The 57,065-nt window shown below is 71.3% G+C and carries 52 protein-coding genes (1 of these 52 cut by a window edge); 36 read left to right on the top strand and 16 right to left on the bottom strand.

Annotated features, from left to right (window positions below; genetic code table 11):
- The first annotated feature begins 310 nt into the window (after nt 1-310).
- On the top strand, nt 311-1,345 hold the full coding sequence (locus tag ACWCQK_RS05670; protein WP_451152251.1) for a LuxR C-terminal-related transcriptional regulator: 1,035 nt from the start codon (nt 311-313) through the stop codon (nt 1,343-1,345).
- Nucleotides 1,346-1,484: 139 nt separating this feature from the next.
- Here the strand turns inward: ACWCQK_RS05670 and ACWCQK_RS05665 are convergent, their stop codons facing one another.
- On the bottom strand, nt 1,485-2,453 hold the full coding sequence (locus ACWCQK_RS05665) for a helix-turn-helix transcriptional regulator (protein ID WP_451152249.1): 969 nt from the start codon (nt 2,451-2,453) through the stop codon (nt 1,485-1,487).
- A 319-nt stretch (nt 2,454-2,772) separates the two neighbouring features.
- Between ACWCQK_RS05665 and ACWCQK_RS05660 the strand changes: the two genes are divergently transcribed.
- The gene (locus tag ACWCQK_RS05660) at nt 2,773-3,108 is read left to right on the top strand and encodes a hypothetical protein (RefSeq protein WP_451152247.1); all 336 of its coding nucleotides are present in this window, start codon (nt 2,773-2,775) and stop codon (nt 3,106-3,108) included.
- Nucleotides 3,109-3,335: 227 nt separating this feature from the next.
- Here ACWCQK_RS05660 and ACWCQK_RS05655 read toward each other — a convergent pair whose 3' ends face one another.
- Nucleotides 3,336-3,749: a pyridoxamine 5'-phosphate oxidase family protein gene (locus tag ACWCQK_RS05655; RefSeq protein ID WP_451152245.1), complete on the bottom strand. Its 414-nt coding sequence runs from the start codon at nt 3,747-3,749 to the stop codon at nt 3,336-3,338.
- A 183-nt stretch (nt 3,750-3,932) separates the two neighbouring features.
- Between ACWCQK_RS05655 and clpB the strand changes: the two genes are divergently transcribed.
- Complete coding sequence (clpB, locus tag ACWCQK_RS05650) at nt 3,933-6,530, top strand: ATP-dependent chaperone ClpB (protein ID WP_451152243.1); 2,598 nt, start codon at nt 3,933-3,935, stop codon at nt 6,528-6,530.
- 19 nt (nt 6,531-6,549) lie between these two features.
- Here the strand turns inward: clpB and ACWCQK_RS05645 are convergent, their stop codons facing one another.
- Nucleotides 6,550-7,059, bottom strand: coding sequence for a hypothetical protein (locus tag ACWCQK_RS05645; protein ID WP_451152241.1), 510 nt, complete (start codon nt 7,057-7,059; stop codon nt 6,550-6,552).
- Nucleotides 7,060-7,148: 89 nt separating this feature from the next.
- On the opposite strand from ACWCQK_RS05645, the gene ACWCQK_RS05640 reads away from it, so the two are divergent.
- Entirely contained in the window at nt 7,149-7,679 is a 531-nt protein-coding gene (locus ACWCQK_RS05640; protein ID WP_385789139.1) for a YbjN domain-containing protein, read from the top strand.
- Between the two features lie 13 nt (nt 7,680-7,692).
- Here ACWCQK_RS05640 and ACWCQK_RS05635 read toward each other — a convergent pair whose 3' ends face one another.
- Both ACWCQK_RS05635 and ACWCQK_RS05630 read right to left on the bottom strand, forming a co-directional pair.
- Entirely contained in the window at nt 7,693-8,901 is a 1,209-nt protein-coding gene (locus ACWCQK_RS05635; RefSeq protein ID WP_451152239.1) for a hypothetical protein, read from the bottom strand.
- A gap of 91 nt (nt 8,902-8,992) precedes the next feature.
- Nucleotides 8,993-10,183: a pyridoxal phosphate-dependent aminotransferase gene (locus ACWCQK_RS05630; RefSeq protein WP_451152237.1), complete on the bottom strand. Its 1,191-nt coding sequence runs from the start codon at nt 10,181-10,183 to the stop codon at nt 8,993-8,995.
- Nucleotides 10,184-10,463: 280 nt separating this feature from the next.
- Between ACWCQK_RS05630 and ACWCQK_RS05625 the strand changes: the two genes are divergently transcribed.
- Complete coding sequence (locus ACWCQK_RS05625) at nt 10,464-10,712, top strand: hypothetical protein (RefSeq protein WP_451152235.1); 249 nt, start codon at nt 10,464-10,466, stop codon at nt 10,710-10,712.
- A 1,294-nt stretch (nt 10,713-12,006) separates the two neighbouring features.
- On the top strand, nt 12,007-12,420 hold the full coding sequence (locus ACWCQK_RS05620) for a hypothetical protein (RefSeq protein ID WP_451152233.1): 414 nt from the start codon (nt 12,007-12,009) through the stop codon (nt 12,418-12,420).
- 887 nt (nt 12,421-13,307) lie between these two features.
- On the opposite strand, the gene ACWCQK_RS05615 is transcribed toward ACWCQK_RS05620, so the two are convergent.
- From ACWCQK_RS05615 to ACWCQK_RS05605, 3 genes are all read right to left on the bottom strand, one after another.
- Nucleotides 13,308-13,868 (bottom strand): cysteine hydrolase, encoded by a 561-nt coding sequence (locus ACWCQK_RS05615; protein WP_451152231.1) that lies wholly within the window; start codon nt 13,866-13,868, stop codon nt 13,308-13,310.
- Nucleotides 13,869-13,888: 20 nt separating this feature from the next.
- Nucleotides 13,889-14,587 carry a hypothetical protein gene (locus tag ACWCQK_RS05610; protein ID WP_451152229.1) on the bottom strand — a complete coding sequence of 233 codons (699 nt, stop codon included), beginning with the start codon at nt 14,585-14,587 and terminating at the stop codon, nt 13,889-13,891.
- A gap of 597 nt (nt 14,588-15,184) precedes the next feature.
- Entirely contained in the window at nt 15,185-15,541 is a 357-nt protein-coding gene (locus ACWCQK_RS05605; RefSeq protein WP_451152227.1) for a GntR family transcriptional regulator, read from the bottom strand.
- A 211-nt stretch (nt 15,542-15,752) separates the two neighbouring features.
- On the opposite strand from ACWCQK_RS05605, the gene ACWCQK_RS05600 reads away from it, so the two are divergent.
- The 21 genes from ACWCQK_RS05600 to ACWCQK_RS05500 all read left to right on the top strand — a co-directional run bounded on the left by ACWCQK_RS05600 (nt 15,753) and on the right by ACWCQK_RS05500 (nt 37,164).
- Nucleotides 15,753-16,112, top strand: coding sequence for a hypothetical protein (locus ACWCQK_RS05600; protein WP_451152225.1), 360 nt, complete (start codon nt 15,753-15,755; stop codon nt 16,110-16,112).
- On the top strand, nt 16,109-16,891 hold the full coding sequence (locus ACWCQK_RS05595) for a hypothetical protein (RefSeq protein WP_451152223.1): 783 nt from the start codon (nt 16,109-16,111) through the stop codon (nt 16,889-16,891). The genes ACWCQK_RS05600 and ACWCQK_RS05595 overlap by 4 nt, the downstream gene beginning before the upstream one ends.
- A 2-nt stretch (nt 16,892-16,893) precedes the next feature.
- On the top strand, nt 16,894-17,565 hold the full coding sequence (locus ACWCQK_RS05590) for an HNH endonuclease (RefSeq protein WP_451152221.1): 672 nt from the start codon (nt 16,894-16,896) through the stop codon (nt 17,563-17,565).
- Nucleotides 17,566-17,744: 179 nt separating this feature from the next.
- Nucleotides 17,745-19,220 (top strand): ATP-binding protein, encoded by a 1,476-nt coding sequence (locus ACWCQK_RS05585; protein ID WP_451152219.1) that lies wholly within the window; start codon nt 17,745-17,747, stop codon nt 19,218-19,220.
- Nucleotides 19,221-19,470: 250 nt separating this feature from the next.
- Nucleotides 19,471-19,710: a helix-turn-helix transcriptional regulator gene (locus tag ACWCQK_RS05580; protein WP_451152217.1), complete on the top strand. Its 240-nt coding sequence runs from the start codon at nt 19,471-19,473 to the stop codon at nt 19,708-19,710.
- Nucleotides 19,711-20,296: 586 nt separating this feature from the next.
- Nucleotides 20,297-21,559: a tyrosine-type recombinase/integrase gene (locus ACWCQK_RS05575; RefSeq protein WP_451152215.1), complete on the top strand. Its 1,263-nt coding sequence runs from the start codon at nt 20,297-20,299 to the stop codon at nt 21,557-21,559.
- 180 nt (nt 21,560-21,739) lie between these two features.
- On the top strand, nt 21,740-22,009 hold the full coding sequence (locus ACWCQK_RS05570) for a hypothetical protein (RefSeq protein WP_451152213.1): 270 nt from the start codon (nt 21,740-21,742) through the stop codon (nt 22,007-22,009).
- Nucleotides 22,010-22,372: 363 nt separating this feature from the next.
- Nucleotides 22,373-22,918 (top strand): DUF2617 family protein, encoded by a 546-nt coding sequence (locus ACWCQK_RS05565; protein WP_451152211.1) that lies wholly within the window; start codon nt 22,373-22,375, stop codon nt 22,916-22,918.
- 131 nt (nt 22,919-23,049) lie between these two features.
- Complete coding sequence (locus tag ACWCQK_RS05560) at nt 23,050-24,687, top strand: polyamine aminopropyltransferase (RefSeq protein WP_451152209.1); 1,638 nt, start codon at nt 23,050-23,052, stop codon at nt 24,685-24,687.
- Nucleotides 24,688-24,751: 64 nt separating this feature from the next.
- Nucleotides 24,752-25,735: an SRPBCC domain-containing protein gene (locus tag ACWCQK_RS05555; RefSeq protein ID WP_451152207.1), complete on the top strand. Its 984-nt coding sequence runs from the start codon at nt 24,752-24,754 to the stop codon at nt 25,733-25,735.
- 57 nt (nt 25,736-25,792) lie between these two features.
- The gene (locus ACWCQK_RS05550) at nt 25,793-26,581 is read left to right on the top strand and encodes an aldose epimerase family protein (protein ID WP_451152205.1); all 789 of its coding nucleotides are present in this window, start codon (nt 25,793-25,795) and stop codon (nt 26,579-26,581) included.
- 10 nt (nt 26,582-26,591) lie between these two features.
- A complete protein-coding gene (pyrE, locus tag ACWCQK_RS05545; RefSeq protein WP_451152203.1) occupies nt 26,592-27,140 on the top strand; it encodes an orotate phosphoribosyltransferase in 549 nt (182 codons plus the stop codon).
- Nucleotides 27,141-27,318: 178 nt separating this feature from the next.
- Nucleotides 27,319-28,341 carry a class II fructose-bisphosphate aldolase gene (fbaA, locus tag ACWCQK_RS05540; protein ID WP_451152201.1) on the top strand — a complete coding sequence of 341 codons (1,023 nt, stop codon included), beginning with the start codon at nt 27,319-27,321 and terminating at the stop codon, nt 28,339-28,341.
- A 130-nt stretch (nt 28,342-28,471) separates the two neighbouring features.
- Entirely contained in the window at nt 28,472-29,944 is a 1,473-nt protein-coding gene (locus ACWCQK_RS05535; protein ID WP_451152199.1) for an MFS transporter, read from the top strand.
- 98 nt (nt 29,945-30,042) lie between these two features.
- Complete coding sequence (locus tag ACWCQK_RS05530) at nt 30,043-30,456, top strand: DUF3151 domain-containing protein (protein WP_451152197.1); 414 nt, start codon at nt 30,043-30,045, stop codon at nt 30,454-30,456.
- Between the two features lie 173 nt (nt 30,457-30,629).
- A complete protein-coding gene (locus tag ACWCQK_RS05525) occupies nt 30,630-31,469 on the top strand; it encodes a tryptophan 2,3-dioxygenase family protein (RefSeq protein ID WP_451152195.1) in 840 nt (279 codons plus the stop codon).
- The gene (kynU, locus tag ACWCQK_RS05520) at nt 31,462-32,679 is read left to right on the top strand and encodes a kynureninase (protein WP_451152193.1); all 1,218 of its coding nucleotides are present in this window, start codon (nt 31,462-31,464) and stop codon (nt 32,677-32,679) included. Before ACWCQK_RS05525 ends, kynU begins: the two co-directional genes overlap by 8 nt.
- Nucleotides 32,680-32,884: 205 nt before the next feature.
- Nucleotides 32,885-33,769, top strand: coding sequence for an alpha/beta hydrolase (locus ACWCQK_RS05515; RefSeq protein ID WP_451152191.1), 885 nt, complete (start codon nt 32,885-32,887; stop codon nt 33,767-33,769).
- A 91-nt stretch (nt 33,770-33,860) separates the two neighbouring features.
- A complete protein-coding gene (locus ACWCQK_RS05510) occupies nt 33,861-35,222 on the top strand; it encodes a sensor histidine kinase (protein WP_451152189.1) in 1,362 nt (453 codons plus the stop codon).
- Nucleotides 35,219-35,884 (top strand): response regulator, encoded by a 666-nt coding sequence (locus ACWCQK_RS05505; protein WP_451152187.1) that lies wholly within the window; start codon nt 35,219-35,221, stop codon nt 35,882-35,884. The genes ACWCQK_RS05510 and ACWCQK_RS05505 overlap by 4 nt, the downstream gene beginning before the upstream one ends.
- 62 nt (nt 35,885-35,946) lie before the next feature.
- A complete protein-coding gene (locus tag ACWCQK_RS05500) occupies nt 35,947-37,164 on the top strand; it encodes a cytochrome P450 (RefSeq protein WP_451152185.1) in 1,218 nt (405 codons plus the stop codon).
- A 110-nt stretch (nt 37,165-37,274) separates the two neighbouring features.
- On the opposite strand, the gene ACWCQK_RS05495 is transcribed toward ACWCQK_RS05500, so the two are convergent.
- On the bottom strand, nt 37,275-38,903 hold the full coding sequence (locus tag ACWCQK_RS05495) for an ABC transporter permease (RefSeq protein WP_451152183.1): 1,629 nt from the start codon (nt 38,901-38,903) through the stop codon (nt 37,275-37,277).
- Nucleotides 38,900-39,811 carry an ABC transporter ATP-binding protein gene (locus tag ACWCQK_RS05490; RefSeq protein WP_451152181.1) on the bottom strand — a complete coding sequence of 304 codons (912 nt, stop codon included), beginning with the start codon at nt 39,809-39,811 and terminating at the stop codon, nt 38,900-38,902. Before ACWCQK_RS05490 ends, ACWCQK_RS05495 begins: the two co-directional genes overlap by 4 nt.
- Nucleotides 39,812-39,884: 73 nt before the next feature.
- Here ACWCQK_RS05490 and ACWCQK_RS05485 point away from each other — a divergent pair, with 73 nt between their 5' ends.
- Nucleotides 39,885-40,385 (top strand): GbsR/MarR family transcriptional regulator, encoded by a 501-nt coding sequence (locus ACWCQK_RS05485; protein ID WP_451152179.1) that lies wholly within the window; start codon nt 39,885-39,887, stop codon nt 40,383-40,385.
- A gap of 112 nt (nt 40,386-40,497) precedes the next feature.
- Here the strand turns inward: ACWCQK_RS05485 and ACWCQK_RS05480 are convergent, their stop codons facing one another.
- The gene (locus tag ACWCQK_RS05480; protein WP_451152177.1) at nt 40,498-41,355 is read right to left on the bottom strand and encodes a diacylglycerol kinase family protein; all 858 of its coding nucleotides are present in this window, start codon (nt 41,353-41,355) and stop codon (nt 40,498-40,500) included.
- A 210-nt stretch (nt 41,356-41,565) separates the two neighbouring features.
- On the opposite strand from ACWCQK_RS05480, the gene ACWCQK_RS05475 reads away from it, so the two are divergent.
- Both ACWCQK_RS05475 and ACWCQK_RS05470 read left to right on the top strand, forming a co-directional pair.
- Nucleotides 41,566-42,849: an adenylosuccinate synthase gene (locus tag ACWCQK_RS05475; protein ID WP_451152175.1), complete on the top strand. Its 1,284-nt coding sequence runs from the start codon at nt 41,566-41,568 to the stop codon at nt 42,847-42,849.
- A 112-nt stretch (nt 42,850-42,961) separates the two neighbouring features.
- Nucleotides 42,962-43,174: a hypothetical protein gene (locus ACWCQK_RS05470; protein WP_451152173.1), complete on the top strand. Its 213-nt coding sequence runs from the start codon at nt 42,962-42,964 to the stop codon at nt 43,172-43,174.
- 59 nt (nt 43,175-43,233) lie between these two features.
- Here ACWCQK_RS05470 and ACWCQK_RS05465 read toward each other — a convergent pair whose 3' ends face one another.
- From ACWCQK_RS05465 to ACWCQK_RS05450, 4 genes are all read right to left on the bottom strand, one after another.
- A complete protein-coding gene (locus ACWCQK_RS05465; RefSeq protein ID WP_451152171.1) occupies nt 43,234-43,884 on the bottom strand; it encodes a hypothetical protein in 651 nt (216 codons plus the stop codon).
- A 68-nt stretch (nt 43,885-43,952) separates the two neighbouring features.
- Complete coding sequence (locus tag ACWCQK_RS05460) at nt 43,953-46,397, bottom strand: dolichyl-phosphate beta-glucosyltransferase (protein ID WP_451152169.1); 2,445 nt, start codon at nt 46,395-46,397, stop codon at nt 43,953-43,955.
- Complete coding sequence (locus ACWCQK_RS05455; protein WP_451152167.1) at nt 46,397-47,095, bottom strand: GntR family transcriptional regulator; 699 nt, start codon at nt 47,093-47,095, stop codon at nt 46,397-46,399. The genes ACWCQK_RS05460 and ACWCQK_RS05455 overlap by 1 nt, the downstream gene beginning before the upstream one ends.
- 116 nt (nt 47,096-47,211) lie before the next feature.
- Entirely contained in the window at nt 47,212-48,567 is a 1,356-nt protein-coding gene (locus ACWCQK_RS05450) for an aminotransferase class III-fold pyridoxal phosphate-dependent enzyme (protein WP_451152165.1), read from the bottom strand.
- 209 nt (nt 48,568-48,776) lie between these two features.
- Here ACWCQK_RS05450 and ACWCQK_RS05445 point away from each other — a divergent pair, with 209 nt between their 5' ends.
- A complete protein-coding gene (locus ACWCQK_RS05445) occupies nt 48,777-50,957 on the top strand; it encodes a protein kinase domain-containing protein (RefSeq protein ID WP_451152163.1) in 2,181 nt (726 codons plus the stop codon).
- 127 nt (nt 50,958-51,084) lie between these two features.
- Nucleotides 51,085-52,608 (top strand): substrate-binding domain-containing protein, encoded by a 1,524-nt coding sequence (locus tag ACWCQK_RS05440; protein ID WP_451152161.1) that lies wholly within the window; start codon nt 51,085-51,087, stop codon nt 52,606-52,608.
- Nucleotides 52,609-52,747: 139 nt separating this feature from the next.
- Here ACWCQK_RS05440 and ACWCQK_RS05435 read toward each other — a convergent pair whose 3' ends face one another.
- Nucleotides 52,748-53,494 (bottom strand): SLATT domain-containing protein, encoded by a 747-nt coding sequence (locus ACWCQK_RS05435; protein ID WP_451152159.1) that lies wholly within the window; start codon nt 53,492-53,494, stop codon nt 52,748-52,750.
- A 281-nt stretch (nt 53,495-53,775) separates the two neighbouring features.
- On the opposite strand from ACWCQK_RS05435, the gene ACWCQK_RS05430 reads away from it, so the two are divergent.
- The 4 genes from ACWCQK_RS05430 to ACWCQK_RS05415 all read left to right on the top strand — a co-directional run.
- Entirely contained in the window at nt 53,776-54,120 is a 345-nt protein-coding gene (locus ACWCQK_RS05430) for a YbaB/EbfC family nucleoid-associated protein (protein ID WP_451152958.1), read from the top strand.
- Nucleotides 54,121-54,219: 99 nt separating this feature from the next.
- The gene (gene recR / locus ACWCQK_RS05425; protein ID WP_451152157.1) at nt 54,220-54,819 is read left to right on the top strand and encodes a recombination mediator RecR; all 600 of its coding nucleotides are present in this window, start codon (nt 54,220-54,222) and stop codon (nt 54,817-54,819) included.
- Nucleotides 54,812-55,471 carry a DUF5063 domain-containing protein gene (locus ACWCQK_RS05420; RefSeq protein ID WP_451152155.1) on the top strand — a complete coding sequence of 220 codons (660 nt, stop codon included), beginning with the start codon at nt 54,812-54,814 and terminating at the stop codon, nt 55,469-55,471. The genes recR and ACWCQK_RS05420 overlap by 8 nt, the downstream gene beginning before the upstream one ends.
- A 353-nt stretch (nt 55,472-55,824) precedes the next feature.
- A protein-coding gene (locus ACWCQK_RS05415; RefSeq protein ID WP_451152153.1) for an aspartate kinase crosses the window boundary here: on the top strand, nt 55,825-57,065 show its 5' portion. The gene runs 34 nt beyond the window's last position; only the first 1,241 of its 1,275 coding nucleotides appear in the window; the start codon lies at nt 55,825-55,827; its stop codon lies beyond the right edge, outside the window.

Raw genomic sequence — 57,065 nt, 5'->3', positions numbered from 1 at the left:
CCGTCCTTCGCAGCGCTCGTCGCTCCCGCGGCTCACCCGGTGCCCGCCGCGCGCCGACCGGCAGGAGCGGGTGGCCGGCCAGGGCTCCTACGGGTGACCGTTACCCGCGGGGAAGCGGGTTCCGCGACGCACCGGCGGGGTACGGAACACCACCATCAGCTTGTTGCAACGCGGCGGGCGGAGGTAGGCGGATAGCAGGGCGAACCGGCTGTTTCCCACGGTCGCGGCGAGAGGAGCCGTGTTGCGGAGCAGGTCCGCTCCGCGCATAGTGGCGGCTGCGGAAGAGGCTGGACCGGGGGTGGGATGGGCGATGGCCGGGCACGGGACGGAGGAGCATCCACACGGTGCCGACCGACTGTGCGGGGCCGGGGATCGCGTGTATTCCCGGGCCGTACGGCGCGGCCGGGTGCGGCGGCGTGACGCCGATCCGGTGCCCTGCCTCCTGGAACTCGCCCTGCTGCACCCGGACCCCGACGACATGGACTGGCTGGTGCCGACGGCGCCGCAGGAGGTCATGACGCGGCTGCTGCGCGGGGTGTACGACGAGGTCAGCGTGAGCCAGCGGCGGGTGGGCGCGGCGGTGGCGGCCGTCGAGTGGTACGCGGGCCTGGGCGGCCGGCTGCCGTCCTCGGGCACCGAGGGCAGCGCGATCCGGGTCCTGGACGGACTCTCCCGTATCCAGACGGCGATGGACGAGGCGACGGAGGCGTGCACGACGGAGGTGCTGACGGTGCAGCCGGGCGGTATCCGCCGTGAGGCCGAACTGTCGGAGGGCCTGCACCGGGCGCTGACGCTGCGCGGGCGCGGGGTGCGCATGCGCGACCTGTACAACCACGTGGCCCGGCACGGCCAGGGTCTGCTCAACTACCTGGAGCTGATGGGCGACACGGTCGAGGCGCGCACCCTCGACGAGGTCATCGACCGGCTCATCCTCTTCGACCGCACGGTCGCCTTCATCCCCGCCAACGCCGACCACACGATGGCCCTGGAACTGCGTCACCCGGCCCTGGTCGGCTACTTCGCCACGGTCTTCGAACGCCTGTGGCGGCTGGCGATCCCGCTCACCGCCGCCCTGCCCGACACCGGCATCGAGGGCATCTCCCACCGCGAGCAGTCCATCGCGGCGCTGCTCGCCGAGGGCCACCAGGACGCGGTGATCGCCGAACGCCTGGGCATCAGCGTGCGCACCTGCCGCGCCCACATCGCGCGCCTGTCGGAGACCCTGGGCGCGGCGAGCCGCACCCAACTGGGCGTCCGGATAGCGCAGGTGGGCCTGGACGGCACCACGACCCCCGAGGCTCCCCGCCTCAGTCTTCCCGACCAGGGGTCGCCGACCGCCCTGTGAGGCGGCCGGGCCGGGCGGCCGCCCGCGTGGTCACGAGAGACTCCCCCGCGGCTTGCGTGGTCGCGAAAGGCTCCGAACGCTCCCCTGGTCGCGAAAGGCTCCGAGCGGCTCCCCTGGTCGCGAAAGGCTCCCCGCCGGCTCAGTGCTCCCGCTCCAGAATCCCCGACTGGGCTATGAGGAAGCCGAGTTGGGCGCGGCTGCCGCTGCCGAGGGCCTGGGCCAGCTTGGCGATGTGGGCGCGGCAGGTGCGCACGTTCATGCCGAGACGGCGGGCGATGGCCTCGTCGACGTGCCCCTCGATGAGGAGTTTGGCGATGGAGTGCTGGATGTCGGTGATGCCGTCGGGGGCGGTCTCGTACGGTGTGCCGACCCGGAGGGGCACCGCGCGCGTCCACATGAAGTCGAAGACCTTGATCAGGTAGCGGACCAGGCCGGGGTGGCGGAGCTCCAGGGCGACCTGCCGGTCCTCCCGGACGGGGATGAAGGCCACCGTCTCGTCGCAGATGATGAGGCGTTCGACGAGTTCGTCGATGGTGCGGACCTCGACCTTGCCGGTGGAGATCTGGTCGACGTAGGCCAGCGTCTGGGGGCTGTGCCGGGCGGTGTGCTGGTACAGCGTGCGCAGCCGTACCCCCCGCTCAAGTAGCGGACGGTCGCGTTCCAGGCCTTTCAGGAGGTTGCTCTCCAGGCGGCGGCCGCCGGGCTGCACGGCGAGCACCTCGGTGTGGGACTCGGAGGTGGCGATGTTGAGCGCCGCGTTGATCCGGTCCCGGCCCTCCAGCACCGTGATGGAGTGTGTGCTTCCGGTGCTCTGGGCGCTGGCGGCCATGAACGGCTCGAAGGCGTCGGCCAGTTCGACCGAGAGTCGCCTGCGCTCCGTGATCTCCCGCTCCAAGGGGTGGAGATGCTGGGCCAGGGCGACCGTCGGCGGAACCGGCCGCAGCCAGTTGACGTCGTCGGGATCCGGGTGCAGGAGGCCGAACTCCATCAGGCAGGGAACGTCCGCCACGTCCGTCCTGGGCACGCGACCTGCGCGAAGAGCACTGGCGTAGACGCGACCGCCTTCGTCGCAGAGTTCGGTTATCGCATGGGGATGTGCCGCTTGCATACCGTTTGTCCCCAATTCTCCACCCCCCAGGGTCCTGAACATGCAGGAACATGATGCATCGATTGTGTGGCCATGACGTGCCCGAATGAGCCATCGTCTTATCCGACGGGGGAAGAGGAGACCATCGAGTGAGGACGAAGCCGACTATGCGTAAGAGAATGCTTCGCTCGGTACTTGCCGCTGCTCTTTCCGCCGTCGTGGTGTTCGGGGCCGTGAGCGGCCTGGCCGGCAAGTCGAGTGACGTTCATGCGGACAGTGGTTCGATTGCGGTAGTCGTCGGGGTGGACCACACCGACGACACTTCCTGGGACTGAGCGTGATGACCACCCCACCCGACGACCGATCCTTCCGCCGCGAGATGGCCACCGCCTATCGCTCCGGATGGCACTTCATCGACCTGGTCACCGCCATCCCCCACAGTGGTGACTCGCTGATGGTGACCGTCTTCGGAGAGCCGGTGGTGGTCACGCGGGACGAGGAAGAGGACGTACGGGCGTACCGGTGCCTGCGGCGGCCTCGGGGGGCGCCGCAGCCCGTGCGGTGTGCCATCCGGTACGGAATGATCTTTGTGAATCTCGACCAGCGGGACCACCGGCTTGCGGAGCCGGACATCCCGGATATCAGGACCATATCTGCCACCCCCCGCAGTGCCTGACGCGATTCCCCCGTCGTAAAAGATCGCGCAGGTACTTCCCCCCGCAGCGGCGTCACCGTGACCTGAACACGGTGACGCCGCTGCAGTTTCACGGGATATTTCCAGGTATGGGTTCGCCGCGGGCTGACCGAAAACCGTCACTCGCGACCCGCCGTCCACCCGCCTTCGCCCCTTCGGCCCCCGCGGCCCCACGGCTTCGGCCCCTCGGCCCGCTCGCGTCGCTCGCGTCAGCCCCGTCCCATCGCCCGGGTCAGTTCGATCTCGATCACCACGCGGGCCGGGTTCGGCGCGGGCACGCGCGCGTAGCGCTCGGCGTAGCGCCGCTCCGCCTCCGCGACCCGCTCCGGATCGGTGCGGACGAAGGCCCGGCCCTCCAGCGTCGCCCAACGGCGGCCGTCCACCTGGCACACGGCGACCGGCGCCCCGGCCGGCCCCGCGGCCCGTACGTGGCCGGCCTTCGCGCTCGCCGTGTTCGTGATCACCCGAGCCAGACGCGCCTCGGGGTCGTATGTCACCCCGACGGGCACGACGTGCGGGGTGCCGTCGGGGCGCGGTGTCGTCAGGGTGCACAGGTGCCGTTCCCGCCAGAAGGAGAGGTACGACTCGTCCGGGGTGCCCGGGTCCTGCGGATATGCGGCCATGTCCGGGAACTTAGCCGTTCCGCCTCCCGGACCCGGCCTTGAGTGGAATAGACTCAACTTTGTGTACGTTCGGTGAGTCAGCGCTGGGAGACGTTCGTACCGCGACGACCCACCGCGCGGCGCACCGGGAATGACGCACGGGACGACACGGCAGAAGGCCGACGCCAGGAGGAGAACGCGAACGTGGACGCCGAGCTGACCAACAGGAGCCGGGACGCCATCAACGCGGCCGGTACCCGCGCCGTTTCGGAAGGGCATGCGGACCTCACCCCCGCCCACCTGCTGCTCGCGCTGCTGGCCGGGCAGGACAACGAGAACATCATCGACCTGCTGGCCGCCGTCGACGCCGACCAGGCCGCCGTGCGCACCGGTGCCGAGCGGGTGCTCGCCGGGCTGCCCAGCGTGACCGGGTCCACCGTCGCGCCCCCGCAGCCCAACCGTGAGCTGCTCGCCGTCATCGCGGACGCCCAGCAGCGGGCCGCGGAGCTCGGCGACGACTACCTCTCCACCGAGCATCTGCTGATCGGTATCGCCGCGAAGGGCGGCGCCGCCGGGGACGTACTCTCCCAGCAGGGGGCCGGGGCCAAGCAGCTTCAGGCGGCCTTCCGGAAGACGAGGGGAGGGCGCCGGGTGACCACCGCGGATCCCGAGGGGCAGTACAAGGCACTCGAGAAGTTCGGGACCGACTTCACCGCCGCCGCGCGGGAGGGCAAGCTCGACCCCGTCATCGGACGGGACCAGGAGATCCGGCGGGTGGTGCAGGTGCTGTCCCGCCGCACCAAGAACAACCCCGTCCTCATCGGCGAGCCCGGCGTCGGCAAGACGGCCGTCGTGGAGGGGCTCGCCCAGCGGATCGTGAAGGGGGACGTGCCCGAGTCCCTGAAGGACAAGCGGCTGGTCGCGCTCGATCTCGGGGCGATGGTGGCCGGGGCGAAGTACCGGGGCGAGTTCGAGGAGCGGCTGAAGACCGTGCTCGCCGAGATCAAGGGCTCCGACGGGCAGATCATCACCTTCATCGACGAGCTGCACACCGTCGTGGGCGCCGGGGCCGGCGGGGACTCCGCCATGGACGCCGGCAACATGCTCAAGCCCATGCTGGCGCGCGGTGAACTGCGCATGGTGGGCGCGACGACCCTCGACGAGTACCGGGAGCGGATCGAGAAGGACCCGGCCCTGGAACGGCGGTTCCAGCAGGTGCTGGTCGCCGAGCCGACCGTCGAGGACACCATCGCCATCCTGCGCGGTCTCAAGGGCCGCTACGAGGCCCACCACAAGGTCCAGATCGCGGACAGCGCGCTGGTGGCGGCGGCGACCCTGTCCGACCGGTACATCACCTCCCGTTTCCTGCCCGACAAGGCCATCGACCTGGTCGACGAGGCCGCCTCGCGGCTGCGCATGGAGATCGACTCCTCCCCCGTCGAGATCGACGAACTCCAGCGTGTCGTGGACCGGCTGAAGATGGAGGAGCTGGCGATCGGCAAGGAGACCGACGCCGCGAGCCGGGAGCGGCTGGAGAAGCTGCGCCGCGACCTCGCCGACAAGGAGGAGGAGCTGCGCGGCCTCACCGCCCGCTGGGAGAAGGAGAAGCAGTCCCTGAACCGGGTGGGCGAGCTGAAGGAGAAGCTCGACGATCTGCGCGGACAGGCCGAACGCGCCCAGCGCGACGGCGACTTCGACACCGCGTCCAAGCTGCTGTACGGCGAGATCCCGACCCTGGAGCGCGACCTGGAGGCCGCCTCCGCGGCCGAGGAGGAGGTCGCCCGGGACACCATGGTGAAGGAGGAGGTCGGCTCCGACGACATCGCGGACGTCGTCGCCTCCTGGACCGGCATCCCGGCCGGCCGGCTGCTGGAGGGCGAGACGCAGAAGCTGCTGCGTATGGAGGACGAGCTCGGCAAGCGGCTCATCGGCCAGTCCGAGGCCGTACGGGCCGTCTCCGACGCGGTACGGCGCAGCCGCGCCGGCATCTCCGACCCGGACCGGCCCACCGGTTCCTTCCTCTTCCTCGGCCCGACCGGCGTCGGCAAGACCGAGCTGGCCAAGGCCCTCGCCGACTTCCTCTTCGACGACGAGCGGGCCATGATCCGCATCGACATGTCGGAGTACGGCGAGAAGCACAGCGTGGCCCGCCTGGTCGGCGCCCCGCCCGGCTACATCGGCTACGAGGAGGGCGGACAGCTCACCGAGGCGGTCCGCCGCCGCCCGTACAGCGTCGTCCTGCTCGACGAGGTGGAGAAGGCGCACCCGGAGGTCTTCGACATCCTGCTCCAGGTGCTCGACGACGGCCGCCTGACCGACGGTCAGGGCCGTACGGTCGACTTCCGCAACGTCATCCTGGTGCTCACCTCGAACCTCGGCAGCCAGTTCCTCGTCGACCCGCTGACCGGGGAGGCGGAGAAGAGGGAGCAGGTGCTGGAGGTGGTCCGGGCGTCCTTCAAGCCGGAGTTCCTCAACCGGCTCGACGACCTGGTCGTCTTCTCGGCCCTGTCCAAGGAGGAGCTGGGCCGCATCGCCCGGCTCCAGATCGACCGCCTGGCCAGGCGGCTGGCCGAGCGCCGGCTGACCCTGGAGATCACCGACGAGGCCCTGGCCTGGCTCGCCCACGAGGGCAACGACCCGGCCTACGGCGCCCGGCCGCTGCGCCGGCTCGTGCAGACGGCCATCGGCGACCGCCTCGCCCGGGAGATCCTGTCCGGCGAGGTCAAGGACGGCGACACGATCCGCGTCGACGCCTTCGGCGACGGCCTCATCGTGGGCCCGGCGACGGGCAAGACGCTGTGACGTACTGAACGCCCGGCGCTCAGTAAGTGGACGCCTCGAACGTGACGAGGGCGGTGTCCCCCGCGGGCCCGCCCTCGTAGTGCACGCTGACGTCCACGTCGTACGCGCCCGTCGTGTGCCCGTCGTCCGGGTCGTTGCGCACGAACGCGCACACGTCCACGTCCTCCTCCCCGTACGCGGCGCAGGACGCCGGGTGTTCGGCCGTGGGGAACGACGTCGCCAGCCACTCCGTCACCGCGGAGCGCGGCATCCGGAACGAGCCGTCGTACGCCTGGCCGCCCCAGGTGTACGAGGTGCACTTCGCCGCGCTCGCGCCCGCCGGCAGCGAGGCCCCCGCGAACTCCAGGGCCTCGTCGCAGCCGGCCTCGCTGACCGTGCCGGGCGGGTCGTCGCTCGACGACGCGAGGCTGCTCGCCTCCCGGACGAACCCCACGCCCACCACGATCACGAAGGCCAGACACAGCCACCACAGGCCCCACCACACCTTGCGCACCCGCGCCACCCCCTGACGTCCCGATGACCAGATCATGACGGTCCGTGTGACAGACCCCTCCGGGGTTGCCACTCCCCGCCTCGCATGGGGGAGGATGGCAGAATCCGTACGAAGGGAAAAACACGGTGACCATCGACCCGTCCTCGATTCCGAACTTCGGGGGCCAGCCCGAGCCGCAGCCGCAGGGACCTGCGGGCCCCGTCGTCCCGGATCAGGACCTCGTGAAGCAGCTCCTCGACCAGATGGAGCTCAAGTACGTCGTGGACGAGGAGGGCGACCTCGCCGCTCCGTGGGAGCAGTTCCGCACGTACTTCATGTTCCGCGGCGAAGCGGACCAGCAGGTCTTCTCGGTACGGACGTTCTACGACCGGCCGCACAAGATCGACGAGAAGCCCCAGCTGCTGGAGGCCATCGACGACTGGAACCGTCGCACCCTCTGGCCCAAGGTCTACACCCACACCCACGACGACGGCACCGTCCGCCTCATCGGCGAGGCCCAGATGCTGATCGGCACCGGAGTCGCCCTGGAGCACTTCGTGTCGTCGACGGTCAGCTGGGTCCGGGCCGCCATCGAGTTCGACAAGTGGCTCGTGGAGCAGTTCGGCCTGGAGCAGGAGGTCGACGGTACGGAGGAGCCCGGGGACGACGAGGAGTAGTCCGCCCCAGGACCTACAGCGGCGTGCGCGCGACCACCACCAGGTACGCGCCGTAAGCGAACGAGAGCCCGGCCAGGGCGCCGACCACGACGGTCGCGTGCCAGGGCCGGGCTCTCGCCGTCCGCACCAGCGCCTGTGCCACGGGCAGCAGCAGCGGGAAGGCGGGCAGCAGGAAACGCGGCTTGGACGCGAAGAAGCCCGAGCCGCCGAGGGCGACCAGCAGCAGGACACCGCTGTAGACGACGAGGGGCGGCGGGGCGCGGTCGACGAGGAGGAGGACGTAGAGGAGCACCGCCGCCGCGACGATCACCAGGGTCATGGGGAGGACGAAGCGGTGCCCGTGCAGCAGCAGGTGGCGGACGAAGCGCAGCGCGCCGGCACCGAGGTCGAAGCGTGAGCCCCACCGGCGCTGCACCGCGAAGTAGCCGCCGAACAGATCGCCCGTACGGCCGCCCACCCACAGGACGTACGCGCTCCAGCCGAGCGGGGCGAGCGCGGCGCCCGTCCACAGCCTGTGGGAAACCTGGCCGAGCCGCCGCCGCTCCCGCCAGACCTCGCAGCCGGCCGCGGCGACGACGGCCGCCGCCACCGCGAAGCCGTTGGGCCGGGACAGCCCCGCCAGCGCGGCCAGCGCCCCCGCCCACAGCCAGCGCCGGCGCAGCACCGCGTACAGCGCCCAGGCCGCGAACGCCGTGAGCACGGGTTCCGTGTACGCCATCGACAGCACGACCGAGTGCGGGAGCAGCCCCCACAGCAGCACCAGCGCGGCGGCGACGGCCCGGCCGTACAGCAGGGCGCCGCACCGGTGGATCCCGCAGGCCGCCACCAGGGCCGCCAGCCACGACACCACCAGGGCCGCCGTGCCCACGTCGAACGGGCCGAGCGCGGACAGCCCCCGCGCCAGCGCCGGGTAGAGCGGGAAGAACGCCAGGTCGCTGTGGACGACCCCCGGTCGTACGTCGAGGGTGCGGCCGTAGCCCCGCGCGGCGATCCCCAGGTACCAGACGGAGTCCCAGGACCCTTCCAGCAGCGCGAGCGGCTGCCGTCCGGCGGACCGGGCGGTCACGGCGAGCACGGCCGCGCCGGTCAGCCGGGCGGCGGCGAACAGGCCCACGGCGGTGCCGGCCGCCGCGAGCAGGGGCGGCCGAGGGCGGGCGCGGCCCCGGGTCCCAGGCTCCGGCAGCGCGGAGCGGGCGGGGGCGGTGGTGCTGGCGTGGCTCACACCCCGCACCCTGCAAGGGCGCGGTGGCGCGCGCGAGCAGGGCGGGGCCGAGCGGGTACGGTCGCACCGCGCCCGGCGTGGCGGCGTGACGTCAGGCGGACAGGGCCTTCAGCCGCCGCACCGCCTCCTCCAGCACCTCCGTACGTTTGCAGAACGCGAAGCGGACGAAGGGCGCGCCGGCCTCGCGGTGGTCGTAGAAGACCGCGTTCGGGATGGCGACGACGCCCGCGCGTTCCGGCAGGGCGCGGCAGAAGGCGAACCCGTCCGTCTCGCCGAGGGGGCGGATGTCGGTGGTCACGAAGTAGGTGCCGGCCGGCCTGAAGACCCCGAAGCCCGCCTCCGCGAGGCCCGACGCCAGCAGATCGCGCTTGGCCAGCATGTCCGCGCGGAAGGCGTCGAAGTAGGAGTCGGGCAGCGCCAGCGCCTCGGCGACCGCGTACTGGAACGGCCCGGACGACACGTAGGTCAGGAACTGCTTCGCCGACCGCACCGCCGTGACCAGGCCGGGGGCCGCCGTGATCCAGCCGACCTTCCAGCCCGTGAAGGAGTAGGTCTTGCCCGCCGAGCCGATCGTGACGGTCCGCTCGCGCATGCCGGGGAAGGTGGCGAGCGGCAGGTGTTCGGCCTCGTCGAAGACCAGGTGCTCGTACACCTCGTCGGTGACCACCAGCAGGTCGCGTTCCACCGCCAGCTCGGCGATCGCCGTCAGCTCCGCACGGGTGAGGACCGTGCCGGTCGGGTTGTGCGGGGTGTTGACGAGGAGGAGCCGGGTGCGGTCGGTGACCGCGGCGCGCAGCTCGTCCAGGTCGAGGCGGAACGCGCCGGCGTCCGGGCGCAGGGTGACCGGCACGCGGGTGCCGCCGGCCATCGCGATGCAGGCGGCGTAGGAGTCGTAGTACGGCTCCAGGGCGATCACCTCGTCGCCCGGCTCCAGCAGGGCGAGCAGCGAGGCGGCGATGGCCTCCGTGGCGCCGGCCGTGACCAGCACCTCCGTGTCCGGGTCGTACGACAGGCCGTAGCGGCGGCGCTGGTGCGCGGCGACGGCGGTGCGCAGCTCGGGGATGCCGGGGCCCGGCGGGTACTGGTTGCCGCGGCCGTCGCGCAGCGCGCGCACCGCGGCCTCCCGGATCTCCTCGGGGCCGTCCGTGTCGGGGAAACCCTGGCCCAGGTTGATCGCGCCGGTCCGCAGGGCCAGCGCCGACATCTCGGCGAAGATCGTCGTCCCGAACTCGGCGAGCCGGCGGTTGAGGAAGGGGCGTGCGCTGGAGGTCATGCCGGCCATCCTGCGCCGAAGCTCTGGAGTTCCTCAACTCACCTACGCCCGTTGGCACCTGCGGCAGTTCACGGTGTGCCGCCCCTGAGCAGGGGTGGGGCTGTCGTCGACTGTCGTCAGTTGTCGCAGTTGGTCGCCCCCGGACGGCCCACAGACGGCCCGGCTCAGAGCGACCAAAGCCTGCTGACCGAGGGCGCGATCTGGAGGAGGGGGCCGACCCTGGCCAGGGGATATACCATCCCGCGTCACGGATGTAGATGCCAGTGCAGGACGCCGATCGGGAGAAGGCATGACAAACAGCTCTTACGCGAAAGAGATCATAGGACCTGACGACGTTGCCTTCTCCGATGTGTGGCTCATCGGCGGGTTCCTCGTCTTCGGGATCGTCGCGGTGGGCTACAACGCTTGGCTCATCAAGAAAGCTGAAGACCGAAGCTGGAAGCACGGCTGTGTACTGGCTTGGTGCGCCACCATCTACCTGGGTCTGGCCCTGTACGCCTTCGTTTGGGCCTTGGTCCACGCCATCGACAACGGTTAGAAAATCCCCAAACCGCCACCAACTTCCCCAGCTCCCATACCTTCCGGCGTCAAGACTCTTGTCGCTCGCCTGCATCAACCGCAGAGGTCTTGCGGCCTCGCCTGGCTGCCCGGATTCGGTCGATGATGGGCCACGCGGCTCCTATAAGGAAGGCGATCGCCCCTACGCCCAGACCCCATCGAATCAACGGCGGTTGGCTTCCGCCCACCGCGCGAACGCCAGCCCAGACCGCTCCGGCCGTGCATCCGAGCCCCTGCGGCCACCAGCGGTCTTGGTCTTCCTCGGTTTCTGTCATGTTCCCACCAGTTTAATCCGTGATGATCTCACTCGCGCCCACCCACCACTCACCCAAGCTTCCATCCCGTCTGCCGTCGGCCCACACACCGTGGAGCGGGCGTGGTTCAGGGCGTCAAGGTGGAGCGCCCTGCTGGACGAACGACCTTGACGCCCTGGGCCGCGACTGCTCGGCTCTGCCTGGGTCGACGGCAGACGGGATGGAAGCTCCCAGCACACGCCACACTCGGCCGGCACCCGCGAACGGCGCCCCCGCCATCTCGGAGCCTGAGCGCCCCCGCCGGAGGCTCGTTCTGACGCGCTGACGTTATGCGGTGATCACCTCATGGCCCCCGGCCTCACCCGCTGCGGGCGCGCGTCGGCGCAGCGCGGGCGGAGCGGGCCGAAGGCAGGAGCGGCGCCCGCAGCGGAGCCGGGAGCGCGCCCGGCGGAGCGGAGCGCAGCCGGGGCTTGATGAGGCAGAGGGACCCGTAACTCCGGTCTGTCTGAGGAGTTGTCTTCTGTCTTGTCGCTTGTCTTGTCGCTTGTCGGCTCGCAGGTCAGAGCCTGCGTCAGACACTCCCACAGTGCGGTCTCGTCTCTCGCGACAAGCGACAAGCGACAAGCGACAAGCGGCAAGCGAGGCCGGCAGAGATGTGTACTGCCCCGCGATGCCGTTGGCGTCGGGCAGAAAGCAGGGAGGAGCGGCCTTCGGCCGCGTGCCCCTTGGCAGCTCGCTGCGCTCGCGCGGCGACGGCTGTCGGGGTGAAGGCCCCTGGGGCCCGCCAAGGCCAATGCAGTTGCGTTAGCTCGGCTCTCCAGGGAACGACGGGACAGCACCTGACGGTAACGCAGGTTCTGGGCCACGACGGGCGCGGCCCGTCGGCGAGCTGTACCTTTCGCGTTCGGCGCCCTTCCACCGCGCCGAACACTTTCGAGATGGGTGATCCACATGAACGCCCCTGCAGGCCCCTTGCCCCCTGGTCCTCATGGACTGGTACGTACCTTCAAGCTGGGGGCGGTGCAGGCCACCGGCCTCCTTCTAGGCAGTTTCCTCTGCGGCACTGCTCTGGCCTACCTCCTCGTGGAGGCCACTGGCGGGCACATGACGGCGGCGGAGCTGTGGTCGTGCCTGTCGTCAGCCGTGGTCGCGAGCGCGGTCGTTCCGGCCCTGCCTCCCTCCTACCGCGTCGAACTCAACGACAACTGCCTGGTCCTCCGCGGAAGCGGGCGCCGCGAGATCGCGTGGCGGGACATCATCGGCCTGGAGATCCGGAAGACCGTTGGCATCCGGACGGTCGTCGTGCAGGTGTCCGACGGACGCCGGATACCGCTGCGCGCGCCGATGTCCTTCCTGGACCGCGGCTTCGACGACAAGGCCAATGTCCTCAGGGACTGGTGGACCGCCCGCCGGGGTCGCCCCGAGTGCGTGTAGCGCCGCCGTTGATTCGCCGGGAGCACGCGGTCGACTCGGCCGCGTTCGCCGACTGGGAGAACTCAGACCTGCTCACGTCATAGCTGGCGTGGCTTGTCGTGTACTTCGTCCAGGCCCTGTGCCCGGTTTCCGCTCCTCCTACGCGCGCGTGCGCGTAGGGCCCCTCCTCGGAAAGCGCGGCAACTTAGAAACCCACAGGTCAGACAGCGGTTGCGGGGTCAACTAGTGCGGGCGGTGCAACCAGCGGTATCAACAGCCGCGAATCGGGCAGGATGGCGGCCGGTAGCGACGCCGCACGCACAAGCAAGAGGAGCACCACGGGCGGGGGCGTGCTCCTCTTGCTTGTGCGTGTGCCAGAGGGCAATCCAGGGGGGCGGCCGAACCGCCCCCTTGGAATGCCGTCCTGAGGGCCTTCCAAGGGGCGGACGGCACGCTGGGGTGAGTGCCGCCGGGCCCTGTTCGCCCGCGTGACTTACCGAGGCTCTTCAGGGGGCAGGGCGTACACGATCCTGTCCCCCTGAAGAGCCGTCCTTTCTCTCTTACTAGAGAGTTAGGGGAAGACAGCGTCCGCAGCGTCCGCAAGGCCTCACTCACCTTCTCTGACCTGCGCATTTCTAGCGGACGCTAAATAAAATGTTTAGCGTCCGCTAGCGTCCGCAGCGTCCGGTAACCCCGAGTCACTGAGAGCCCATTTCCGCAGGCCACAGCGGCTCTTAGCAGGAGGAGAGTTGCGGACGCTGAGTGCTTCGTAACGACGAAGAGACCACCCGCGCCGGCGCGCCGGGAGGGCACCCCTTTTTCTAGGGGCGCAACGGCCGTCGTAGCCCCGAGCGTCGCCGCGCGAGCGTAGCGAGCTGCCCGAGGTCGCGCGGCCGTGGCCGCTCGCTCTATCGTGCGTGAGCGCGCGCGACCGACGAAGATTCCGGAAGCAGCGAACGTGGCACATCGGTTGTCTTGATGATCTGGTCTACGCCGATAAATCTGCTAGCTACCAGAATCCCGGCGTTGTGCACGGCGGAGCCAGCGTGGCTCGCTGACGCGTCTTCAAGAAGCCATGGCGTGAGATCCCGTTCGAATGCATCAACCGCAGTCTTGAGTACGCAGCTTTCTGTGGCGATGCCGCAGATATAAAGATCGGTCCATCCGTGTTGCTGAACGAGTTCTGCGCCTTCATCCGAGAACAGGCTGTAAATCGTCTTGTCCAGAACGGCCGTTGCTTGCCGCGTGAAAGGGATAAGCTCTGAGACGATATCTGTCTGGGGTGAATCCTGTAGCGCAGTCCAGTGAATCATGCGCTCAAATGGACTTCCGGGATAGTTCAGATAGCGGGTGAAGACCACGTCACCCCCGTTCTCTTGCCAGCGAGAAACAAGATCCGCAATCACGGGGATCACGGGCTTAGACGGTTCGCGAATGAAGCCATTTTGTGCGTCAACCACGATGAGCACGGCCTTATTTGTGTCCACCATTACTGCCCTTCGCATTCACGTAGCGTATCTACGGCTTGTGACAGGTGTCGCGCAAGACCACTGGTTTCCACAATGGCTTCACGCATGGCCCGATGCTGGGATGTCTCCCGAGGACGTTCAGTCGTTATTCGCGACCTGATTCCTCTAAGGAATCGCCACCCGAACTCTGGTGGTATTTCGGGGTCAAGCCCCTTTTCCACCTGTCCCCTGATGTGATCGCAGTACGCCCAGATGGCCTGAACGGCCAGTTCGCAGGCCACTAGGTCTCGCTCGGACAGTCCTCGCTCCGGTGCGACTGGGTGATATACGACACCAGACCAGGACGCAAACCCATGAGAAATGCCCTTGATTCCGAAATTCGCCATATCCGGATGATTGAATCCCTCACGCAAGAGCGCTTGTTCGATCAGGGTTGCGTGCCCGAACGAATCCCGTGTGTCGCTGCGGACGTCATCGCGTTCGAGCAGAACGCGCGGCATACATATTAGCCTTAGCGCCGTTTCCAGTTGGATGCCAGACCATGCTGAACGATCCAACCAATAGAGGCTGAGCACATATGAGGCGTTCACGTCTTCGGTGCCAGTGATCCTGCGCAATTCTTGTTGCGCCCAAGCCATGTTCTCCTCGTAGGAGGACCGACGCCAAACGGCCAATTCGGCCACTTGCTCGATCGCTCGATTCTCAACGACGTGGTACATGACGACACCGAATGGCCAACTGTAAAGCGTGCAATGAGCGCCAGAGAGAGGGACTTCGGTTCGGTGGCAGTCGATCCATTGAGTTTCGGCGCCGCTCATCTCTTGCGAATCAGCCAGTTTGGCCGCAACGGCAGGGCCCACGAAAATCGGAATGAATTTATGACTCCGCAAGTCACAGGTTGGCGCTGCCCCAACCTGAGATCCTGCGTCTAGGTCACCGAAGAGATCGTGAGCAGATTTGCTATATGCCTCACAGAGTAGGCGAGTATAGAAGTCATCTGGCCGAGCGACCCGACCTGTCTCAATCCGATACAGAGCCTTTTCGAGGGCGGCTAACCCGGGGGAAGTCCATCCCTTGCTTGCACAGAGGGAATCTAAGGCCTTGGCTAGTCGGGGCCTACCCCACCCCCGTTCACCCCTGAGGCCAATCAGTACCTGATTTGGAACTAACCGCTGATCCTTATCGGTTGTCCCCCTGTCCATACCTCGTGTCCCCCTGTCCATGGACGCACTGAGTGTCCAGCACTGTCATTCCCTGTCGTCTGCCGGTGCTCTCTCGTCGGAGGCACGCTCGGTGCATGCCAAATCGACGGTTCATCAGGAGTCCGCTCGCTCAAGAGCTTCAAGCCGGGCTCGGATCTCTGCCACTTCCCCTCGCAGCTTGTCCACTTCGGCGCATCCACACGCGCTGGGGTCGGCCGGCGGAGCGTCCGCCACCTTGGGAAGTGCCTTGACGAAGGTGCCTTTGCCCGCCACGGATTCGAGGAAACCGGCGCGCTGGAGCTCTTGCACCGCCCCTTGCACTGTCATCTCGGCTACGTCGAACTCGGACGTCAACTCCCGCAGTGACGGGAACTTCGTGCCCACCTCGTACTGCCCGGTGGCCAGTCGCTGTCTGAGTTCATCCAGGATTTGCGCTTTGAGCGGCCTCGCTCCAGTTCGATTGATCGGCATAGCTCCAGGCTACGCCGGGCACCCCAGTGCGCACTAGAGGACCGCAGGGGGTTGACGAGCAAGGCACCCTAGTGCACCGTAGTGCACAGCAAGGCACCCAACGGGTCGTCGGTGTTAGCGCACCAAAGGCCCGTTGGGGCCAACAAACGCAGGAGCGGCCCTACCGCCAAGCAGATAGCCGCTCCATGACCCTCGAAGGGGTACAACCATGATGCCTGCAACCCTTCTGTCCGGCCTCCCGTCTCTGCCGGGCCGACGCGTGAACGTCTTCGGCGAGCCGGACGAAGAGGAGTCCGTCCGGGTCGCGGTCCCGGTCGTGGCGCACCTGTCGTTCGCCGACATGCTCGCGCTGCTGATGGAGTCGGGCGGCCTCGTATACGAGGAGTTGGACGACGACCAGGCGGTGCGGGACGCGCTGCACTTCGCGATCCTGGCCACCGACGTGGTCATGTTCGAGGACAAGGCGGCCGCTGCCCTGACGGTCCTGCACGGCCGTGGAGAGCGGGACACCGTGAAGTGGGCCCGCGCTCTGGCCGCCGCGATCACCCGCGTGTACGGGGTCGCGGCGTGACGAACGTGACGGACGCGCTGTACGCGCAGGTCGCTCCGAGTGCGGCGCCGGTCTTCTCCCTCGCGGAGATGGACCGGCGCCCCGCCGGGGAGGACTTCCCCACCATTCCGATCCTGGGTTTGGAACTGACGGTCACGGAAGCCGCCGCCGCACTGTTCGAGACGGCCGCCGACGAACTCGCCGTGCCGGTCCCCGACACGGACACCCTCTACGACGCGCTCAATGGCGCCGTGCGCACGCTTGGTCCGGCCGGGATCGCGGACATCACGCCCACGTTCGAGGACCTGCCCGCCGATGAGTTCCCCGAGGTGGCGCACTGCCGCCGGTTCGCCTACCGGCTCGCCCTGTCGTTCTGGTACGAGGGCGCCCGGTCCCGCCCGATGACGGCCGGGGAAGTCGGCGTGGCCATCTACCTGTCCAGCCTGGACCGGTACCGCATGGCCGCGTTCCGGGAGCTCCCGCGCCGGAAGCTGATGGTGGCCCGTGCCGTCCACGAGGGAGTGACGGCTGTGCCGATGGAGACCCTGATCCGTCTCGGTGCGTTCATGGCTGGAGAGTTCGGCCGGACCGCCGACCGGGACCGGGACCGCGAGTGGCTGTACAAGCAGGCTCTGCCGGACTACCAGCGTCGCCGGTTCGCGTTCGACGTGGTGCGGTGGGACCGGAGCCAGCCGGCGCCCCTGATCGTGCGTCCGGACGCCGGGGGCTACCTGGTCGGGCTAACCCCGCCGGCAGCGCCTGACGGCCTGTGGCTGCGGTCGGCCCGGACGGAGTGGTGAGCATGCGCCGTGTTCACCCGCTCAACTCCACACGGCGCCGCGTACGCAAGGAACAGCTCGCACGCCGTCATGGGCAGCGCTGTGCCTACTGCCGCCGCCCGTTCGTCGACCTGAGTGAAGCCACCCTCGACCACATCGCCCCGCAGTCGCTGTGGCGCACCTGGTCGGTCACCTCGCTCGTGCTGGCCTGCGCCGACTGCAACCAGGCCAAGGCCGATCGGCTCCCGCTCTCCCTCGCGCTCCTGCTCTGCTCGACGGGCGTCACGTACGCGTCGACGCCCGTCGAACCACCCTGTGAAACGGAGGACAACGCCACGGCTCCCACCTGTGTGACGACCCGCGTCACACCCCGCGCCGACCCTGGATCGACGCCCGTCGACCCGACCCGCGGCGCGCAGTCGACGCCCGTCAACCCGAGCGTCGTGAACACCTGCGTGTTCACGTGTGCATCCGGGATCTGGCTCCTGCTGGCCCGACTTGCTCATGCCCACCACCCGGTGTTCACGGCCGTGTGGTCGGCCGACTCCGACGGCGAACGGTCGACCCCTCACCTGCATGAATCGACCCGTCCCGCTTGCCTGGCGCGGCGGCCGTCGACCCGACCCGACTGCCTGCGAACGTCCCGCCCCGTGCGGACCTGTTCAGGGCCGACCGGAGAGGCGGTCCCGGCGTGAACACTCCCGTGAACGGATCGACCCGCCCCGTGAACACCACGCCCGTACACCCGTCCGCACGTGCGGATGAGACATCCGCACGTGCGGATCGGGCGCCCGCACGTGCGGACCGCACGCCCGCACGGCCGCCGCACGGTGGTTCGGGGGAGGACAAGAAGCCGCCTGCTGCGGCCCGGATCGTGGCCATCGCCCGCGAGCGGTACCGGTTCGTGATGTCCACCGACGCCCGCCCGTACGCGGTCGCCCTGGACGGCCCGAACCTCGTGCTCCCGCTGCGGGGCAAGGCGGGCCTGCGCCAGCGCCTGGCCCGCGTGTTCGCTGACGAGTACCCGGGAGAGGTGGCCTCCCAGTCCGCCCTGGCGGACGCGATGACCGTCCTCGAAGGGCTCGCGGAGGACACCGACCCCGTCACGGTGAATCTGCGGGTCGGGCGTGACCCGGCCGGCGCGGTCGTGGTCGACCTCGGCAGCGTGGACGGCCGCGCGGTCGTCGTCTCCGGTCTCGGCTGGCAGATCGTCGACCGGGCCCCGGTGTTGTTCCGCCGCTCCGGGGCCATGGCGCCGATGCCCGAACCGGTGCTGGACGGCGACGGGCTGGCCAAGCTGCACGCGGTGCTCAACATGGACCAGTCCGCGTTCCGTCAACTCGTCGCGTGGCTGGTCGCGGCCTGGATTCCAGAGATCCCGCACCCAGCTTTGGTCTGCAAGGGCGAGCAGGGCACGGGCAAGTCGAAAGCCGCGCAGATGTTCATCAACCTCGTCGACCCGTCCCCGGCCGCCAAACGCAGTCAGCCGCGCGACGAAAAGGCCTGGTCGCGGCAGGCGTTCAGCTCATGGGCGCTGTGCCTGGACAACGTCTCGACCATCCCGCCGTGGCTGTCGGACACCCTGTGCAAAGCCGTGACCGGCGACGGAGTGGTCGACCGGGCCCTCTACACCGACGACGACGTGGTCGTGCTGACGTTCAAACGGGTGCTGGCCATGACCACCATCGACGCGGGAGCTCTCGCGGGCGACCTCGCGGAACGCGTCCTGATGCTGGACTTGCAGCTCATCGACTCCCACCGGCGCCGCTCAGAAGAGGAACTGGACGCCACCTTCGCGGCCGTCCGCCCGGCCGTGCTCGGGGCCCTGTTCGACGTGCTGGCCTGCGCGCTGGCCGTACTGCCATCGGTGCGGCTGGAGTCCATGCCGCCCATGGCCGACTTCGCCCGCGTCCTCGCCGCGGTCGACCAGACCCAGGGCTGGAACACCCTGGACGACTACCTCGCCACCTCCGCCAACGTCGCCACCGACGCGATGGAAGGCGACCTGTTCGCCCTGGCCATCGCGGCCCTGGTCGACCAGGCCGGTACCTGGCAGGGCACCGCCGGGCAGTTGCTCGAAGTGCTGCCCGCGCCGTTGGTCCGGCCGCCGAACTGGCCCAAGGACGCCACCCGCGCGAGCGGACGCGTCAAGCGCCTCGCCCCGCTGCTGCGGTCCATCGGGATCACCGTGGACGACACGCAGCGTAGCCAGGACCGGCACCGGCACCGACTCCTCACCCTCGCCCGTGCGGCACCCGAGGACGAGTCAGCGTCCGCACCCGAACAGTCCTCTCTCTGGCCGGAGGTAGCCCCACCGGGGAGCGGCAGTACCCCACCTGAACAGCCATGACGTAGCCGGAACACCCGCCGGGCCGGGCCGCACACCAGCGGCCCGGACACGTCGAAACTGCGGACGCTACAGCCGTCCAGCGTCCACAGCGTCCGCACTAGCGTCCGCATCCGTCACCCTCACTGAACTGCAATAACGCGGCCGCGCGGACGCTAGGGCGCTGCGGACGCTGCGATACACCAACTCTCTAGGACAACGACCGGCACCACTCCCACGCACCGCCACCACGGACACGAGGAGTCACCACCGCATGGCCCCCAAGGAACCTTCCGACCCGCGCGCCACACTGCGCGGCGGCCTCCCGGACCGCTACCTCACCCCGGAAGACCTGGTCACCATGTTCAGCCTCCCGAGCGTCGAAACCGTCTACCAGTGGCGCCGCAAGCGCATCGGGCCGACCGGCTTCCGCGTCGGCCGCTACCTCCGCTTCAACCCCGCCGCCGTACAGGCATGGGAGACCGAACGGACCGCGCTCGACGACGCTGCCTGAGCCGTCCGGCCAGCGGGGAGACACCGCCGGCCGGTCCGGGGAAGCGGGGAGAACTCCCCAACCGCCTCCCCGGACCGCATCCCCCGCACTGATCTGCGCAGACAGTCATCTGGGGAGGCGGGGAGGCGCCGCGGAGACCCTCCCGGAAACGCCCCCTGGAGACCCAGCCAGGCCCCTGTCTCCGCCTCCCCGCCGGGCCCGCCGGACCCGACGGCCACAGGGAGGAACCGCCTCCCGGGTCAGGGAGGCAGGGAGAACTCCCTGACCGCCTCCCTGACCCACCACCCTCCACCTGATCAGCGCAGATGACCTCTCAGGGAGGCAGGGAGGCACGCTCCCCGCACCCCCGAAAACCCCCTCAGGAAGCCACCCGAGGGCCCCTGTCCCTGCCTCCCTGAGACACCGCCCGAGGGTGCTACCGGTAGCGGCCTCACTCGCTACCGGTAGCAACCCCGCTAGCACCCCAAACCCCCAGCGATCAGGCCCCTAGCAAGTAGCGGGCCTGGCCCAGCACGCCCCGAAACCGGCCGGACAGGACCCAACCGGGCCCCGCCGCGCCCTGCTACGGAGAAGGGAGTCAGCCCCCATGGCTGGCCACATCCAAGACCGCTGGTTCAAGACCGAGACCGGCACGGACGGGAAGAGTGTCCGCGTCAAGAGCGACCGCCACGGAACCGGAATGCGCTACCGGGCCCGGTACATCGGCCCCGACAGCTCGGAGAAGTCCAAGAGCTTCCGCGACGGACAGAAGCGCCTCGCTGAGAAGTGGCTGAACGCCATCGAGACCGACATGACGCGGGGTCAGTACACCGATCCGAAGTCCATGCAGATCACGTTCCGGCAGTACGCCGAGAAGTGGTTGGACAGTAAGACTTCCAGCCCGATGACCCGGAAGGAACTCGGCCGGCGCCTGCGGCTGCACGTTTACCCGGTGATCGGCTTCCGGCCCGTTGGGACCTTCCGGCCCGAGCACATCCGGGAGCTCCTCGCCGGGTTGGAAGCGAAGCCGGGCGTCAGCGCTTCCTACGCTCGGAACATCTTTGCGGACGTTCAGTCGGTTCTGTCCGCTGCTGTCGATGACACCCTGCTGTCGCGCAATCCGTGCGGCGCGCGGACCGTCCGGCGGCCCAAGCCCGACGCGCATCCCGTAGTCCCATGGGCGCCCGCTCAAGTGTTCGCTGTTCGAGCGGCCCTACTGGAGCGGTACCAAGCGATGGTCGACGTTGGCGCCGGATGCGGGCTACGCCAGGGCGAGGTGTTCGGACTGGCTGAGGACGCCATCGACACCGACGGACACGCGCTTCGCGTGGTCCGCCAGATCAAGCACGTGGAGGGACACCCGGTTTTCGATCTCCCCAAGGGCGGCAAGAAGCGAGACGTGCCGTTGCCTGCCTCCGTGGCGGAAGCGCTCCGGGCGCACATGGATGCCTGGAAGCCTGTAGAGATCACGTTGCCGTGGCGCGTGCCGGAGGGGCCCAAGGTGTCCGCCCGGCTGATCTTCACGGCCGAACACGGGGGCATGGTGTGGCGCAGCAACTTCAACGGCAAGGAGTGGAAACCTGCCCTTGCTGCCGCGAGCCTCATTCCGGAAGCGGACGAGAACGGCAAGTACGAGTCGGCCCGCGAGCACGGGATGCACGCCTTGCGCCACTTCTACGCCTCCGCGCTGTTAGACGCGGGAGAGAACATCAAGGCCGTCAGCGAGTACATGGGCCATGCTGACCCGGGGCTGACACTGCGGGTGTACGCCCACTTGATGCCGGACAGCCGCCAGCGGGCCCGCAGCGCCATCGACAAGGTGTTCCAGCGTGTCTCCCAGGAAGCTCACGGCCCACAGACGGCCCAGTAACGCACGGACGGCCCCTGAACTGCTCTTCTGTGCAGGTCAGGGGCCATTTCCCGTAGAGAACCCTCTGAAGTTCCTCAACTCTGCTTTGGGCGTCGGTCAGGACGGGCATCCCCCGGTCACGCAAGGGTCGAGGCGCCCACGGGGGGCCGCTTCGGGGGAACGGGAAGGAGGGGTGACGTCATGGTCTTCGGCATCATCCTGGCAGTGATGGTGGTCCTGGTGGTGGTCGTGTTCGTGGGGGCCGCCGTGTCGCGGGGCGGCGGGGCGCGGTCGCGCGGCGGGGGGCGCGGCGGCAGCAGCTGGTGGGCCGGCGGGGGAGACGGCGGTTCGTCCTGCGGCTCGTCCGGCGGTCACTCCGGTGGTCACTCCGGCGGTCACTCGTGCGGGGGCGGTTCGTCCTGCGGCGGGGGGTCGTCCTGCGGGGGCGGGGGCGGCTGCGGGAGCAGCTGAACGCCGGGAGCCGGCGCGGGCCGGGGGAGCCGTACGGGGAGGGAGGGGCTCGGACTGGTGTCCGGGCCTCTCGCATGCGCGGGCGTACGCCTCGCGCGCCTGGCGCACGCCGTGCTTGAACAGTTGAGCTGTGGAGCCCTCTGAGGGATGGAAACCCCACGAACTTGGGTAAAAACGCTGTGGCGGGACCACACTTCATGATTCCCTCTAAACCACCATCGCAGCCCCTCGGACGTCTTGCGCGGACACCCTTCCCGACTGGGCTGACCGGGCCGAATTCCCGCCGTCGACCGGAGTCGACCGGAGTCGACCGGGGTGCGCCGGACCAACACCCCTTTCTTTGCGTGCTTGCGGAGCCGATCCATGCTCACGACCCTGAAGACCTCCTACACCGACACGCGCGCGGCAGATCTCGCCTGGGCCCTGGGGCGTGAGCCGCTCCCGGCCCTGGCCACCCTGGACCTCGAACTGGAGAATGCGAAGCTTCAGTTGAGACTGCTCGGCGCGTCCCATCAGGTGCTGCTGGAACAGGAACAGGGCTGTTGTTCGGAGACGGTGGCGTGCATCCCCGGCAGCAGTACGCCCCTTCCGCTCGGCGTGGCCAAGCGGGTCGGCGACTGGGAGTACGAGTTCGCCGCCCGGGTCGAGGTGCTGTCGCCGGGCTCGTTCGCGGGCCGGGCGCAGGAGTTGCTGGCCCTCGTCTCCGATCACCCGAACGGCCTCGCGGGCGTCTTCCCCGGCAGCCCGCACGCCTTCACCGCCATGCTGGCCCAGCGGCACGAGGGGCAGGTGCACTGGCGTACGTGGCACGCGTATCCGCAGGACGGGCAGCTGGTGGCGACGCGGACCCGGGTGGGAGCCCGGGTGCCGCTGGGGCAGCTCGGCCAACTGAGCCGGTCGGGGGTGTGACACCCGTCCGAGGTACGGCGCCGGTCGGTCCGGGATGCGGGCGTCGGGCAAACGTCCGGCGCCCGAGCGGCGTGCAGTTCCACACGTGTGGGTGACGAGGCGTCCCACACTCGTGACGTAACGTCGCAGTCGTGATCGAGCCGCACGCCCCCGCTCCGCCCGGCACCCCGCCGCCCTGGGGCGGCCCGGCGCGGCTGCCGGTCCGGCCGGGGACCGGGCGGTTCCTGGTCCTCACGGGCGTCTTCGTCTGCGCCGCGTGCGGACTGGTGTACGAACTCGAACTCGTCGCCCTGGCCTCGTATCTGATCGGCGACTCGGTCACCCAGGCCTCGGTCGTGCTGTCGGTCATGGTCTTCGCGATGGGGATCGGTTCGCTCGCCGCGAAGCGGCTGCGCCTGCACGCGGCCGCCGGATTCGGCGCGGTCGAGGCGGCCCTCGCCCTCGTCGGCGGGTGCAGCGCGATGGCGCTGTACGCGGTGTTCGCCTGGACCGGCGGCTGGGGCGGCATATGGGCCGACGGCCCGCGCTGTCTGCTGGTCGCGTTCTCCCTCGCGATCGGCCTGCTGATCGGCGCGGAGGTCCCGCTGCTGATGGAGCTGATCCAGCGCATCCGCCGGCAGGACGCGGGCGGCGCGGTCGCCGACCTGTTCGCGGCGGACTACGTCGGCGCGCTGGCCGGAGGCCTCGCCTTCCCCTTCCTCCTGCTGCCCTTCCTGGGCCAGGTGACCGGCGCCCTGCTCACCGGCACGGTGAACGTCGTGGCCGGGGGCGCCCTGGTGTTCGGCCTGTTCCGCCGGGACCTGACCCGCCGGGGGCGCTGGGTGCTGCTGGTCGCCAACCTCGCCGTGCTCGGTGTCCTCGCGGCGGCCGCGGTGCTCGTCGGCGACTTCGAACGGGCGGCGCGGAACGCGGTCTACGGCGACGACGTCCGGGTGGCGGTACGGACCGACGTCCAGGAGGTGGTCCTCACCGGCGGCAGCGACGGCCGTCCCGTCAGCCTCTTCCTCGACGGCCGGCTGCGCGGCGGTGGCCGCGACGAACAGCGGTACCACGAGGCCCTGGTCCACCCCGCGATGCACGGCCGCCACGCGCGCGTGCTCATCCTCGGCGGCGGTGACGGACTGGCCGCGCGCGAGGTGCTGCGCCATCCCGGCGTGCGCCGCGTCGACATCGTCGAACGGGACGCGGGCGTGGTGCGGCTGGCGCGCACCGACCCGGCGCTCTCCGCGCTGAACGGACACGTGTACGGCGATCCCCGGGTGCACGTGACGACGGCCGACGCGTTCTGCTGGCTGCGCAGGGCGCCGACGGAAGGCTACGACGTCGTCGTCTCGGACCTGCCGGACCCCGGCATCACCGCCAGCACGAAGCTGTACTCACTGGAGTTCTACGGCCTGACCCGGCGTGTCCTGGCGGACGGCGGCCGGCTCGTGGTGCACGCCGGGCAGGTCACCTCCCGCCCGCGGGTCTTCTGGACGGTGGACGCGACGGTCCACGCCGCGGGTCTGGGCACCGCCCCCTACCGGGTGACCGGCCGCGACGTCGGGTTCGCGGCGGGACCCGACCGGTCCGCCTCCACCTCGCGCGCGCCGCGCGACTGGGGTTTCGTCCTGGCCCGGGACGGCGCCCGCCCGGCCCTCGCCGTGGAGCGGGTGGATCCGCCGCTGCGCACGCTGACCGGGGCGGGGCTCGCGGCGGACGCGCGGGCGGTCCTGCGGACCCGGATCCAGGGACTGCCGGCCTCCACGCTGGTCCATCCGCGGTACTGATTGGGGGGACGACTCCGGCCGAGGGGGAGGTATTCCAGGCGCCCCCTGGGTAGGCTCCGACGACATGGAGCATGAGGTGTTCGTTCCGGTTCCCGCCGAGCGGCTCAGGGCGGCGCTGGCCGACCCCGCGCGGGTCGCCCGGGCGGTTCCCGGGCTCCAGCAGGACGCAGGTGCCGCGCCGGGCACCGGGCGGCTGAAGGTGCGCGTGGGAAGCCACAGCATCACCTACCGCGGACGCGTGCGGGTGTCGGCGGGGCAGGACGGTTCGTACGCCGTCGAGAGCGACGCCACCGAGGTGCGCGGCACGGGGTCGGTGAAACTCGCGCTCACCGTCCGCGTGCGGGACACGGACGGCGGCGCCGCCGTCACCTTCGAGGGCACGGCCACGGCGGACGGCCGGGTCGCCGAACTGCCCGCGGAGACCGTCGCCGCCACCGGCACACGGCTGCTGAACCGCTTCACGGAGAACCTGTGCGCGGACGAGACGGAGACCGGTGCCGACTCCGACGCGGGGGTGGAAGCGGGGGCGGGGGCACGGGGCGAGCACCCGTCCGTGATCGAGACGGAGGCCTCGCCGGCGTCTCCGACCTCCCCTGCCGAGCCGATCGAGCCGATCGAGCCGACGGAAGCCGCTGACTCCGCAAGGGCCGCCGGGGCTGTCGACTCCGCCGGACCCGCCGAGCCGGCTGAGCCCGCCGAGTCCCCCGAGTCCCCAGAATCCTCCGAGTCCCCCGAGCCCTCCGACGAGTCCTCCGAGTCCGTCGAGCCCTTCGAGGGTGTCGAATCCATCGGACCCGTCGAGCCCGTCGAGCCCGTCGAGCCCGTCGAGCCGGGGGAGCCGGCCGCCGAGGCCGCGCACGCGCGGCGGACGATGATCGGGCGGAGCGCCGAGGAGGTCGACCACGCGCCGCCGCGCGGGCGGTACGCCCCCGTGCCCGCGCCGCAGACCATCGCGCCCAACTCGACCCTGCGCTGGGCCGCGCCGGCGGCGGCGCTGGTGGTGGCCTCGGCGATCGTGGTGGGGCGCGCCCTGCGCAAGCGGCGCTGAGCGGGCGGCAACCGGCCACTGCCACGGCCCCCTTGATCCGCCCAGTAGGGTCGTTCCGTGAGTAACGAAGACATCACGTTGGCCGCGGGTGACGCGGAAGTCGTAGTGCAGCCGGGGAACGGGGGCCGCATCGGCGGGCTTCGGGTCGCGGGCGTCGAACTGCTCAGGCAGGGCGAGCGTTTCGGCTGCTTCCCGATGGTTCCCTGGTGCGGGCGGATCCGCGACGGACGCTTCCGGGACGGCGGCGCCGTCCAGCAGATGCCGCTCAACTCCCCGCCGCACGCCATCCACGGCACCGTCCGCGACGGCGCCTGGCGCGTGGCGCGCGCCGCGGCGGACGAGGCCGTCATCACGTACGACCTCGTCGACCCCTGGCCCCACCCCGGCCGGGTCACCCAGGTGGTGGCCCTCGCCCCGGACAGCCTCACGCTCACCATGGCGGTGGAGACACACGCGTCCTCCTTCCCGGCGCAGATCGGCTGGCACCCCTGGTTCAACCGGAACCTCGACGGGGCGGACGCCCGGCTCGCCTTCGAGCCGGGCTGGCAGGAGGAGCGCGGCGACGACCACCTGCCGACCGGCGACCGCGTCGACCCCCGGCCGGGTCCCTGGGACGACTGCTTCGGCATGCCCGGCGGGGTCGACGTCACCGTCACCTGGCCGGGCCGGCTGGAACTGAGGGTGACGAGTCCCGAGGAGTGGGTGGTCGTCTACGACGAGCAGGAGGCCGCCGTGTGCGTCGAGCCGCAGACCGGTCCGCCCAACGGGCTGAACACCGCCCCGCGCCTGGTCACACCGCTGGAGCCGCTGGAGGCCACCACCACCTGGAGCTGGCGGCGCCTCTAAGCTGACGGGCATGACGGACGTACGCGGCGCGCTGCTGCAGCAGATCAAGGACAAGGCCGTGGTGCACGGCAAGGTGACCCTCTCCTCGGGTCTGGAGGCCGACTACTACGTCGACCTGCGCCGCATCACCCTCGACGGCGAGGCCGCCCCGCTGGTCGGCCAGGTGCTCCTGGACCTGACCGCCGAGTTCGACTTCGACGCGGTCGGCGGCCTGACCATGGGCGCCGACCCGGTGGCCGCGGCCATGCTGCACGCGGCCGCGGCGCGCGGACGGAAACTGGACGCCTTCGTCGTGCGCAAGGCCGCCAAGGCGCACGGTCTCCAGCGCCAGGTGGAGGGTCCGGAGATCGCCGGTCGCCGCGTCCTGGTCGTCGAGGACACCTCCACCACCGGCGGTTCGCCGCTCACCGCCGTCGAGGCCGTGCGCGCGGCGGGCGCCGAGGTCGTCGCCGTGGCGACCATCGTCGACCGGGCGACCGGCGCCGCCGAGAAGATCGAGGCGGGCGCGGGCGTGCCGTACCGCTTCGCGTTCTCCAAGGACGAACTGGGCCTGGACTGAACCGGATCCGGACCGGCGCTCCGGCGGCCGCGCGAGAGTTGTCCACAGGTCGGGACGGCTTGGACCGAGCACCGGCGCATGTCTGGAAAGATGGGGACGACGATGACGTCGCACCCAAGGTTCCGGTCAGGGCCGTAAGTACGCAGCAAGCCCACCCGCACATACAAGGAGCGGACAGATGCCCATCGCAACCCCCGAGGTCTACAACGAGATGCTCGACCGGGCGAAGGCAGGCAAGTTCGCCTACCCGGCCATCAACGTCACCTCGAGCCAGACCCTGAACGCGGCGCTGCGCGGTTTCGCGGAGGCGGAGAGCGACGGCATCATCCAGATCTCGACGGGTGGCGCCGAGTTCCTGGGCGGTCAGTACAGCAAGGACATGGTCACCGGCGCGGTGGCGCTGGCCGAGTACGCGCACATCATCGCGGAGAAGTACCCGGTCACGGTCGCCCTGCACACGGACCACTGCCCGAAGGACAAGCTCGACGGGTACGTCCGTCCGCTGCTGGAGATCTCCCAGGAGCGCGTCAAGGCCGGCCAGAACCCGCTGTTCCAGTCGCACATGTGGGACGGCTCCGCCGAGACCCTCGCCGACAACCTGGCCATCGCCCAGGAGCTGCTGGAGAAGGCCCGCAACGCGCAGATCATCCTCGAGGTGGAGATCACCCCGACCGGTGGCGAGGAGGACGGCGTCACCCACGAGATCAACGACTCCCTCTACACCACGGTCGAGGACGCGATCCGCACGGCCGAGGCGCTGGGCCTGGGCGAGAAGGGCCGCTACCTGCTGGCCGCGTCCTTCGGCAACGTCCACGGCGTGTACAAGCCGGGCAACGTGGTCCTGCGTCCCGAGCTCCTGAAGGAGCTGAACGAGGGCGTGGCCGCGAAGTACGGCAAGCAGTCCCCGTTCGACTTCGTCTTCCACGGCGGCTCCGGCTCCTCCGCGCAGGAGATCGCCACCGCGCTGGAGAACGGCGTCGTGAAGATGAACATCGACACGGACACGCAGTACGCGTTCACCCGCCCGGTGGCCGACCACATGTTCAAGCACTACGACGGCGTCCTGAAGGTCGACGGCGAGGTCGGCTCCAAGTCGACCTACGACCCGCGCACCTGGGGCAAGCTGGCCGAGGCGTCGATGGCGAAGCGCGTCGTCGAGGCGACCCAGCACCTGCGGTCGGCCGGCACGCGCATCAAGTAGTCCGCGGGGCAGCTGTCCGTACGGAGCAGTCCGTACGGACGCGGTCCGTACGGCGGACCCGGAGTCGCCGCCGCGGCGCCGGGTCCGCCGCACACTGGTCGAAGGCGGCCCGGCGGGGGATGATCGGCTCATGCCCGACGTACGGCTGGCTTCCTCCCAGGGCAAGTGGATCCTGCTGACCACGGTCCTGGGTTCCAGCATGGCCATGCTGGACTCGACCGTCGTCAACGTCGCGCTGCCCACCATCGGCCGCGACCTCGGCGGGAACCTCGCCGCCCTCCAGTGGACGGTCAACGCGTATCTGGTCACGCTGGCCGGTCTGATCCTGCTCGGCGGCTCGCTGGGCGACCGCTACGGGCGGCGGAAGATCTTCGTCCTGGGCGTGGTCTGGTTCGCCGCCGCCTCCCTGATGTGCGGTCTCGCCCCGACCCCCGAGATCCTCATCGCGGCCCGCGCCCTCCAGGGGGTCGGCGGCGCCCTGCTGACCCCGGGCTCGCTCTCCCTCATCCAGGCCTCCTTCCACCCCGACGACCGGGGCAGGGCCGTGGGCCTGTGGTCCGGTTTCGGCGGCATCGGCGCGGCCGTCGGCCCGTTCCTCGGCGGCTGGCTGGTGGACGGACCGGGCTGGCGCTGGGTGTTCCTGCTGAACGTCCCGCTCGCCCTGCTGTGCGCCCCCATCGCCGTGCGCCATGTCCCCGAGTCGGCCGACGGCCGCGCGCACGGCCGCTTCGACGTGCTGGGCGCGGCCCTGGGCGCCCTGGCGCTCGCCCTGCTGACGTACGCCCTGATCGAGGCCCGCGGCGGCTCCCTCGCCGTCGTCCTCACCGCGGTCGCGGGGGTGGCCGCGGCGGTCGCCTTCGTGTACGTCGAGAAGCACCGCGCCGACCCGATGATGCCGCCGGACATCTTCGCGTCCCGCCAGTTCACGGCGGTCAACCTGGTCACGCTGTGCGTGTACGCGGCCTTCGGCGGCTTCTTCTTCCTCTCCGCGCTCCAGCTCCAGGTCGTGGCCGGGTACTCGGCGCTCCGCGCCGGTACGGCCCTGCTGCCGACCACCATCCTGATGCTGCTGCTGTCCGCCCGCTCCGGAGAGCTCGGGGAGCGGATCGGCCCGCGCATCCCGCTCACGGTCGGCCCGCTGCTCTGCGCCGCCGGCATGCTGCTGATGCTGCGGGTCGGACCGCACGCCGGGTACGTCACGGACGTGCTGCCCGCGGTGCTCGTCCTCGGCCTCGGCATGGTCTGCCTGGTGGCCCCGCTGACCGCGACCGTGCTCGCCTCGGTGGACGCCACGCGGGCGGGCCTGGCCAGCGGCGTCAACAACGCGGCGGCCCGCGCGGCCGGGCTCTTCGCGGTGGCCGCGCTGCCGCTGCTGGCCGGGATGGGACCGGAGGCCTACCGCTCGGCGGCCGCCTTCGACGCCGCGTTCCGGCGTGCGATGCCGCTGTGCGCGGGTGTCCTGGTGGTGGGCGCGGTGATCGCCTTCACGACCGTGCGCCGCCCGACCCCGGACTGCCGCCGCCCCCAGTGCCGCACGCACGGCTGTGTGACGTCTCCGCCGGTGGAGCCCGGCCGGACCCGGCCGAAGTCCTCCGGCGTCTGAGCGCGACCCGGGGCCGAGGGCCGGGTGTCCGGCGGGAGGGGCCGACAGGGGCGTACGCGCGCGTCACCGATCAAGGACGATGCAGCAGACTGGAACCCATGACGATTCACGAGAACCTCCTCGGGGGCCCGCCCCCGACCCGTCTCCCCGACGATCCCGAGCCGCGCGAGCTGCTCGCCGGCGGCACCGCGCCCGCCGATGTCGCCGCCAAGTACCCGACGTCCTCGTTGGCCTGGGCCCAGCTGGCCGACGACGCGTTCGAGCGGGGCAGCGTCGTGGAGTCGTACGCGTACGCCCGTACGGGCTATCACCGTGGTCTGGACTCCCTGCGCCGCAACGGCTGGAAGGGCCACGGCCCGGTGCCGTGGGAGCACGAGCCGAACCGCGGCTTCCTGCGCGCCCTGCACGCCCTCGCCCGCGCCGCGCAGTCGATCGGCGAGCAGGAGGAGTACGAGCGCTGCTCGCAGTTCCTGAAGGACTCCTCGCCGGCGGCGGCGCAGACGCTGGGCTAGACAGGGCCCCAGGACACCGGGCCGCTACGGCCCCCGGGGTGCGGCCCGCCTGTGACCAGGCGGGCCTTGCTCTTTCGAGGGACGATCGCGGAGGATGCCCGATGGGGACCGGGGCCCCCGTGTCGATAACGGCAGGGGCGGACCGCTACCCGGAAACACAACAGGAGACAGCGATGTCCCACGAGGCTCGTGAGGCCCAAGAGCCCGAGACCCCGCATCTCGACTTCGCCGGTACGACCCCTTACGAGGACTACGTCAAGGCGGACGTGCTCACCCATCTCCAGCACACCCTCTCCGACGATCCCGGAGAGATGGTCTTCCTGGTCACGACCCAGGTGATGGAGCTGTGGTTCACCGTCATCGTCCACGAGTGGGAGACCGCCGCGCGGGCCCTTCGTGAGGACCGGGTGCCGGTGGCGATCGACGCGCTGAAGCGGTCCGTACGGGAGCTGGAGGCGCTGAACGCCAGCTGGCGGCCGCTCGGACAGCTCACCCCCGCCCAGTTCAACTCGTACCGTTCGGCCCTCGGCGAGGGCTCCGGCTTCCAGTCGGCGATGTACCGGCGGATGGAGTTCCTGCTCGGCGATAAGTCCGCGTCGATGCTGGTCCCGCACCGGGGCGCGCCGCGCGTGCACGCCGAGCTGGAGAAGGCGCTGTACGAGCCGAGCCTGTACGACGAGGTGCTGCGGCTGCTCGCCCGGCGCGGGCACCCGGTCCCGGCCGCCGCGCTCGACCGTGACGTCTCGCGGCGCTACGACCCCTCCCCCGAGGTGGAGGCGGTCTGGACGGCCGTCTACTCCGGCGACGCGGCCGACGAGGTCGCCCGGCTCGGCGAGGCGCTCACCGATGTCGCCGAGCTGGTGTGGCGCTGGCGCAACGACCACCTCGTCGCCACCCGGCGCGCGATGGGCGCGAAGGCCGGGACCGGCGGTTCGGCGGGCGTGGCCTGGCTGGAGAAGCGCGCACGGAAGAACGTGTTCCCCGAGCTGTGGACGGCGAGGTCCCATGTCTGACAGGTCCGAGCAGGCGGCGCGCGCGGAGAAGCTGGAAGCCGCCGACGAGCTGGCCGGCGTGCGCGCGCGGTTCGTCCTCGACGACACCGTGTATCTGGACGGCAACTCGCTGGGCGCGCTGCCCGCGGCCGTGCCCGGCCGGGTGGCGGACGTCGTCCGCCGCCAGTGGGGCGAGCTGCGCATCCGCTCCTGGGACGAGAGCGGCTGGTGGACCGCGCCCGAGCGGATCGGCGACCTGATAGCACCGCTGGTGGGCGCCGCTCCCGGGCAGATCGTGGTCGGCGACTCCACCAGCGTCAACGTCTTCAAGGCACTGGTGGCGGCGGTGCGGATGGCCGGGGAGGGGCGTGACGAGATCGTCGTGGACGCCACCACCTTCCCGAGCGACGGGTACATCGCCGAGTCGGCGGCCCGGATGACCGGCTGCTCGCTGCGCCCGGTGACCCCGGCGGAGGTGCCGGGCGTGCTGTCCGGCCGCACCGCCGCGGTGCTGCTCAACCACGTCGACTACCGCACGGGCCGGCTGCACGACCTGCCCGGTCTCACGGCCGCGGTGCGCGCCGCGGGCGCGGTGTCCGTCTGGGACCTGTGCCACAGCGCGGGCGCCCTGCCGGTCGGTCTGGACGAGCACGGCGTGGACCTCGCGGTCGGCTGCACCTACAAGTACCTCAACGGCGGTCCGGGCGCACCGGCGTACCTCTACGTGCGCGAGGGTCTCCAGGACCGCTTCGACTCCCCGCTGCCCGGCTGGAACTCGCACGCGGAGCCGTTCGGCATGCGCGGTGCGTACGAGCCGGCGGCGGGGGCGGTCCGGGGCCGGGTGGGCACCCCGGACATCCTGTCGATGCTCGCCCTGGAGGCGGCCCTGGAGGTCTGGGACGGTGTCCCGGTCGAGGCCGTGCGCGCCAAGTCCCTCGCCCTGACGGACTTCTTCCTGGAGTGCGTGAACGCGTACGTCCCGCCCGGGCACGTCGAGTCGCTGACTCCGGCGGCGCACGGGGAGCGGGGCAGCCAGGTGGCCCTGCGGTGCGCGCGGGCCCGGGAGGTCATGCGGCGGCTGATCGAGCGCGGGATCGTCGGCGACTTCCGGCACCCCGATGTGCTGCGCTTCGGCTTCACCCCGCTGTACGTCGGGTTCGCCGACGTGGAGCGGGCGGCGCGGGTGCTGGCCGAGGTGCTGGCGGACGTGACCGGGGAGACGCTCGGCTAGTCCCCGCCGTACGGATCAGCCCGGTGTCGCGGGGAGGCGCACGCCCGGTGCGGGCCGCGGGAGAACCGTTTGGCCCTCACCGAGCGTGACATCCGCGTGTCCGCGCACGTCACGGGCCTGATACCGTCCCCGCCAACGGCCGAATTCTCTCCTGGTACGCCAAACCCGGTCCGCCAAGTCCGTTTCGTCGCTGAGAGGTTGGAGCATGCCGGACGACGCAGCAGCAGCCCGTGCCGCCGCCGAGGAGGAGTCGGCCTTCTCGCATCCCGCGGTCGACCCCGACTCCACCGGCGGGTACGGCGATCACCCCGATCAGGTGATCGACTTCTACGCGCCGCGCGTCGAGGCGGTCCCGGGCGTCGCGGCCCCCCTGGTCGTCGTCCTGCACGGTGGCGCCTGGCGCGCTCCGTACGACCGGCGGCACGTCACCCCGTTCGCGGACTTCCTGGCCCGCCGGGGCTTCGCCGTGGCCAACGTCGAGTACCGGCGCGGGGCCTCGATCCCGGGGCAGGGCGGCAGCGGGCCGGTGGCGGGCCGCTGGCCGGACACCTTCGACGACGTGGCCGCCGCGCTGGACGCCCTGCCCGCGCTCGCCCGGCAGGCCCTCCCGCAGGCGGATCCGCGGCGCACGGTCGTCGTCGGCCACTCGGCGGGCGGTCACCTGGCCCTGTGGGCGGCGGCCCGGCATGTCCTGCCGGCCGACGCCCCCTGGCGCACCGACGGCCCCGCCGCCCTGCGCGGGGTGGTCGCCCTGGCCCCGATCGCCGACTTCGCGGTCGCCGAGAAGCTGGAGGTGTGCGGTGGCGCGGCCGGCCAACTCCTGGGCGGCGAGGAACACTTCGGCGTACGGCAGCCGTACGCCGACCCCGCGCTGCTGCTCCCCACCGGCATCGCGACCACGCTCGTCCAAGGCCGTGGCGACGACGTCGTCCCGCAGGCGGTCGCCGAGGCGTACGCGGAGGCGGCGGCGAAGGCCGGCGAGGTGGTGGGCCTGACGCTGCTGGAGGAGGTCGGCCACTTCCCGCTGATCGACCCGGCGGCGGACGCGTGCGCGGTGGTGGCGGAGGAGATCGCGCAACTGGCGTGGTGACACCCGCGGTCCCGTAGTACCTGAGACGGACTGCGAAGGACCCCTCTCACTGCTGACGACCGCGCCCCCTCCTGCGCCTACCGTTCTGTACGTGACCGACACGACCCAGACGCAGACGACGCCCTCGGGGGGCGCGGACCAGTCCTTCAGCGCGCACCAGCCGCGCAGCCCGGAGTTCCGGCTGGCCGCGGACGCCCTGCGCGGACTGCGGCAGGACCTCTTCCAGGACGCGTTCGCCTACCGTCCGCTGCCGCCCAGGAGCACGACGGGCCCGCTGACCCGGCGGCTCTCCGGCCGGATGCGGCAGTACGCGGCCTGGAACCGGCACCTGGCGGTGGCGGCCGGCGGCGGGGTGGCGATGGTGGCCGCCACGGCCGGCGGCGGCGGGGGTGTGACCCTGCTGTGCGCCCTGCTCGCCCTGGCCCCGGTGCTGCTGACCCTGGTCCGGCCGATCGGCGCCCTCTGGCTGTCCTTCGCGTCGACCACCGTGGTGGCCGTACTCGGCTCGGAGCTGGGCGACTGGCCGTGGCCGCCCTGCAGCTTCATCTCCCACCTCGTGGTCCTGACCGTCGTCGCGATACGGACCCGGCCGCGCACGGCCGCGTGGATGTGGATGCTCACCGCGCTCTACGGCTTCTTCGCGGAGACCCTCTTCGGCGGGGGGCACTACTACGGCACCAACACCGCGCCCATGCTGGTCCTCTCCGCGCTGATCCTTCTCGTGGTCACGGTCTGGCACATCCGCCGTGACGCGGAGGAGGTGGTCACCGCCCAGCAGACGGTGACCGCGCACGAGCGTTCCCGGCGCACCCTGCTGGAGGAGCGCACCACGATCGCCCGTGAGCTGCACGACGTGGTCGCCCACCACATGTCGGTGGTCGCCATCCAGGCGGAGGCCGCGCCCTACCGGGTGGACAACCCGCCGCCGGAGCTGGAGCGCGCCTTCGCCACCATCCGGGAGAACGCGGTGGCGGCGCTGACCGAGCTGCGCCGCGTGCTGGGTGTGGTCCGCGCCGAGGACTACGAGGCGCCGGAGGCCCCGCAGCCCACGCTCGCCGACCTGGACGCCCTGCTGGCCAATGTGCGGGACGCGGGGCTGAGCGTGGACAAGGCGGTGACGGGCGCGGTGCGCGAACTCCCGCAGGGCGTGGAGCTGTCGGCGTACCGCATCGTGCAGGAGGCGCTCAGCAACACGCTGCGGCACGCGCCGGGGGCGAGCGCCCGCGTCGAGATCGGCTATGTGCTCGGCGGGCTGGGGCTGCGCGTGGTCAACGGGCCGCTGCCCGAACCGTCGCTGGTGAAGCCGTCACCCGGGGCCGGGCACGGCGTCACCGGGATGCGCGAGCGCGTCTCCATGCTGAACGGGGAGATGACGGCCGGCCCGACCGGCGAGGGCGGATACGAGGTGACGGTGTTCCTGCCGGTGGCCTCGGTGATCGAGGGTGACGCATGACCATCCGGGTACTGATCGCGGACGACCAGATGATGGTGCGCGAGGGCTTCTCCGTGCTGCTGAACGCGATGCCGGACATCGAGGTCGTCGGCGAGGCCGTCAACGGGCGGGAAGCGGTCCAGCGGGTGCGGGAGCTGGCCCCGGACGTCGTGCTGATGGACATCCGGATGCCCGAGCTGAACGGCATCGAGGCGACCCGGGAGATCGTCGCCTCGGACGGCACGGCGAAGGTCCTGGTGCTGACGACGTTCGACCTCGACGAGTACGTGTACCAGGCGCTGCGGGCGGGGGCCTCCGGCTTCCTCCTGAAGGACGCCTCGGCACGTCAGCTCGCCGACGGGGTGCGGGTGGTGGCGGCCGGGGAGGCGCTGCTCGCGCCCTCGGTCACCAGGCGGCTGATCACCGAGTTCTCGAAGCTGTCCGACACCCCGCGGCCGGCGTCCACCGCGCAGGCGGCGTACGGGGAGCTGACCGAGCGGGAGACGGAGGTGCTGGTGCTGATCGCGCAGGGCCTGTCGAACGCGGAGATCGCCGGACGGCTGGTGGTCGCCGAGTCCACGATCAAGACGCATGTGAGCCGGATCCTGGTGAAACTGGGCCTGCGCGACCGCACGCAGGCGGCGGTCTTCGCGTACGAGGCACGGCTGGTCACCCCGGGCTGAGAGCGGGTGACGGGGTGGGACACCCCTGGTCAGGCAGGGGGGTGCCGGGCTAGCGTCCGTGCATGGCAGCTGCTTCCGATCTCGCCTTCGACCCCTGGGACGCCGGGTTCGTGGCCGACCCGTACCCGGCCTACGCCGAACTGCGCGCCCGGGGGCGGGTGATCCACTACGAGCCGACCGACCAGTGGCTCGTGCCGCACCACGCGGACGTCTCGGCGCTGCTGCGCGACCGGCGGCTCGGACGGACGTATCAGCACCGGTTCACGCACGAGGAGTTCGGCCGGAGCGCGCCGGCGCCCGAGCACGAGCCGTTCCACACGCTCAACGACCACGGGATGCTCGACCTGGAGCCGCCGGACCACACCCGGATCCGGCGCCTGGTGTCGAAGGCGTTCACCCCGCGCACGGTGGAGCGGCTGAAGCCGTACGTGGAGGGGCTGGCCGGTGAGCTGGTGACGGACCTGGTGGCGGCGGGCGGCGGCGATCTGCTGACGGACGTGGCGGAGCCGCTGCCGGTCGCGGTGATCGCGGAGATGCTGGGCATCCCCGGGCCGGACCGGGCCCTGCTGCGGCCCTGGTCGGCGGACATCTGCGGGATGTACGAGCTGAGCCCGTCGCGGGAGAGGGCGGCGAAGGCGGTACGGGCGTCGGCCGAGTTCTCCGACTACCTGCGGGAGCTGATCGCGGCCCGGCGCGAGAAGCCCGGCGACGACCTGATCTCCGGTCTGATCGCGGCCCACGACGAGGGCGACCGGCTCACCGAGCAGGAGATGATCTCGACGGCGGTGCTGCTGCTGAACGCGGGCCACGAGGCCACGGTGAACGCCACCGTCAACGGCTGGTGGGCCCTGTTCCGGCATCCCGGCCGGCTGGCGGCCCTGCGCGCCGACCACTCCCTGATCCCGTCCGCCGTCGAGGAGCTGATGCGCTACGACACCCCGCTGCAGCTCTTCGAGCGCTGGGTGCTGGACGAGATCGAGATCGACGGCCGGGTGATCCCGAGGGGCGCGGAGATCGCCCTGCTCTTCGGCTCCGCCAACCACGACCCGGCGGTCTTCCGCGACCCCGAGGCCCTGGACCTGAGCCGCGCGGACAACCCGCACATCTCCTTCAGCGCGGGCATCCACTACTGCATCGGCGCCCCGCTGGCCCGTATCGAACTGGCCGCGTCCATGGCGGCCCTGCTGACGAAGGCCCCGACGCTGAGCCTGGCGGCGGAGCCGGAGCGCACCCCGAACTTCGTGATCCGGGGGCTCAGCGGGCTGAGCGTCACGCTCTGACCCGCTGGACCAGGACCCACACCACGAGTGCGGCCCGCGCCGCGGGTTCCCGTCGGCCGTCGGCTCGTGGTGCGCGTCAGCTCGCGGTGCGGGTCAGCTCGCGGTGCGGGTCAGCTCGTCAGGTCGCGTCGGCTCAGGCCCGCGAGGCCGCCGGCCACCAGCACCGCCGCGAGCCCCGTCAGGGTCAGCACCGGAGCCCACTCCAGCTGCCCGCCCGGCAGCTTCGGCAGGTGCCCGAAGGGGGACAGGTCCAGGACGAACCGGGGGGCGTCCAGGGCCGGGCCCACCCAGCCGATCAGCAGCACGGCCCCGGCCACGCCCCAGGCGGCCGGTGCCGAGCGCGGCGCCACGCCGTACAGCAGCACCGCCAGGCCGCCGACGACCCACACCGCCGGGAGCTGGACCAGGCAGGCGACCAGGATCGGGCCGGTGTCCTTGCCGTAGCCGACCGCGAAACCGAGGCCCGCGAGGAGCATGATCAGGGCGGAGCCGCCGAAGGCGACCGACAGATGGCCGGCCGCCCAGCGCAGCCGGCCCACCGCGGCCGCCAGCACCGGTTCCGCCCGGCCCGAGGTCTCCTCGCCGTGCAGTCGCAGGACGGAGCCGACCACGTACAGCGCCGCGATCAGGCCGAGCATGCCGGTCATCGAGGCGAGGAAGGCGTCCGTGAGCGCGCCGTGGCCGCCCATCCGCTCGAAGATCTGGCGGGCCTTGTCGTTGTCTCCGACGAGGTCGGCCGCTCCCTCGGTCAGACCGCCGTAGACGATCCCGGCGAGCAGGAAGCCGACGCTCCAGCCGAGCACTCCGCCGCGTTGCAGCCGCCGGGCCAGCGCGCCCGCGGTGGCGAGGCGGCCGGTCGCGGGGCCCGGCCGCGTCGGCAGGAAGCTCATGCCGACGTCCCGGCGCCCGGCCAGCGCGTAGGCCGCCGCCCCCTGGACCAGCACCGCCGCCGCGAACAGCGCGAGCACCCACCACCGTTCGCCCGCGAAGGACCGCAGGTTCTCCAGCCAGCCGAGCGGGGACAGCCAGGTCGCCACGGACGAACCGTCGTCGGTCGCCGAGTCGCCCGCCGCGCGCAGCACGAAGGCCGCGCCCAGGACCGCCGCCGTCAGCCCCCGGGCCAGGCGGGCGCTCTCCGTCAGCTGGGCGACGATCGCCGCCGTCGTCGCGAAGACCATTCCGACGGCCGCGAGCCCGAGCCCGAAGGCCAGCGCCCCCGCCGTGCCCTGCCCGGCCAGCCCCGCCGTGACCAGCAGGGCGAGCACGGCGTTGGCGACCGCCGCGGCGAGCAGCGCCGCCGTCAGCGGGGCCCGCCGGCCCACCATGCCCGAGGCGATCAGTTCCTGGCGGCCGCTCTCCTCCTCGTCCCTGGTGTGCCGTACGACGACGAGCAGGCCGGTCACGGCGGCCAGGGCGCCCGCGTAGACGCCGACGCGCCAGGCCGTCAGCGCGCCGAGGGAGTCGTCGAAGACCGGTCCGACCAGCGCGCGCAGGGAGGAGTCGGCCGACATCTGGTGCAGGAGGTCGGCTCGCTGGGCCGCGGTGCCGTACAGACTCTTCAGGGTGTTCGGCATGGAGAGGACCATCAGCGTGTTCACCGCCACCCAGACCGGGATCAGCACCCGGTCGCGGCGCAGCGCGAACCGCAACAGGACCCCGGTACCCGCCAGTTGGCGGTGGGTCCTGGACCGTACCGCGACGGTGGTGGCCGTCGTCGCGGTCGTCGTGGCCGCGGTCATCGGGCCGCCTCGCTCGGTTCGTCCTGGTAGTGCCGCAGGAAGAGTTCCTCCAGCGTCGGCGGTGTCGAGGTCAGCGAGCGCACGCCCGCCGCGCTCAACGAGCGCACGACCGCGTCCAGTTCGCCGGTGTCGACCTGGAGGCGGACCCGCGGGCCCTGTACGGACAGGTCGTGGACGCCGGGCAGGCGGTCCAACCCGTCGGCAGGTCCGGCGAGTTCGGCGGTGACGCTGGTGCGGGTCAGATGGCGCAGCTCGGCCAGGGAGCCGGTCTCGACGGTCCGGCCCTTGCGGATGATGCTCACCCGGTCGCAGAGTTCCTCGACCTCGCTGAGGATGTGCGAGGAGAGCAGGACCGTACGGCCGCGCTCGCGTTCCTCCTCCACGCAGCGCTGGAAGACCTCCTCCATCAGCGGGTCGAGGCCCGAGGTCGGCTCGTCCAGGATCAGCAGGTCGACGTCCGAGGCGAAGGCGGCGACGAGGGCGACCTTCTGCCGGTTGCCCTTGGAGTAGGTGCGCCCCTTCTTGGTGGGGTCGAGCTCGAAGCGTTCGACCAGCTCCGCCCGGCGTCGCTGGTCGAGGCCGCCGCGCAGTCTGCCGTAGAGGTCGATGACCTCGCCGCCGGAGAGGTTGCGCCACAGGGTCACGTCGCCGGGGACGTAGGCGATCCGGCGGTGTGCCTCCACCGCGTCCGTCCACGGGTCGCGGCCGAGCACGCGCGCGGCGCCCGCGTCGGCGCGCAGCAGGCCGAGCAGGACGCGGAGGGCGGTGGACTTGCCCGCGCCGTTCGGGCCGAGGAAGCCGTGCACCTCGCCGGCGGCCACCTCCAGGTCGAGGCCGTCGAGGGCGTGGGTCCGGCCGAAGGACTTGTGCAGTCCGGAGACCTCGATCGCGGGATGTGTCGTCGTCACGCTTCAGAAAGTACGCTACTTTCAGAAACTTATGAAGTTAAGGAAACGTGTGAATCGCCGATAGGATGCGGGCATGACGGAACCAGCCGGGGCGCACCGGGACATGGAGGCCGTGTCGAAGTTCGTCGAGTCCTTCGCGGCGCAGCTCGTCGAGGCCGGGATGCAGCGCATGCCCGCCCGGGTCTTCGCCGCCCTCCTGGCCGCCGACGAGGGGGCGATGACCTCCGCCGAGCTGGCGGAACAGCTGCGGATCAGTCCCGCGGCGGTCTCCGGGGCCGTGCGCTACCTGGCCCAGCAGCACATGGTGTCCCGGGAGCGCGAGCCCGGCTCGCGCCGGGAGCGCTACCGGGTGCACAGCAACCAGTGGTACGAGGCGCTCACCAACCGGGAGGCCGTCATCAAGCGCTGGGAGGGGGCGCTGCGGGAGGGCGTGGCCGGCCTCGGCGCGCAGACGCCCGCCGGGCGCCGCATGGCCGAGACGCTCGCCTTCTTCGAGTTCGTCGACGAGGAGATCGCGGCCATGATGGAACGCTGGCGAGTCCACCGCGAACGCACCTTCGGCCCGCAGCCCTGACCACCCAGCCCTGACCACCCGGTCCGGTCGGCTCACGGTCCGGCCGGCTCACGGGCGGGCCGGTCTCCCCGCCCGGACCGCCCGGAGAAGGCCACCGCCTCGCCCCCGTCGCTCACCGGCCCGGCAGGGTCAGGCGCAGGCCTTCCTCCCGGACCGTCCAGGTCCGGCGGCGCACCGGGCCGGAGACGGCCGCGTCGGCCCGGTAACGGAAGTCCGTGCCCGAGACGGTCACCAGGCGTCCATGGGCCAGCAGGGGGGCCATCTCCGCGCCCACCGACGCCGGGTGCACCTCCACCGCGGCGACCCCGGCGCCTCCCCGTGTCACCGACACCGCCTCCACCGGCTGGTCCAGGTCGACCAGCGTGACCCCGTCGACCTCCACCCGCAGCCGGGACGGCCCGGTCCGGGGCGCGTCGAGGGGGGACGGGGTCCTGGCCGGACGGGACGGCACCAGCGTGCGGACCAGGGACTGGCACGTCCGCAGCCACGGGTGCGCCGGGTCGCCGACGGGCTCCCGCGGCACCTGGAACATGGGGACCGGCGGGATGCGCAACGCGCCCAGCACCACCCCGTCACTGTCGTCGACCAGCAGATCCAGCCGCCGCTCGGCGCCGTACAGCACGGCGCGCGCGGCCGCCACGGTCCCCGTCGGCACCCCGAGCGAACGGGCCACCGAGACCGCCGTGCCCACCGGCACCACCGACAGCACGCATCCGGCCAGTTCCCGCTGCCGGTGCAGCAGGGACACCGCCCGCACGAGCGCCCGGTCGTCGCCGACCACCACCGGCCGGCGGGAGCCCCGCCGGGCCAGGACGCGGGCGAACTCCTCGGGCCCCTCCGGCAGGCACACCTTCGTCGCCGCGCCCGCGCCGAGCACGTCTTTCGCGATCCGTACGGCCTCGCCGTCCGTCTGCCGGGCGACCGGGTCGATGACCACCAGCAACTGGTCGGAAGTCGCCACCTCGGTCATGCCTCGCTTCCTCGGGTAGCATCTTTGTGCAAGAGCCCCTTGCGCTATTGCGCCAGGGGCTTCGTCTATTCCGGGGCATCCGGGTCCGACGGGTTCACGGCCGACGACGGCCGTCGGTGGCCGACGTAGGCCGCCGGTGTACAAAGCACAAGGCCGTGCCGCGTACGCCCCCGACTCTGGACATGCCCCGCCCGGAAGGGGTGTACGCGCGTGCCCGCACTTGTGCTGCTCGGTGCTCAGTGGGGTGACGAAGGCAAGGGAAAGGCGACGGACCTGCTGGGCGGATCCGTTGATTATGTGGTGCGCTACCAGGGCGGCAACAACGCCGGCCACACGGTGGTCGTGGGCGACCAGAAGTATGCCCTTCACCTCCTCCCTTCCGGAATCCTGTCCCCGGGGTGCATCCCCGTCATCGGTAACGGTGTCGTGGTCGACCCGTCGGTCCTGCTCTCCGAGCTGAGCGGTCTGAACGAGCGCGGCGTCGACACGTCCAAGCTTCTGATCAGCGGAAACGCTCACGTCATCACGCCCTACAACGTCACCGTCGACAAGGTGACGGAACGCTTCCTCGGGAAGCGGAAGATCGGCACGACCGGGCGCGGTATCGGCCCGACCTACGCGGACAAGATCAACCGCGTCGGTATCCGGGTGCAGGACCTCTACGACGAGTCGATCCTGACCCAGAAGGTCGAGGCGGCTCTCGACGTCAAGAACCAGGTCCTCACCAAGCTCTACAACCGCCGCGCGATCGCCGTGGACCAGGTGGTCGAGGAGCTGCTGGGCTACGCGGACAAGCTCCTGCCGTACGTCGCCGACACCGTCCTCGTCCTCAACCAGGCGCTCGAGGACGACAAGGTGGTCCTCTTCGAGGGCGGCCAGGGCACGCTGCTGGACATCGACCACGGCACGTACCCCTTCGTCACCTCGTCGAACCCGACCGCGGGCGGCGCCTGCACCGGTTCCGGCGTGGGCCCGACCAAGATCAGCCGGGTCATCGGCATCCTCAAGGCCTACACCACCCGGGTCGGCGCGGGACCCTTCCCGACCGAGCTGTTCGACGCGGACGGCGAGGCGCTGCGGCGGATCGGCGGCGAGCGGGGCGTCACCACCGGCCGTGACCGCCGCTGCGGCTGGTTCGACGCGGTCATCGCCCGCTACGCGACCCGCGTGAACGGCCTGACCGACTTCTTCCTCACCAAGCTCGACGTCCTCACCGGCTGGGAGCAGATCCCGGTCTGTGTCGCGTACGAGATCGACGGCAAGCGCGTCGAGGAACTGCCCTACTCGCAGAGCGACTTCCACCACGCGAAGCCGATCTACGAGACCCTCCCCGGCTGGTCCGAGGACATCACGCAGGCGAAGTCGTTCTCCGACCTCCCGAAGAACGCCCAGGCGTACGTGAAGGCCCTGGAGGAGATGTCCGGCGCCCCGATCTCCGCGATCGGCGTGGGCCCGGGCCGGGACGAGACGATCGAGATCAACTCGTTCATCTAGGCCGCCGCAAGGACGGACCGGCTGCTCGGGCCGCCCGCCGAACCGCCCGTCGAGCCACCCTCGCGGGGGTGGCCGGCGGGCGGTCGCGCGCGGCGCGGGGTGCAATCGGAGCATGAGAGCGCACCGCGGGACGCTGTGCCGGGGTCCGTACGGCGGCGAGGGCGACCGGCCGCACGAGACGGACTGCGCCGATCCGGCCGTCTTCGAGATAGCCCGGTACGAGAGGCCGCCGCTGCGGGTGTGCCCGGTCCATCTGGGGCCGTCCCTGCTGATGGCGGGCGCGGTGCTGTGGCCGCCGGGGATCACGCTCGTCGGCCGGCCCTGACGTGAGGGCGGGCGGTGCCGCCCGGCGTCGCCCGGGCCGGCCACCGCCGCGCACGACCCTCAGCTGAAGACGATCATCGATCCCTGTGCCAGGCTCCGCGTCGCCGCCGCGTGCAGTCCCAGCCAGACGTGCCGCTCACGGGCGAACGGGCTGGGATCGTACGGCGCCGGCGCGGCCGGCTGCTCCAGTTCCGTCGGCGTGGGCGGGGGGCCCGGGGGCAGCGGCGGGTTCGCCGCGTCGATGCCGATCACCGGGGCGACCAGCTCCAGCTCCCGCAGCAGGGCCTGCGAGGAGCCCAGCGGGCCGCCGCCCGCCAGCAGGTCGTCGTCGGACAGCGGGTGCGGGAAGTCCACCGGCACGTAGGCGCCCGCGTGGTCGTAGTGCCAGACCAGGTGCGACTGCTGGGCCGTCGCCTCGAACATCTCCAGGAGCTGTTCGTAGTCGCCGCCCAGGTCGTCCACCGGCGTCACCGGCAGCCCGCACACCTGGAGGAGGTAGGCGCGGCGCAGGAAGTGCAGCGCGTCGTAGTCGAAGCCGGCCACCGGGGCGACCTCGCCGGACAGGCCCGGCATGTACTGGTACACCGGCACCGGCGGCAGCCCGGCCTCGGTGAGCACCTTGTTGTACTGGGCGAGTTCCTCGGCGAACGGGTTGTCGGGCGTGTGGCACAAGACGTCGACGAGCGGTACCAGCCACAGGTCACAGGCCAAAGAGAGCTCCTCGCTCAGCGTGTAGCACGGCGGTCAGGGAAGGGAAGAGTAGTCGGTGCGGCACGGGTTCAGCTCCCCTCGTGCAGGTCCCATACCCACACCCCGCCCGTCCACCTACCGGGTCGGCCGACCAGCTTTTCCAGGGCCTCGCGCAGCTCGGTGTCGTGGGGCTGCGGGGCGAGCACGAGCACGCCCGCCTTCCAGTAGGCGAAGTCCCGGGCGGCCTGCGCCTTCCAGTTCGTGCCGATCTCCGGGACCTTGCCCGAGTAGCGGATGTCCCGCAGCAGATTGGAGGTGTAGCGCGGGGAGGCGCCGTAGATGCCGACGCGGTCCTCGCCGTAGGGCCCGTTGAAGTAACCGCCGGGAATCCGGAAGCCGAGGTGCGCGACCGTCTGCCAGTGCAGCGCCTCCGCGGCGCCGGGGTCGGGCAGCGGCACCGGGACCAGGCTCTCGCCGGGCCGCACGTACGGCTTCCACATGCCGTCGGCGATGAAGGGCGGGACGTCCACGCGGGGCGTCGACTTCAGCGGTGCGGGGACCAGGGGGAGCAGGGCCAGGGAGACGGCCAGCAGACCGGCGTAGACCGTGCCGGCGCGGCGGATCGCCGCCAGCCGTTCGACCGCGAGGGCGAGGAGCATGCCCAGCACGGGGGCGCAGATCATCGCGACCCGGCCCTCGATGACCGATTCGAAGAGCGGCTTGTCGGAGAGGTAGGCCCAGGGGCCGGGGAAGACCGTGCCGGTCAGCGGCACGCGGATCCTCGGGCCCATCGACAGCACGGCCGCGGCCAGGGCCGTGAACGCCAGCGCCTTGACGACGGCCCGCTCCCACAGCCGTACGACGATCGCGAAGGCGAGCAGGGCCAGTGGCCAGCCGTAGAAGGCGTTCTGTTCGGTCGGGTTGAGGGAGAGGGCGTTCGCGCGGTCCGCGTCGCCCGCGATCAGCGAGCGTTCGGCGAACGAGAGCAGGGCGAGGGGGCTGTTGCCCGCGTTGTCGCCGTGCAGCACGCTGTGATAGCTCCGCGGGCCCGCGAACTGCCAGACCAGCGGGTAGCAGACGAGCGGCAGACAGACCGCGGCGGCGATCAGCAGGCCGCGCAGCAGCGGGCGCCAGGCGGCCCTGGCCACGTCACGGCGCAGCACCCCGTAGGAGACGGCGAACAGCAGCATGCCGATCGACGCGAGCAGCAGCGGCTCCTCGCCGAGGAAGATCTGGTAGGCCGCCATCAGCCCGAGGACCACCGCGTCGCGTACGACCCGGGTGCCCGCGCACAGGCGCAGGGCACGGTCGATGATCAGCGGGATCATGAACAGGATCACGAAGTTGGGGTGGGCGTTGGCGTGGCTGACCATCGGCGGGGCGAAGGCGGCCAGGGAGGCGCCGACGTAGGCCGCCGCCCGCTGCCGTACGACCCGTTTCACGATCAGCCAGTACCAGGCGGTGGCGGTGGCGGCCAGGCCCAGGGCCATGCAGAGGCTGAGCGCGACCGCGGGCCCGAGCAGCAGCGTGACGGGGGCGAAGGGCACCGACAGGCCCAGCATGACCGTGTTGGCCATGAGGTTCACGCCGTCGGGGAAGCCCTGGAGGTCGGTGAACAGCGGATTGCGCAGATGGGAGACGTTGTCGGCGGTCACCGCGAAGAACCATTCCCACTGGTTCTGGTCCTGGAGGGAGTCCTGGAGATAGCGGTGGGCCGGGTCGAAGAAGCGGCCCGAGTACAGGGCCACCGACATGAGGAGGAAGAGGAGCGCCACGAAGGCGTCGGCGGGACGCAGGGCGCGGGCCTTGAGGCGGCCGAGTTCGCCCAGCACCCGGGCGTAGTCCAGGGGCCGCACCTTGGAGCCGGACTGGTGGGACCAGGCCACCGGGACCTCGGCGACCGGCCAGTCGGCGCGGCGGAAGTGCTGGAGGACCTCGACGTCGATGCCCCAGCCGTTGAGCCGGGAGCCGGCGAAGGCGGTCCGCGCGCTGTCGCCGTCGAACAGCTTGAAGCCGCACTGCGTGTCGCGTATCCCCGGGACCGCGACACTGCGTATCAGGAAGTTCCCGGCCCGGCCGAGCAGTTCGCGCAGCCGGTGCTGGCGGGAGCCGATCTCCGCGCCCGGGACCGAGCGGGAGCCGACGGCCGCCGCGTTCCCCTCGCTCAGCGCCTTGTCCAGCTTCTCCAGCTCCTCGATCGGCGCCGCCAGGTCGGCGTCCGTGACCAGCACGCGCCGGCCGCGGGTGGCCGCGACACCGAGCCGCAGGGCGTGGCCCTTGCCCCGGTTGCGGGGGGCGGCGACCAGCTGGATCCGGGGGTCCCGGCGGGCGGTGACGATCTCCCGGGTGGCGTCGGTCGAGCCGTCGTCGGCGACCACGATCTCCCACTCGCCCCAGCGGCCCTCCGGCTCGCCGAGATAGCGGGTGATCGCGTCGAGGGTGGGGCCGAGCCGCTGCTCCTCGTTGTAGGCGGGGACGACGACGGACAGGTCCACGACCGACAGCCCGACGGCGCTCTTCCCGATGCTCCTCATCAGCCGGCCAGCCGTTCCATGAGGGCCAGGGAGTGCGTGTTGTACTCCTCGATCATCAGCCGGGCGGCGGCGAGGTCACGCCGGGCCAGGGCGTCGACCAGCGCGGTGTGCCCGGCCCACAGCAGGCCGCGCAGGTCGGTCACCCGGCGCAGGTCCTGGACCGCGCACACCCAGGACTGCACGCGCAGCCGGTGCAGGAAGCCGACGAGGTAGGGGTTGCCGAACAGGGCGCTGAGCTCGCGCCAGAACCGCAGGTCGTAGCCGATCAGTACGGTCAGGTCACCGGCGTCGGCGGCGCGCTGGGCCTCCTCGCCGCGTCGGCGCACTCCCGCGACGGCGGCGGCGACCCGTGGGTCGCCGAGGTCCTGGAAGCGTTTGTGACCGGATTCGAGGGCGTGGAACATGCCCTCGGTGACCAGCCCGCGGGCTTCCACGATGCTCCGGTAGTCGTCGGCCGAGTACTCGCGCACCCGGAAGCCGCGGTGCTGGTCGGCCTCCAGCAGGCCCTGTGCGGAGAGATCGACGAGCGCCTCGCGCACCGGGGTCGCGGAGACCCCGTACTGTTCGGCGATCTCCTTGACCGTGAACTCCTGTCCCGGCTGCAGGCGGCCGGCCAGCACCTCGTCACGCAGCGCGTCCGCGATCTGCTGTCGCAGGGTGCTGCGGGTCACGGTGCCGTTGCCACTGGGGCCGGGCATGGTCGGGGTGTCTCCCTCGTCACGTGGCAGGGGGCGTGCTCGTCCGAGTCGCTCATGTACATCTACGAGCACGCCACCTTACGCGTTCGGGTTCCCCGGCCGCCCGGGCGATCCGCCTACTCCGTGTGTTCGTCGGCCACGCACAGCGCGGCGTCCAGAGCGGCCAGTCCTTCCTTCAGCTCCGCCTCGCCGGCGTTGCACGGCGGCACGAAGTGCGTGCGGTTCATGTTGATGAAGGGCCACACGCCGTGCTTCTTCGCGGCGGCGCCGAACGCGGCCATCGGCGCGTTCTGCGCACCGGTCGCGTTGTACGGCACCAGCGGCTCCCGGGTCTCGCGGTTCCTGACCAGGTCGAGCGCCCAGAACATGCCGACGCCGCGCACCTCGCCGACGCTCGGGTGGCGCCGCGCGAGCTCCCGCAGCCCCGGCTCGACGACGGACGCGCCCATCCGCGCCGCGTTCTCGACGACGCCCTCCTCGGCCATCACGTTGATCGTCGCGACGGCGGCCGCGCAGGCCAGCGGGTGGCCGGAGTACGTCAGGCCGCCGGGGTACGGCCGCTTCCCGAACGTCTGCGCGATCGCACCGGAGATCGCGACCCCGCCGAGCGGCACGTATCCCGAGTTCACTCCCTTGGCGAAGGTCATCAGGTCCGGCACCACGTCGAACAGGTCGGCCGCGAACCACTCACCGGTGCGTCCGAACCCGGCCATGACCTCGTCCAGGATGAACACGATCCCGTACGTGTCGCAGATCTCGCGCACCCCGGCCAGGTAGCCGGGCGGCGGGACCATGATCCCGGCCGTGCCCGGAATGGTCTCCAGGATGATCGCGGCGATCGTCGACGGCCCCTCGAAGGCGATCGTCGTCTCCAGGTGCTCCAGCGCCCGGGCGCACTCCTGCTCCTCGGTCTCGGCGTAGAAGCGGGAGCGGTACAGGAACGGCGCCCAGAAGTGCACGACGCCGGCCGCGGCACTGTCGGAGGCCCAGCGGCGCGGGTCACCGGTGAGGTTGATCGCCTGCTGGGTGCCGCCGTGGTACGAGCGGTACGCCGAGAGCACCTTCGGGCGGCCGGTGTGCAGCCGTGCCATGCGCACGGCGTGCTCCACCGCGTCGGCGCCACCGTTGGTGAAGAAGATCTTGTCCAGGTCGCCGGGGGTGCGCTCGGCGATCAGCCGGGCCGCCTCCGAGCGCGCCTCGACGGCGAAGGCGGGCGCGAACGTGGACAGGGTCGCGGCCTGTTCCTGGATCGCGGCGACGACCTTCGGGTGCTGGTAGCCGATGTTGGTGAAGACGAGCCCGCTGGTGAGGTCGAGGTAGCGGTTGCCGTCGTGGTCCCAGAAGTACGACCCCTCCGCGCCGGCGACGGCGAGCGGGTCGATGAGCTCCTGCGCGGACCAGGAGTGGAAGACATGCGCGCGGTCCGCGGCCTTCACGGCGGCGCCGGTCCGGGGGTCGGTCTGAGAGGTCATGCGGGCGAGCGTAAGTGTCCGCGATACGGAAGCGGTATCGGCGTCCTGTCTGCGGTCGGGGGCTTTCCGCGACAGGTTGTCCACACCGCACGCCCGCGCCGCCGGCGGCGGGACCGCCGCGCGACCGTGCGGACTGCTCCCGCCAACTCCTCCCGGGGCCGCACTATTCTCTGTGCGTTGCACACCTATGGGGGGAAGGCGGCGCAGCCATGGAGATGCTCGGACCGGGAGATCCGCCGCGGATCGGCACCTACCGGCTGCTGGCGCGGCTCGGGGCCGGCGGCATGGGATACGTGTATCTGGCGCGGTCCGACCGCGGGCGGACCGCCGCCGTGAAACTGGTGCGCCGGGAGCTGGCCGAGCGGGAGGAGTTCCGGGCGCGGTTCCGGCAGGAGGTGCGGGCCGCGCGACGGGTCGGCGGGTACTGGACCGCGCCGGTGCTGGACGCGGACACCGAGGCGCCGGTGCCGTGGATCGCCACCGGGTACGTCGCCGGGCCCAGCCTCCAGCGGATCGTCGGGCACGACCACGGAGCCCTGCCCGAGCGGTCGGTGCGGATCCTCGCCGCCGGGCTCGCCCACGCGCTCGTGGACATCCACTCCGCCGGGATCGTCCACCGCGACCTCAAGCCGTCCAACGTGCTGGTGACCATCGACGGTCCCCGGGTCATCGACTTCGGCATCGCGCGGGCCATGGAGACGACGGCCGAGAGCGGTCTGACGAGCACCGGCTCGCTCGTCGGGTCGCCCAATTTCATGGCGCCCGAGCAGGTGCGCGGCGACCGGGTCACGCCCGCGTGCGACGTGTTCTGTCTCGGTTCGGTGCTCGCCTACGCCGCGACCGGCGCGCTGCCCTTCGGCTCCGCCGACAGCGGGGTGCACGCGCTGATGTTCCGTATCGCGCAGGAGGAGCCCGACCTGACCGGCGTGCCCGAGGGCATCGCCGACCTGGTCCGCGACTGCCTGCGCAAGGACCCGGCGGCCCGTCCGTCGCTCGGCGCGCTCCTGGAGCGGACCGGCGCGCAGGACACGGTCTCCGGCGGACGCTCCCGCGACCCCTGGCTGCCCGCCGTACTGGTGGCCCAGCTCGGCCGACACGCGGTACGGCTGCTGGACAGGGAGGATCCGGTGGGGCCGGCGGGGCCGGTGGATCGGGCTGGGTTGTCGGGGTCTGCGGGTCCAGGGGGTTTGGTGGACCGGTCGGGGTCGGTGGGGCCTGCGGGTTCGGCGGGTGCTGTGGAGTCTGCGGGTTCGGTGGGGTCTGTAGGTCCGGTGGGGCCTGGAGGTCCCGTGGGTTCGGCGGCGCCCGCGGATCGGGTGCATCCCGAGGACCCGGTGGACCGGTCGGGGTCGGTGGGGTCCGCGGGTTCGCCGGACCGGTCGGGTTCGCCGGACCGGTCAGGTCCGTCAGGTCCGTCAGGTCCAGCGGGTCCGGCGGGTCCCGTGGGCCGGGCGGAGGCCGTGGGGCCGGTCGAGCCGGAGGACCCGCAGCGGGCGGTCACCGCCCGGGAGGCCCTGCCCGAGCACGCGTCCGCCGCGGACGACGTCTCCCCGCCGGACGCGGGCCCCGGACAGCCGCCGACGTCCGCGGTGACTCCGGCGAACGCGTCGGCACCACCGCCCGCCCACCCCTCCTACGGCCACCCCCAGCAGCACCCCCACCCGGCCTACGGCCACCCCGGACACGCCACGCCCACCGGTGTCCCGGCGCCGTACAACCCCTACGGCGACCCCGGCGCCACCTCGCCCTACGGACCGCCGCCCGTCGGCTCCACCCTGTTCCACCCGTCCGGCCTCCCCGAGGAGCCGCAGCGCCCGAACGGCCGGTCCACCGTCGTCCTCGTCCTGATCGCCCTGGTCGTCGCGCTGGCCGCGGGCGGCTCGGTTTTCGCCCTGATGAGCGGCGCCGGCCGTCCCGGCGCGGACCCCACCACCCCACCGGCGGGCGGCGCGCGCACCTCGCCGGACGCCACGGCCCCCGGATCGTCCCGGCCGCGGCCCTCGGCCTCCGGGGCGAGCTCCGCCGCGCCCGGCGACGGTGTCGTTCCCGAGGGGTACGTCGGCACCTGGGCCGCGACGATCGACGGCGCCGGCGGCGCGAACACCCGCCGGCTGACCATCCGGCAGGGCGAGGTGGGCGAGGCGCTCCTCACCCTGATCGCCGACGGCCCCGCCGGAACCGGCGTCTACCACTGCGAGTTCACGGCCCGGCTCACCCGGGAGCCCGGCACGCGAGGCCCGTTGGAGATCGGCCCGTCCACCGTGACGTCCGGCGAGCCGCGCTCCTCCTGTTCGCCGGGCGGAGCCACCCGGGTGACCCTGCTGCCCGGCGGCGGCCTGGAGCGGGTGAACACGAGCACCGGAGAGCAGCTCACGTACGTCAGGCAGTGACGAAGTGGACGTCACGGCAGGACAGTTGAACGTACGGCGAACTTCGCAGGTACGGACCGGAAGGCCCCCTCCGGCGGCCGTACGGTGACCCCACGATTCGGCTCCGGGGAGTTGCGGGGGCACCCAGGTGGAGTGGCTGAGCGCAGAGAACGTCGTCGCCGTGGGGACCGCGGTCATCGGTATCGTCGCGTCCGGTGCCATGGTCTGGTACGAGCGCCGAGTGCCGCGCCGCAAACGGATCGGCTACCGCGTACAGATGGACAACCCGATCGGCGACGACGTCAGATCGGGGCGGGCCAGCAGACGGCTGGGGCTGTTCGACGAGGCCCCCGGCATGACCGACGCCACGCTCGTCCTGCTGCGGATAGAGAACGACGGCTCGCAGAGCATCGTCGACAGCGACTACACCGGACGTGAACTCCACGGCCTGACGGCGGTGTTCACCGACCGCACCATCCGGGGCGTCTCGGTCACCCAGCCGCCCGAGACCGACCACCTCATGGATCACTTCACCCCGGCGGCCGGCCTCGGCTACGAGGGCAACGCCCTGCGCATCCCGCGCGTCCCGCTCAACCGCGGCGACCACTTCAAACTGCTCGTGCTGCTCTCCGGCGGCGACGTGGGCCGCGAGATCCGGCTGAGCGGCGGCATCCGGGACGGCGAGGTGCACCCCAACCGCAGCGCGACCCCGGACGAGAAGCCGCCCCTGTTCAGCCGGGCGGCCCGGCTGATCTCCATCATGCTGACGCTCAGCGTGCTCACCCTCGCCGCCCTCGTCGTCACCCGCGACGACACCCCGCCGCCCATCGGCTGCGCCCACGGCACCCTGACGATCACCGGGTCGACGGCGTTCGCGCCCGTGCTGAAGGAGGTCGCGCAGAAGTACCAGCGGGACTGCGAGGGGTCGGCCGTCGTGGTCGACGCGCACGGTTCGACCGCGGGCGTACGGGAGCTGGCGGCGGCCGGCGCGCAGAGCGAGGGCGCACCGCCCGTCGTGGCCCTCTCCGACGGCCCCAAGCCCAGCGACATGCCCGAGCTGCGGGAGAACCGGATCGCGGTGTCGGTCTTCGCGCTCGTCGTCAACGACAGGATCCCGCTGCGGAACCTGTCGACGCGGGACGTGCGGCGCCTGTACCGCGGCCAGATCACCAACTGGAAACAGCTCGGCGGTCCGGACCTGCCGGTGCACCTGGTCAGCCGGGACGCCAACTCGGGGACCCGGCAGGTCTTCCAGCGCCGGGTGCTGGGCCGCGGCGAGATCGCCAACTCCTCCGTCGACTGCGTCCACAAGGACGATCCGACGGCCCCGGTGATCCGCTGCGAACTGGACTCGACGGACCAGGTGCTGGCGACGGTCGCCGAACTGCCCGGAGCGGTCGGCTACAGCGAGCTCACGGTGGCCGACCGCGCGCCGGGCCTGCACCATCTGAACCTGGACGCCGACCCGCCGTCCGTCGACGCGATCGAACACGGCACGAGCGCCTACCCCTACCGCGAGATCGAGTACGCCTACACCTACGGCCGGCCCCCGGCCGACTCCCTGGCGTCGAGTTTCCTGACCTACCTGTCGCGGGGGAACGGCCAGGACGTGATCCGCACCCACGGACACATTCCGTGCTGGACGCCGGAGGGGATGAAGCTCTGCGCGTAGCACCCGTCCGGGGTCCGGGGGCGCGTGGCACCCGTCCGCGGTCCGGGGCGCGTACCCCGTCCGGAGTCCGGGCGCGTATCCCCTGTCCGGAGTCCGGGGCCCGCCTACCCCCGGCGGAGGCAGGTCCCGGCGCCAGGGCTTACCGCGGCTCGGGCGGCCGCTGCCTCGGCATGTTCGGCCGGGAGGGGCCCGGCGGCAGCGGGAAGCGCCCGTGGCCGCCCCCGGCGTCCTGCCGGGGCACGGCGGCCACCGCCGACTGGATCCCCAGCGGCGCCGACCCGGTCCGGAACTCCACCATCCAGTCGGCGGTCTCGGTGCGCACCAGCTCGGTCATGTCCTCCGAGAACCGCCGCAGCACGCCCAGGCACCGGTCGGCGGCCTCGCTCGCGGTGCCCTCGGCCGGCCCCAGCACCTCGCGCACGCTCTCCGAGGCCCAGTCGAACTGGAGCAGCTGAAGCCGGCGCTGGATCGCCTGCGCCGTCGCCACGTCCCTTATCCACCCCGACGTCACCCCGAAGAACCGGTCGACGCCCACGCAGGCCCCCGCCAGCAGCAGCGCCAGATATCCCCAGGGCGCCACCCCGCCGACGACCCCGGTGAAGTCCAGGAACGGCAGCGCGGCCCCAGAGACCGCCCCGGCCGCCGCGCCCGTGCGCAGCGTCCACGCGCCCCGCCGCTTGCCCACCCGGTCGGCCAGGTACCAGGAGGCGGTCTCCAGCGCCCCGCGCTCCACCCACCGGTACAACTCGTCCAGCCGCTCGGCCGGCTCCCCCCAGTCCCCGAGCGGAAACACCCGCCCGGTCAGATCGCCCGGCCGCAGCCCGGCCGAGCCCTCGTCCCGCCCGTCCTGAGGCGGACCCTCGGGCTGCATCTCCGGCTGACCCACCCGGCACTCCCTACTGATCCCGACCGATCACGTTGCGTCACACCGTGGCACGGCGAACCGTGACAGTCGTTGCTGATGCGCCGCACCCTTCCTACCGCCCAATGGGTGGCGAAGAGGCAGGTTTCATGGCTTTTCCGCCCGTAAGAGGGCCTTGATCAGGTATAGGACGGACAAACGAGTCACTCGAAAGAGTGCTGGAGCGATGCCTGCCTGGACCACGTAGGCTCGTGCCAGGTGGGGACGACCCCGCCCCGACAGCCGTACGAAACCAGGAGCTGATCGTGATTCCCGGTGGTGGCCAGCCCAACATGCAGCAGCTGCTCCAGCAGGCCCAGAAGATGCAGCAGGACCTGGCGCGGGCACAGGAGGAACTGGCGCAGACGGAGGTCGACGGCCAGGCGGGCGGCGGCCTGGTACGGGCGACCGTGACGGGCTCCGGTGAACTCCGCGCCCTGAAGATCGACCCGAAGGCGGTGGACCCGGAGGACACCGAGACCCTCGCCGACCTCGTCGTCGCGGCCGTCCAGGCGGCCAACGAGAACGCGCAGGCCCTCCAGCAGCAGAAGCTCGGCCCGCTGGCCCAGGGGCTGGGCGGCGGCAGCGGTATCCCCGGCCTGCCGTTCTGACGTTCGTACCGGGAGAGGCGCGCATCGCCTTCCTCGAACCGGCGGCCGCCAACTACGGTACGTACTGAAAGACCCTGAAGACCCAGGAAGGGCAGTCCGTTGTACGAAGGCGTGGTCCAGGACCTCATCGACGAGCTGGGGCGGCTTCCCGGCGTCGGTCCCAAGAGCGCGCAGCGGATCGCCTTCCACATCCTCCAGGCGGAGCCGACGGACGTACGGCGGCTCGCGCAAGCCCTCCTCGAAGTGAAGGCGAAGGTCCGCTTCTGCGCGACCTGCGGCAACGTGGCGCAGGAGGAGCTGTGCGGGATCTGCCGCGACGCCCGCCGGGACCCGACGGTCATCTGTGTCGTCGAGGAGCCGAAGGACGTCGTGGCCGTCGAGCGCACCCGTGAGTTCCGCGGCCGCTACCACGTCCTCGGCGGCGCGATCAGCCCGATCGAGGGGGTCGGCCCGGACGACCTGCGGATACGGGAACTCCTGGCCCGCCTGGCCGACGGCACGGTCACCGAGCTGATCCTGGCCACGGACCCGAATCTCGAAGGCGAGGCGACAGCGACGTACCTCGCCCGCATGATCAAGCCCATGGGCCTGAAGGTCACCCGCCTGGCCAGCGGCCTCCCGGTGGGCGGCGACCTGGAATACGCGGACGAGGTCACGCTCGGCCGCGCCTTCGAGGGGAGACGACTCCTAGATGTCTGACGCCACGCTCCACGCGACCGAGCGGAACCCGGACGACTTCGCGGTTCAGATCGCGGACCAGATCGAGAGCTTCTTGGTGGCCGTCACCGAGGTCGCGAAGGGCGACGAGCCCGACTCGGCCGTCCCCTTCCTCCTCCTGGAGGTCTCCCAGCTCCTGCTGGCGGGCGGCCGGCTCGGCGCGCACGAGGACATCGTCCCCGACGAGCGCTACGAGCCCGACCCGGGCCCGGAGCCGGACGTGGACGACCTCCGCGAGAACCTGGCCCGTCTCCTGGAGCCGATCGACGTCTACTCCGAGGTCTTCGACCCCTACGAGCCCCGCAAGGCGCCCGTCCCGGCCCGGATCTCGGACGACCTCGCGGACGTCATGGCCGACCTGCGCCACGGCATGGTCCACTACCGGGCCGGCCGCACCTCGGAAGCCCTGTGGTGGTGGCAGTTCTCCTACTTCTCCAACTGGGGCACCACGGCCTCGGCGACCCTGAGGGCCCTGCACTCCGTCCTGGCCCACATCCGGCTGAACCAGCCCCTGGAGGAACTGGACGGCCTGGACACGGACCAGGACATGGGCGACGAGACGCTGGAGTTCGAGGCCGGCCGGGTGATGGCTGAGGAGATCGCGGGACCGCTGGGGCTGGGCCAGACCCAGTGACGTGACGTCCGTGCGGGCCGCCTCGGGGGCGGACCGCACGGCCGCTGCTCTACGGCGGGCCGGTCCTGCTGGCCGGTTCCGCGGGCCTGTCCTGCGGTCCGGCTTCGCGGCCCGGCAGTTCTCCTGGCGTCGATCGTGATCGTCGTGAAGCCCGGGCCGGGGTCTGAAACCCACGTCACAGCGATCTCCTGTGTGCCCCCGGTGTCAGTGGGCAGGGAGTGTTCTGGAACGGCGACCGGACATCTCACCATGCGGGACCGCAGGGGTGGAATTCGGGCGCTCGATAGACTGAGCCGACCCGCGGTACACCGGCGTATACGCGGGCAAGCAGACAAACTGAGCGAGGAGCGCACGTGGGCCTTGTCGTGCAGAAGTACGGAGGCTCCTCCGTAGCCGATGCCGAGGGCATCAAGCGCGTCGCCAAGCGAATCGTGGAAGCCAAGAAGAACGGCAACCAGGTGGTTGTCGTGGTCTCCGCGATGGGCGACACGACGGACGAGCTGATCGATCTCGCCGAACAGGTATCCCCCATGCCTGCCGGGCGTGAGTTCGACATGCTGCTGACCGCCGGGGAGCGGATCTCCATGGCCCTGCTGGCCATGGCGATCAAGAACCTGGGCCACGAGGCCCAGTCGTTCACCGGCAGCCAGGCAGGCGTCATCACCGACTCGGTCCACAACAAAGCCCGGATCATCGATGTCACCCCCGGCCGGATCCGCACCGCGCTGGACGAGGGCAACATCGCCATCGTGGCCGGGTTCCAGGGCGTCAGCCAGGACAAGAAGGACATCACCACGCTGGGGCGCGGCGGGTCCGACACCACGGCCGTGGCCCTCGCCGCCGCCCTCGACGCCGAGGTCTGCGAGATCTACACCGACGTCGACGGCGTGTTCACCGCCGACCCGCGCGTGGTGAAGAAGGCGAAGAAGATCGACTGGATCTCCTTCGAGGACATGCTGGAGCTCGCCGCGTCCGGCTCCAAGGTGCTGCTCCACCGCTGTGTGGAGTACGCCCGCCGCTACAACATCCCGATCCACGTGCGCTCGTCCTTCTCGGGGCTCCAGGGCACCTGGGTCAGCAACGAGCCGAAGCAAGGGGACCAGAAGGTGGAGCAGGCCATCATCTCCGGTGTCGCGCACGACACCTCCGAGGCCAAGATCACGGTCGTCGGCGTGCCGGACAAGCCGGGGGAGGCCGCCGCGATCTTCCGGACCATCGCCGACGCCCAGGTCAACATCGACATGGTCGTGCAGAACGTGTCCGCCGCCGCCACCGGTCTGACGGACATCTCCTTCACGCTGCCCAAGACCGAGGGCCGCAAGGCCATCGACGCCCTGGAGCGCAACCGGGCGGGCATCGGCTTCGACTCGCTGCGCTACGACGACCAGATCGGCAAGATCTCCCTGGTCGGCGCGGGCATGAAGACCAACCCCGGCGTCACCGCGACCTTCTTCGAGGCGCTGTCGGACGCGGGCGTGAACATCGAGCTGATCTCGACCTCCGAGATCCGTATCTCGGTCGTCACGCGCGCCGACGACGTGCCGGAGGCCGTCCGGGCGGTGCACTCCGCCTTCGGACTGGACTCCGAGAGCGA

It is taken from the genome of Streptomyces sp. NPDC002306, assembly GCF_053593435.1.
Note: the sequence above shows the minus strand (reverse complement) of the source record. Positions and strands in the feature narration are given on the sequence as shown.

Bases quoted from the DNA above. Each gene is read 5' to 3' on its own strand.
- ACWCQK_RS05670 (WP_451152251.1), top strand. From the start codon at position 311: ATGGCCGGGCACGGGACGGAGGAGCATCCACACGGTGCCGACCGACTG.
- ACWCQK_RS05665 (WP_451152249.1), bottom strand. From the start codon at position 2,453: ATGCAAGCGGCACATCCCCATGCGATAACCGAACTCTGCGACGAAGGC.
- ACWCQK_RS05660 (WP_451152247.1), top strand. From the start codon at position 2,773: ATGACCACCCCACCCGACGACCGATCCTTCCGCCGCGAGATGGCCACC.
- ACWCQK_RS05655 (WP_451152245.1), bottom strand. From the start codon at position 3,749: ATGGCCGCATATCCGCAGGACCCGGGCACCCCGGACGAGTCGTACCTC.
- ACWCQK_RS05645 (WP_451152241.1), bottom strand. From the start codon at position 7,059: ATGATCTGGTCATCGGGACGTCAGGGGGTGGCGCGGGTGCGCAAGGTG.
- ACWCQK_RS05630 (WP_451152237.1), bottom strand. From the start codon at position 10,183: ATGGCCGGCATGACCTCCAGCGCACGCCCCTTCCTCAACCGCCGGCTC.
- ACWCQK_RS05625 (WP_451152235.1), top strand. From the start codon at position 10,464: ATGACAAACAGCTCTTACGCGAAAGAGATCATAGGACCTGACGACGTT.
- ACWCQK_RS05610 (WP_451152229.1), bottom strand. From the start codon at position 14,587: ATGTACCACGTCGTTGAGAATCGAGCGATCGAGCAAGTGGCCGAATTG.
- ACWCQK_RS05605 (WP_451152227.1), bottom strand. From the start codon at position 15,541: ATGCCGATCAATCGAACTGGAGCGAGGCCGCTCAAAGCGCAAATCCTG.
- ACWCQK_RS05600 (WP_451152225.1), top strand. From the start codon at position 15,753: ATGCCTGCAACCCTTCTGTCCGGCCTCCCGTCTCTGCCGGGCCGACGC.
- ACWCQK_RS05590 (WP_451152221.1), top strand. From the start codon at position 16,894: ATGCGCCGTGTTCACCCGCTCAACTCCACACGGCGCCGCGTACGCAAG.
- ACWCQK_RS05580 (WP_451152217.1), top strand. From the start codon at position 19,471: ATGGCCCCCAAGGAACCTTCCGACCCGCGCGCCACACTGCGCGGCGGC.
- ACWCQK_RS05575 (WP_451152215.1), top strand. From the start codon at position 20,297: ATGGCTGGCCACATCCAAGACCGCTGGTTCAAGACCGAGACCGGCACG.
- ACWCQK_RS05570 (WP_451152213.1), top strand. From the start codon at position 21,740: ATGGTCTTCGGCATCATCCTGGCAGTGATGGTGGTCCTGGTGGTGGTC.
- ACWCQK_RS05565 (WP_451152211.1), top strand. From the start codon at position 22,373: ATGCTCACGACCCTGAAGACCTCCTACACCGACACGCGCGCGGCAGAT.
- ACWCQK_RS05555 (WP_451152207.1), top strand. From the start codon at position 24,752: ATGGAGCATGAGGTGTTCGTTCCGGTTCCCGCCGAGCGGCTCAGGGCG.
- pyrE (WP_451152203.1), top strand. From the start codon at position 26,592: ATGACGGACGTACGCGGCGCGCTGCTGCAGCAGATCAAGGACAAGGCC.
- fbaA (WP_451152201.1), top strand. From the start codon at position 27,319: ATGCCCATCGCAACCCCCGAGGTCTACAACGAGATGCTCGACCGGGCG.
- ACWCQK_RS05535 (WP_451152199.1), top strand. From the start codon at position 28,472: ATGCCCGACGTACGGCTGGCTTCCTCCCAGGGCAAGTGGATCCTGCTG.
- ACWCQK_RS05530 (WP_451152197.1), top strand. From the start codon at position 30,043: ATGACGATTCACGAGAACCTCCTCGGGGGCCCGCCCCCGACCCGTCTC.
- ACWCQK_RS05525 (WP_451152195.1), top strand. From the start codon at position 30,630: ATGTCCCACGAGGCTCGTGAGGCCCAAGAGCCCGAGACCCCGCATCTC.
- kynU (WP_451152193.1), top strand. From the start codon at position 31,462: ATGTCTGACAGGTCCGAGCAGGCGGCGCGCGCGGAGAAGCTGGAAGCC.
- ACWCQK_RS05515 (WP_451152191.1), top strand. From the start codon at position 32,885: ATGCCGGACGACGCAGCAGCAGCCCGTGCCGCCGCCGAGGAGGAGTCG.
- ACWCQK_RS05505 (WP_451152187.1), top strand. From the start codon at position 35,219: ATGACCATCCGGGTACTGATCGCGGACGACCAGATGATGGTGCGCGAG.
- ACWCQK_RS05500 (WP_451152185.1), top strand. From the start codon at position 35,947: ATGGCAGCTGCTTCCGATCTCGCCTTCGACCCCTGGGACGCCGGGTTC.
- ACWCQK_RS05495 (WP_451152183.1), bottom strand. From the start codon at position 38,903: ATGACCGCGGCCACGACGACCGCGACGACGGCCACCACCGTCGCGGTA.
- ACWCQK_RS05485 (WP_451152179.1), top strand. From the start codon at position 39,885: ATGACGGAACCAGCCGGGGCGCACCGGGACATGGAGGCCGTGTCGAAG.
- ACWCQK_RS05480 (WP_451152177.1), bottom strand. From the start codon at position 41,355: ATGACCGAGGTGGCGACTTCCGACCAGTTGCTGGTGGTCATCGACCCG.
- ACWCQK_RS05470 (WP_451152173.1), top strand. From the start codon at position 42,962: ATGAGAGCGCACCGCGGGACGCTGTGCCGGGGTCCGTACGGCGGCGAG.
- ACWCQK_RS05460 (WP_451152169.1), bottom strand. From the start codon at position 46,397: ATGAGGAGCATCGGGAAGAGCGCCGTCGGGCTGTCGGTCGTGGACCTG.
- ACWCQK_RS05455 (WP_451152167.1), bottom strand. From the start codon at position 47,095: ATGCCCGGCCCCAGTGGCAACGGCACCGTGACCCGCAGCACCCTGCGA.
- ACWCQK_RS05450 (WP_451152165.1), bottom strand. From the start codon at position 48,567: ATGACCTCTCAGACCGACCCCCGGACCGGCGCCGCCGTGAAGGCCGCG.
- ACWCQK_RS05445 (WP_451152163.1), top strand. From the start codon at position 48,777: ATGGAGATGCTCGGACCGGGAGATCCGCCGCGGATCGGCACCTACCGG.
- ACWCQK_RS05420 (WP_451152155.1), top strand. From the start codon at position 54,812: ATGTCTGACGCCACGCTCCACGCGACCGAGCGGAACCCGGACGACTTC.